Origin of the sequence: Arcobacter sp. CECT 8983 (assembly GCF_004118855.1) — a bacterium.
GTDB lineage: Bacteria > Campylobacterota > Campylobacteria > Campylobacterales > Arcobacteraceae > Halarcobacter.
On record NZ_PDKF01000008.1, the window covers coordinates 173015 to 230685 of the forward strand.

The 57671-nt window shown below is 28.3% G+C and carries 54 protein-coding genes (2 of these 54 running past the window's edge); 40 read left to right on the forward strand and 14 right to left on the reverse strand.

What is annotated here, in order from left to right:
• Positions 1 to 44 carry the start of a M23 family metallopeptidase gene (locus tag CRV01_RS09780; protein WP_129008023.1) on the reverse strand. Its footprint begins 802 nt before the window's first position, so only the first 44 of its 846 coding nucleotides appear in the window; it begins with the start codon at positions 42 to 44; the stop codon falls past the left edge of the window.
• A gap of 95 nt (positions 45 to 139) precedes the next feature.
• On the opposite strand from CRV01_RS09780, the gene CRV01_RS09785 reads away from it, so the two are divergent.
• Positions 140 to 847 carry a YebC/PmpR family DNA-binding transcriptional regulator gene (locus tag CRV01_RS09785; protein ID WP_129008024.1) on the forward strand — a complete coding sequence of 236 codons (708 nt, stop codon included), beginning with the start codon at positions 140 to 142 and terminating at the stop codon, positions 845 to 847.
• Positions 848 to 869: 22 nt separating this feature from the next.
• Here the strand turns inward: CRV01_RS09785 and CRV01_RS09790 are convergent, their stop codons facing one another.
• A complete protein-coding gene (locus CRV01_RS09790) occupies positions 870 to 1625 on the reverse strand; it encodes a M48 family metallopeptidase (RefSeq protein WP_258238384.1) in 756 nt (251 codons plus the stop codon).
• A 93-nt stretch (positions 1626 to 1718) separates the two neighbouring features.
• Here CRV01_RS09790 and CRV01_RS09795 point away from each other — a divergent pair, with 93 nt between their 5' ends.
• Complete coding sequence (locus CRV01_RS09795; protein WP_129008025.1) at positions 1719 to 2609, forward strand: DMT family transporter; 891 nt, start codon at positions 1719 to 1721, stop codon at positions 2607 to 2609.
• Here the strand turns inward: CRV01_RS09795 and CRV01_RS09800 are convergent.
• The gene (locus tag CRV01_RS09800; protein WP_129008026.1) at positions 2599 to 3042 is read right to left on the reverse strand and encodes a YiiD C-terminal domain-containing protein; all 444 of its coding nucleotides are present in this window, start codon (positions 3040 to 3042) and stop codon (positions 2599 to 2601) included. The two genes, CRV01_RS09795 and CRV01_RS09800, sit on opposite strands and share 11 nt — an antisense overlap.
• Positions 3043 to 3380: 338 nt before the next feature.
• Here CRV01_RS09800 and CRV01_RS09805 point away from each other — a divergent pair, with 338 nt between their 5' ends.
• Both CRV01_RS09805 and CRV01_RS09810 read left to right on the forward strand, forming a co-directional pair.
• On the forward strand, positions 3381 to 5957 hold the full coding sequence (locus CRV01_RS09805; protein ID WP_129008027.1) for a bifunctional aconitate hydratase 2/2-methylisocitrate dehydratase: 2577 nt from the start codon (positions 3381 to 3383) through the stop codon (positions 5955 to 5957).
• A gap of 144 nt (positions 5958 to 6101) precedes the next feature.
• Positions 6102 to 6281, forward strand: a complete 180-nt coding sequence (locus CRV01_RS09810) for a PLDc N-terminal domain-containing protein (RefSeq protein WP_129008028.1) — start codon at positions 6102 to 6104, stop codon at positions 6279 to 6281.
• Between the two features lie 33 nt (positions 6282 to 6314).
• Here CRV01_RS09810 and CRV01_RS09815 read toward each other — a convergent pair whose 3' ends face one another.
• Both CRV01_RS09815 and CRV01_RS09820 read right to left on the reverse strand, forming a co-directional pair.
• Complete coding sequence (locus CRV01_RS09815) at positions 6315 to 7010, reverse strand: TVP38/TMEM64 family protein (protein WP_129008029.1); 696 nt, start codon at positions 7008 to 7010, stop codon at positions 6315 to 6317.
• Positions 7000 to 8004: an endonuclease/exonuclease/phosphatase family protein gene (locus CRV01_RS09820; protein ID WP_129008030.1), complete on the reverse strand. Its 1005-nt coding sequence runs from the start codon at positions 8002 to 8004 to the stop codon at positions 7000 to 7002. Before CRV01_RS09820 ends, CRV01_RS09815 begins: the two co-directional genes overlap by 11 nt.
• Positions 8005 to 8233: 229 nt before the next feature.
• Here CRV01_RS09820 and CRV01_RS09825 point away from each other — a divergent pair, with 229 nt between their 5' ends.
• The 18 genes from CRV01_RS09825 (at position 8234) to CRV01_RS09910 (ending at position 31039) form a co-directional block, all read left to right on the forward strand.
• Positions 8234 to 8791: a TetR/AcrR family transcriptional regulator gene (locus CRV01_RS09825; RefSeq protein WP_309109214.1), complete on the forward strand. Its 558-nt coding sequence runs from the start codon at positions 8234 to 8236 to the stop codon at positions 8789 to 8791.
• Between the two features lie 63 nt (positions 8792 to 8854).
• The gene (locus CRV01_RS09830) at positions 8855 to 9754 is read left to right on the forward strand and encodes a Ni/Fe hydrogenase (RefSeq protein ID WP_129008032.1); all 900 of its coding nucleotides are present in this window, start codon (positions 8855 to 8857) and stop codon (positions 9752 to 9754) included.
• Complete coding sequence (locus tag CRV01_RS09835; RefSeq protein WP_129008033.1) at positions 9751 to 11106, forward strand: nickel-dependent hydrogenase large subunit; 1356 nt, start codon at positions 9751 to 9753, stop codon at positions 11104 to 11106. Before CRV01_RS09830 ends, CRV01_RS09835 begins: the two co-directional genes overlap by 4 nt.
• A gap of 248 nt (positions 11107 to 11354) precedes the next feature.
• On the forward strand, positions 11355 to 12593 hold the full coding sequence (locus CRV01_RS09840) for a hydrogenase small subunit (RefSeq protein ID WP_129008034.1): 1239 nt from the start codon (positions 11355 to 11357) through the stop codon (positions 12591 to 12593).
• A gap of 2 nt (positions 12594 to 12595) precedes the next feature.
• The gene (locus tag CRV01_RS09845; RefSeq protein WP_258238385.1) at positions 12596 to 14332 is read left to right on the forward strand and encodes a nickel-dependent hydrogenase large subunit; all 1737 of its coding nucleotides are present in this window, start codon (positions 12596 to 12598) and stop codon (positions 14330 to 14332) included.
• Between the two features lies 1 nt (position 14333).
• Entirely contained in the window at positions 14334 to 15056 is a 723-nt protein-coding gene (locus CRV01_RS09850) for a cytochrome b/b6 domain-containing protein (RefSeq protein ID WP_129008036.1), read from the forward strand.
• Between the two features lie 119 nt (positions 15057 to 15175).
• Positions 15176 to 15751: a HyaD/HybD family hydrogenase maturation endopeptidase gene (locus CRV01_RS09855; protein ID WP_129008037.1), complete on the forward strand. Its 576-nt coding sequence runs from the start codon at positions 15176 to 15178 to the stop codon at positions 15749 to 15751.
• The gene (locus tag CRV01_RS09860; RefSeq protein ID WP_129008038.1) at positions 15742 to 17277 is read left to right on the forward strand and encodes a hypothetical protein; all 1536 of its coding nucleotides are present in this window, start codon (positions 15742 to 15744) and stop codon (positions 17275 to 17277) included. The genes CRV01_RS09855 and CRV01_RS09860 overlap by 10 nt, the downstream gene beginning before the upstream one ends.
• Positions 17278 to 17444: 167 nt before the next feature.
• Positions 17445 to 18605, forward strand: coding sequence for a hydrogenase small subunit (locus tag CRV01_RS09865; RefSeq protein ID WP_129008039.1), 1161 nt, complete (start codon positions 17445 to 17447; stop codon positions 18603 to 18605).
• Between the two features lie 3 nt (positions 18606 to 18608).
• A complete protein-coding gene (locus tag CRV01_RS09870) occupies positions 18609 to 20339 on the forward strand; it encodes a nickel-dependent hydrogenase large subunit (protein WP_129008040.1) in 1731 nt (576 codons plus the stop codon).
• 9 nt (positions 20340 to 20348) lie between these two features.
• Entirely contained in the window at positions 20349 to 21014 is a 666-nt protein-coding gene (gene cybH, locus CRV01_RS09875; protein ID WP_129008041.1) for a Ni/Fe-hydrogenase, b-type cytochrome subunit, read from the forward strand.
• Positions 21014 to 21574: a HyaD/HybD family hydrogenase maturation endopeptidase gene (locus tag CRV01_RS09880; protein WP_164970046.1), complete on the forward strand. Its 561-nt coding sequence runs from the start codon at positions 21014 to 21016 to the stop codon at positions 21572 to 21574. Before cybH ends, CRV01_RS09880 begins: the two co-directional genes overlap by 1 nt.
• Entirely contained in the window at positions 21558 to 23186 is a 1629-nt protein-coding gene (locus CRV01_RS09885; RefSeq protein WP_129008043.1) for a hypothetical protein, read from the forward strand. The genes CRV01_RS09880 and CRV01_RS09885 overlap by 17 nt, the downstream gene beginning before the upstream one ends.
• Positions 23187 to 23213: 27 nt before the next feature.
• Positions 23214 to 25103, forward strand: a complete 1890-nt coding sequence (locus CRV01_RS09890; protein ID WP_129008044.1) for a TIGR00341 family protein — start codon at positions 23214 to 23216, stop codon at positions 25101 to 25103.
• Positions 25104 to 25112: 9 nt separating this feature from the next.
• Entirely contained in the window at positions 25113 to 27338 is a 2226-nt protein-coding gene (gene hypF / locus CRV01_RS09895) for a carbamoyltransferase HypF (protein ID WP_129008045.1), read from the forward strand.
• A 69-nt stretch (positions 27339 to 27407) separates the two neighbouring features.
• Entirely contained in the window at positions 27408 to 29024 is a 1617-nt protein-coding gene (locus CRV01_RS09900; RefSeq protein ID WP_129008046.1) for a hypothetical protein, read from the forward strand.
• Between the two features lie 170 nt (positions 29025 to 29194).
• Entirely contained in the window at positions 29195 to 30541 is a 1347-nt protein-coding gene (locus CRV01_RS09905) for a sodium-dependent transporter (RefSeq protein ID WP_129008047.1), read from the forward strand.
• Between the two features lie 81 nt (positions 30542 to 30622).
• Entirely contained in the window at positions 30623 to 31039 is a 417-nt protein-coding gene (locus CRV01_RS09910) for a hypothetical protein (protein WP_129008048.1), read from the forward strand.
• 18 nt (positions 31040 to 31057) lie between these two features.
• On the opposite strand, the gene CRV01_RS09915 is transcribed toward CRV01_RS09910, so the two are convergent.
• A complete protein-coding gene (locus CRV01_RS09915; protein WP_129008049.1) occupies positions 31058 to 31357 on the reverse strand; it encodes a DUF3817 domain-containing protein in 300 nt (99 codons plus the stop codon).
• A 75-nt stretch (positions 31358 to 31432) separates the two neighbouring features.
• Positions 31433 to 32083: a hypothetical protein gene (locus CRV01_RS09920; protein WP_129008050.1), complete on the reverse strand. Its 651-nt coding sequence runs from the start codon at positions 32081 to 32083 to the stop codon at positions 31433 to 31435.
• Positions 32084 to 32209: 126 nt separating this feature from the next.
• Here CRV01_RS09920 and hypB point away from each other — a divergent pair, with 126 nt between their 5' ends.
• From hypB to CRV01_RS10010, 18 genes are all read left to right on the forward strand, one after another.
• On the forward strand, positions 32210 to 32995 hold the full coding sequence (gene hypB, locus CRV01_RS09925) for a hydrogenase nickel incorporation protein HypB (RefSeq protein WP_129008051.1): 786 nt from the start codon (positions 32210 to 32212) through the stop codon (positions 32993 to 32995).
• Positions 32996 to 33139: 144 nt separating this feature from the next.
• Positions 33140 to 33424, forward strand: coding sequence for a HypC/HybG/HupF family hydrogenase formation chaperone (locus CRV01_RS09930; protein WP_129008052.1), 285 nt, complete (start codon positions 33140 to 33142; stop codon positions 33422 to 33424).
• Position 33425: 1 nt separating this feature from the next.
• Positions 33426 to 34571, forward strand: a complete 1146-nt coding sequence (gene hypD, locus CRV01_RS09935) for a hydrogenase formation protein HypD (RefSeq protein ID WP_129008053.1) — start codon at positions 33426 to 33428, stop codon at positions 34569 to 34571.
• 64 nt (positions 34572 to 34635) lie between these two features.
• Complete coding sequence (gene hypE, locus CRV01_RS09940) at positions 34636 to 35625, forward strand: hydrogenase expression/formation protein HypE (RefSeq protein ID WP_129008054.1); 990 nt, start codon at positions 34636 to 34638, stop codon at positions 35623 to 35625.
• A gap of 8 nt (positions 35626 to 35633) precedes the next feature.
• Complete coding sequence (locus CRV01_RS09945; protein WP_129008055.1) at positions 35634 to 37277, forward strand: enoyl-CoA hydratase-related protein; 1644 nt, start codon at positions 35634 to 35636, stop codon at positions 37275 to 37277.
• Positions 37277 to 37618 (forward strand): hydrogenase maturation nickel metallochaperone HypA, encoded by a 342-nt coding sequence (gene hypA, locus CRV01_RS09950; protein WP_129008056.1) that lies wholly within the window; start codon positions 37277 to 37279, stop codon positions 37616 to 37618. Before CRV01_RS09945 ends, hypA begins: the two co-directional genes overlap by 1 nt.
• A gap of 210 nt (positions 37619 to 37828) precedes the next feature.
• The gene (locus CRV01_RS09955; RefSeq protein ID WP_129008057.1) at positions 37829 to 41476 is read left to right on the forward strand and encodes a hypothetical protein; all 3648 of its coding nucleotides are present in this window, start codon (positions 37829 to 37831) and stop codon (positions 41474 to 41476) included.
• A 272-nt stretch (positions 41477 to 41748) separates the two neighbouring features.
• The gene (locus CRV01_RS09960) at positions 41749 to 42864 is read left to right on the forward strand and encodes an ABC transporter substrate-binding protein (RefSeq protein WP_129008058.1); all 1116 of its coding nucleotides are present in this window, start codon (positions 41749 to 41751) and stop codon (positions 42862 to 42864) included.
• A gap of 119 nt (positions 42865 to 42983) precedes the next feature.
• Complete coding sequence (locus CRV01_RS09965) at positions 42984 to 43880, forward strand: branched-chain amino acid ABC transporter permease (RefSeq protein ID WP_129008059.1); 897 nt, start codon at positions 42984 to 42986, stop codon at positions 43878 to 43880.
• A 2-nt stretch (positions 43881 to 43882) separates the two neighbouring features.
• A complete protein-coding gene (locus CRV01_RS09970; protein ID WP_129008060.1) occupies positions 43883 to 44929 on the forward strand; it encodes a branched-chain amino acid ABC transporter permease in 1047 nt (348 codons plus the stop codon).
• Positions 44926 to 45693 (forward strand): ABC transporter ATP-binding protein, encoded by a 768-nt coding sequence (locus tag CRV01_RS09975; RefSeq protein WP_129008061.1) that lies wholly within the window; start codon positions 44926 to 44928, stop codon positions 45691 to 45693. Before CRV01_RS09970 ends, CRV01_RS09975 begins: the two co-directional genes overlap by 4 nt.
• Positions 45686 to 46381, forward strand: a complete 696-nt coding sequence (locus CRV01_RS09980; protein WP_129008062.1) for an ABC transporter ATP-binding protein — start codon at positions 45686 to 45688, stop codon at positions 46379 to 46381. The genes CRV01_RS09975 and CRV01_RS09980 overlap by 8 nt, the downstream gene beginning before the upstream one ends.
• A 97-nt stretch (positions 46382 to 46478) precedes the next feature.
• Positions 46479 to 46877 carry a TerB family tellurite resistance protein gene (locus CRV01_RS09985; RefSeq protein WP_129008063.1) on the forward strand — a complete coding sequence of 133 codons (399 nt, stop codon included), beginning with the start codon at positions 46479 to 46481 and terminating at the stop codon, positions 46875 to 46877.
• A 62-nt stretch (positions 46878 to 46939) separates the two neighbouring features.
• On the forward strand, positions 46940 to 47143 hold the full coding sequence (locus tag CRV01_RS09990) for a cell division protein ZapB (RefSeq protein WP_129008458.1): 204 nt from the start codon (positions 46940 to 46942) through the stop codon (positions 47141 to 47143).
• A complete protein-coding gene (locus tag CRV01_RS09995; RefSeq protein WP_129008064.1) occupies positions 47133 to 47342 on the forward strand; it encodes a hypothetical protein in 210 nt (69 codons plus the stop codon). The genes CRV01_RS09990 and CRV01_RS09995 overlap by 11 nt, the downstream gene beginning before the upstream one ends.
• 5 nt (positions 47343 to 47347) lie before the next feature.
• On the forward strand, positions 47348 to 47779 hold the full coding sequence (locus CRV01_RS10000; protein ID WP_129008065.1) for a prepilin-type N-terminal cleavage/methylation domain-containing protein: 432 nt from the start codon (positions 47348 to 47350) through the stop codon (positions 47777 to 47779).
• Entirely contained in the window at positions 47779 to 49626 is a 1848-nt protein-coding gene (locus CRV01_RS10005; protein ID WP_129008066.1) for a primosomal protein N', read from the forward strand. Before CRV01_RS10000 ends, CRV01_RS10005 begins: the two co-directional genes overlap by 1 nt.
• A 55-nt stretch (positions 49627 to 49681) precedes the next feature.
• On the forward strand, positions 49682 to 50869 hold the full coding sequence (locus CRV01_RS10010) for a tetrahydrodipicolinate N-succinyltransferase N-terminal domain-containing protein (RefSeq protein WP_129008067.1): 1188 nt from the start codon (positions 49682 to 49684) through the stop codon (positions 50867 to 50869).
• On the opposite strand, the gene CRV01_RS10015 is transcribed toward CRV01_RS10010, so the two are convergent.
• The 7 genes from CRV01_RS10015 to CRV01_RS10045 all read right to left on the reverse strand — a co-directional run.
• Positions 50866 to 53040, reverse strand: a complete 2175-nt coding sequence (locus tag CRV01_RS10015; RefSeq protein WP_129008068.1) for a cation-translocating P-type ATPase — start codon at positions 53038 to 53040, stop codon at positions 50866 to 50868. The two genes, CRV01_RS10010 and CRV01_RS10015, sit on opposite strands and share 4 nt — an antisense overlap.
• A 4-nt stretch (positions 53041 to 53044) precedes the next feature.
• Positions 53045 to 53404, reverse strand: coding sequence for a helix-turn-helix transcriptional regulator (locus CRV01_RS10020; protein WP_129008069.1), 360 nt, complete (start codon positions 53402 to 53404; stop codon positions 53045 to 53047).
• A gap of 1 nt (position 53405) precedes the next feature.
• The gene (locus CRV01_RS10025) at positions 53406 to 53612 is read right to left on the reverse strand and encodes a heavy-metal-associated domain-containing protein (RefSeq protein WP_129008070.1); all 207 of its coding nucleotides are present in this window, start codon (positions 53610 to 53612) and stop codon (positions 53406 to 53408) included.
• 93 nt (positions 53613 to 53705) lie between these two features.
• Positions 53706 to 54200, reverse strand: a complete 495-nt coding sequence (locus CRV01_RS10030; RefSeq protein WP_129008071.1) for a hypothetical protein — start codon at positions 54198 to 54200, stop codon at positions 53706 to 53708.
• Between the two features lie 120 nt (positions 54201 to 54320).
• Positions 54321 to 54986: a leucyl/phenylalanyl-tRNA--protein transferase gene (gene aat, locus CRV01_RS10035; protein ID WP_129008072.1), complete on the reverse strand. Its 666-nt coding sequence runs from the start codon at positions 54984 to 54986 to the stop codon at positions 54321 to 54323.
• Positions 54987 to 55073: 87 nt separating this feature from the next.
• Positions 55074 to 57428: a methyl-accepting chemotaxis protein gene (locus CRV01_RS10040; protein WP_129008073.1), complete on the reverse strand. Its 2355-nt coding sequence runs from the start codon at positions 57426 to 57428 to the stop codon at positions 55074 to 55076.
• A gap of 143 nt (positions 57429 to 57571) precedes the next feature.
• Positions 57572 to 57671, reverse strand: partial view of a GyrI-like domain-containing protein gene (locus CRV01_RS10045; protein WP_129008074.1) — the end only. 761 nt of this gene lie beyond the right edge of the window; the window shows 100 of its 861 coding nt (coding positions 762-861); its start codon lies off the right edge, out of view; it ends in the stop codon at positions 57572 to 57574.

The window sequence follows — 57671 nt, forward strand, 5'->3', positions numbered from 1 at the left end:
AGGAATTGATTTATTATAAATAAAAGTAAAAGTATTTTTTTCATGAAATAATCTTATCAAAAAAATATTATTACTATCTTATAAAGCTATTATAACAAAAAGGGTATAATACGCAAAAATTAAAGTTTATGGAGTTTTTATGGGTAGAGCCTTTGAATATCGAAAAGCAGCAAAAATGAAAAGATGGGGAAATATGTCAAGAGTTTTCCCAAAACTAGCAAAAGCAATCGAAATTGCAGCAAAAGCAGGAGGTGGTGATCCTGAAATGAACCCAGCATTAAGAACAGCTATTCTTAATGCAAAAGCGCAAAACTTACCAAAAGCAAATATTGAAGCAGCCATTAAAAGAGCTACAGGAAAAGATGCAAAAAACTATACAGATGTTAACTTCGAAGGTAAGGGACCTCATGGTGTTCTTATTTTTGTAGAGTGTGCAACTGATAATAATACAAGAACTGTTGCAAATGTAAAAATGCATTTTAATAAAAATGGCGGTCAAGTTGTTCCAACTGGTTCTTTAGAATTTATGTTTGATAGACGTGCAATTTTTGAGTTTGATATGCCAGATATGGATTTAGAAGAGTTAGAGTTAGAACTTATTGATTCTGGTCTTGAAGAGCTTGAAGAAGAGGATGGACTTTGTATTGCACTTGCAGATTATACTGATTTTGGTAATATGAGTACAAAATTTGAAGAGCTTGGTATTGAACTTAAAAAAGCTGAGTTAAAAAGAATTTCAAACAATCCTCAAACATTTACAGAAGAACAACAAGAAGAGATTGGAAAACTATTAGAGAAGCTTGAAGATGACGATGATGTTCAAGCAGTATTTACTAATATGGAGTAAAAAATAACATAGTTTAACTATGTTATTTTTTTATTTTTATATTTTTTATTATATTTTTAATTTTAGTAATTCTAGTTTTTGAACTAGGGTGGGTAGAAAGAAACTCAATAGTATCTTTTTTACCTTCATTCATATTCTCCCAAAATTTTACAGCTTCATTTAAATCATATCCTGCTTTGTGCATAAGATAAATTCCTATTTCATCTGCTTCATTTTCTTGCATTCTGCCATAGGGCATTAAAACTCCATATTGAGAACCTAAACCATATGCAATATTAAAAGATTTTGTGTATTCTGGTGCTTGACTTGCAATTGCAATATTTCCTAAAATTTGAATACCTTGTGAAACCATATTTGTACTTATTCTCTCTGCTCCATGCCTAGCAAGAGCATGGGCAATTTCATGGGAAATAACTGTTGCAAGTTGGTCATCATTTTTAGCAACTTCTAAAATACCGGTATAAACAACAACTTTCCCTCCAGGTAAACAAAAAGCATTTTTAGCTTTATTTTCAATTAGGTTAAATTCCCAATCATAATTTTTATTAGCTACTTTTGCTATTTTTTTACCAATCTCTTTTACTCTATTTGAATCTTTTGTATTTTTTATAACTTTTGATTCTTTTAAGGTTTTTTCATAACTTTGCTCACCTAATGCTAACTCTTTTTCATCAGAGATTAATATCATTTGACTTCTATTAGTATATGGTGTTTTACTGGTACAGCCAACAATTAATAATGCTAAAAAAAGTATTGAAACTATCTGTTTTATTCTCACCTTATCTCCTTTTATGTGTTATTTTATCAAAAAGAAAATTATTTTAAGAAAATTAGAGTAGAATTATTTTTTTATTTAGGGGATATTTATTAAATGAATCATACGTTAGGAAATATTTTAGGTCTTATAACTATTCTATTGTGGGCATCACTGGCATTATTTACTGTTTATTCAGGAAAAATTCCTGCTTTTTTATTATTAACAATCTCTTTTTCAGTAGCTTCTGTTATAGGGTTATTAATGTTAAAAAAACAAAGAAGAAAATTAACTGAGTTATTAAATGTACCCTTAAAGGCCTATTTTATTGGAGTAATTGGCTTATTTGGATATCATTTTTTCTATTTTTTAGCTATTAAAAATGCACCAGCAGTTGAAGCAAACCTCATTAACTATTTATGGCCTTTATTAATTGTTGTTTTCTCTGCTTTTTTACCAAATGAAAGATTAAAATGGTTTCATATAGTAGGGACAATATTAGCACTTAGTGGAGCATTTTTATTAGTATTAAAAGATGGAAGTTTAGAGTTTGATGCAAAATATACTTTAGGTTATACTTTTGCTTTAATTGCAGCGCTTCTTTGGTCTTCTTATTCTGTGATTTCAAAAACATTAACTCATGTACCAACTTTTGCTGTTACTGGATTTTGTCTTTTAACTGCTATATTGTCTTTTATTGCGCATTTAATATTTGAACAAATATATATGCCATCTTTTACTGAGTTTATATCTGCACTTATTTTAGGGCTTGGACCTGTTGGTGGAGCTTTTTATTTATGGGATTTTGCTTTAAAAAATGGAGATATTAAAATTTTAGGTTCACTTGCTTATTTAGCTCCCTTGTTATCAACCTTATTATTAGTTTTAGTTGGCATTTCAAATATGACAACTACAATTGCAATTGCTTGTATTTTGATTATATTAGGTTCAATAATTAGTTCAAAACAGTATTTAAGACTTATTAAAAACTATATATTTAAATCTTAATTACATAAATACCTTCAAAGTCAACACATACTTTTTTATCTTCTATAATTTGAGACTTGATTCTTAAAGAAGCACTTCCTTTAGAATCAAGTTTCTGCTTTAATCTTTCTATCTCTTCTTTATTTGGAAGAGTAGTTTCGCAATATAACTCTTTTGTCACAGGAGCTCTATATGAAGTATTACTTTTAATTACAGCTATCATTGTATTTTTAAACTCTAATTGTTCTTCTACAAGTAAATAACAAGCACTCCATCCTGAAATGGTAACTAGAGTACTTAAGCTTCCTGCAAAACCAGTTTTTTTATCATTGATATTTGGTTCTATTGGCGCTGTTGTAATTAATTTATTCTCTCTTATCTCTTTTGGATTTATTTGCATATATTTTGTAAGTGGAATTTGTTTATAAAGTTTTTCTTTTAATTTTTCTAGCAACTTAATCCTTTATATATAAATAGAATTTATTAAAATTATATATTATTTTAATTATTTAAGGATAATTAAAAAAAATATTTTAAATAATATATGTACAATAATTGTACACCAATGTACCTTAAATTAGCATAGAATATTAAATTAAAGCTTTTTTACTTAAACTTCAATAACAATTGATATGTGAATAGACAATAAAATAGCCATTTAATGCTTTTTTTATTACTTTTTGTAACTTTTTTTTCAAGAATAAAAAATTGTCGAATGCTTAACAGAAATTGTACATTAAAGAGAATAAACATTATGCTATACTAGTGCTACAAATTTATTAGGAGATCTATATGAGTTTATTAGCTACTTATAAAGCGCATACTGAAGAAAGATTAAATGAAGGTGGATTACCACCATTACCATTAACTGCTGAACAAACTGCAGAATTAGTTGAATTATTAAAAGCTAATCCAGTAGAAGAAGCAGAATACTGCTTAGAATTATTTAAAAACAAAATTAACCCAGGTGTTGATGAAGCTGCATACGTAAAAGCTGCTTTTTTAAATGATATTGTACAAGGGAATGTTGCATGTTCTGTTATTTCTAAGACTGAAGCTGTTGAAATCTTAGGAAAAATGATGGGTGGATTCAATGTAACTCCATTAATTGAAGCACTTAAAGTTGAAGAAGTAGCTGATATTGCTGCTACACAATTAAAAAATACTATCTTAGTATATGATGCATTCAATGATGTAAAAGATTTAATGGATGCTGGAAATGCTAAAGCTAAAGAAGTTATTGAATCATGGGCAAATGCTGAGTGGTTCACTAATAAACCAGCATTAAAAGAAGAAATCAAATTAACTGTTTACAAAATTCCAGGTGAAACAAATACAGATGATTTATCTCCTGCAACTGTTGCATTTACAAGACCTGATATTCCATTACACGCAACTGCAATGTTACAATCAAGAATGGAAAAACCATTAGAAACAATGGAAGAGTTAAGACAAAAAGGTAACCCTTTAGCATACGTTGGTGATGTTGTTGGTACGGGTTCTTCAAGAAAATCAGGTATTAACTCTGTTCAATGGCACATGGGAAGAGACATTCCAGGTGTACCAAATAAGAGAACTGGTGGTGTTGTAATTGGTTCTATTATTGCTCCAATTTTCTTTAATACTGCAGAAGATTCAGGATGTTTACCAATTGAAGCTCCAGTTGATGAATTAGAAACTGGTGATGAAATTGTTGTTAAGCCATATGCTGGACAAATTCTTAAAAATGGTGAAGTAGTTTCTGAATTTAAATTAGCTCCGAATACAATGACTGATGAAATGAGAGCAGGTGGTAGAATTCCTTTAATTATTGGTAAAGGATTAACTGCAAAAGCAAGAGAAGTATTAGGATTAGAAGCTTCTGATATGTTCTTAGCACCTGAGCAACCAGCAGATTCTGGAAAAGGTTATTCTCAAGCACAAAAAATGGTTGGAAAAGCTTGTGGTCTTGAAGGTGTTAGACCAGGTATGTATGTTGAACCAATCGCTACAACTGTTGGGTCTCAAGATACAACTGGACCTATGACAAGAGATGAGATTAAAGAGCTAGCAGCACTTAGCTTTGGTGCTGATATGGTTATGCAATCATTCTGTCACACTGCTGCTTATCCAAAACCAGCAGACATTAAATTAAGACATACTTTACCTGATTTCATCAACTCAAGAGGTGGTGTAACACTTAAGCCAGGTGATGGAATTATTCACTCTTGGTTAAATAGACTTTGTTTACCAGATACAGTAGGTACTGGTGGAGATTCACATACAAGATTCCCAATTGGTATCTCATTCCCAGCTGGTTCTGGTCTTATTGCATTTGCAGGAGTTACAGGGATGATGCCTTTAACTATGCCAGAATCTGTTCTTGTAAGATTTAAAGGTGAAATGCAACCAGGTATTACTTTAAGAGACTTAGTAAATGCTATTCCATATCAAGCTATTCAAGATGGATTATTAACTGTTCCTAAGAAAAATAAAAAGAATATTTTTGCTGGTACAATTATTGAAATTCAAGGTTTACCACAACTTAAAGTTGAACAAGCATTCGAATTATCAGATGCAGCAGCAGAAAGATCAGCAGCAGCTTGTTCTGTTCAATTAGACAAAGAACCAATTATTGAATACTTATCTTCAAATATTGCTTTAATCGAAAAAATGATTGAAGAAGGTTATGAAGATGCAAGAACTCTTCAAAGAAGAGCTGATAAAATGAAAGAATGGATTGCTAATCCTGAATTATTACAGCCTGATGAAGATGCAGAGTACAAAGCTGTAATAGAAATTGACTTAAATACAATTACAGAGCCAATTTTAGCTTGTCCAAATGATCCAGATGATGTTGATACTTTAACAAACATCTTAGCTGATGAAAATAGAATCCATAAAATTGACGAAGTATTCGTTGGTTCTTGTATGACTAACATTGGATTATTCAGAGCTTTAGGTGAAGTTCTTAAAGGTGAGGGTGCAGTTCCTACTAAATTATGGGTTGCTCCTCCAACAAAAATGGATGAAGCTCAATTAGTTGAAGAAGGATACTACGCTACATTTGCAGCAGCAGGTGCAAGACTTGAAATCCCTGGATGTTCTTTATGTATGGGTAACCAAGCTTCTGTTTCTGAAGGTGCAGCAGTATTCTCTACTTCTACAAGAAACTTTGATAATAGACTTGGAAAAGGTTCTCAAGTTTACTTAGGATCAGCAGAAGTTGCAGCAGTTACAGCACTTTTAGGAAGATTACCATCTAAAGAAGAGTATATGGAAATCGTACCTAAGAAAATCACTGAACAAAATAAAGATGGAGTTTACAAATACTTAAACTTCAATCAAGTATCTAAAGAACATTTAACTACATTAGTTACTTCTAGATAATATTAAATAAAGGCAAAAAGGGAAACCTTTTTGTCTTTTACTATTTATTTTAATACTATTTCTTCTTAAAATTTTATCTTTCTTAATATTATTTACTGTAATATATTTCTCTACATGACTAAAAAAATACATAAAGGATAAAAATTGAGTTTACAAGTAAATGGAATTTTAGGATTTATTTTATTATTCTTAGACATTATAGCAATAATTAAAATAGTAAATAGTGGTGCTACCACAGTAAGAAAAGCAATATGGATATTAATAATTTTATTCTTACCTTTTATAGGTTTAGTTGCTTGGTATTTTCTTGGGCCAAGAGGGTAGGTATAAAAGAAGATATTTTATATCTTCTTTTCCCTAGTTATTTTTTCTTTTTTTATAATCAAAATATATAAATATAGTATATATTAAAATTCCAATACCACTTATATAAGATAATCCTTCTTTTAGTTCATTTATATTACTTGAAAAAAATGCTATAGCTACAGCTAAGGGTGTTATTCCAATAATAGTTGCTAAGATAAATTTTAAATAGTTCATACTTAAAGCACCTGCAATTAGACTTACTCCATCATTTGATAAAAAAGGAGACACTCTAAATATAATTACACTAAAGAAACCATAATTATTTATCCAAAAATCTAATTTATCAAAACTTTTTTTACTTATATATTTTTTTAATGTATTTTCACTGATTGTATTTCCTATAACATAAGCCAACGTAGAAGCCAAAAATACGCCAATTAGACTTATTATAACAGAAGGAATAAAACCATATACTAAAGCAGCAATTATCATAGGTAGCCAAGAGGGGAATACTACTAAAAATAGTTGAAAAATCATTATTAAAATTAAAATGATTGCACCCCAGATACCATATGATTTTATATGGTTTGTGATTTCTTCTTTATTCCCCGAACTAAAAACTTCCCATAATTCATTTATATTATTTTTAAAACTATCATTTATAAAATATAAAATTAATATCAATATTATAAATACAAAACTTGTAATAATTGGAAAATATTTTATATATTTTTTATTAATACTCATTTGTTGTTATCTCTTTCTTTTGCAAAGTAGATAATTCCAAACTTGTTAAAATGGCAAAATGATCAGAACCATAGTAAGGCAATCTTTCAATTTTATTTACCTTAAAGTGTTTACTATGAAAAAGATGGTCTAAAGGCCATCTAAAAAACCAATATTTCGCATTATAAGTGTTATAAATACCTCTTCCAACTCTTGGGTCTAAAAGTTTACTGATCTTTTTGAAAGTTTTTGTAGATCTAGACCAAGCAACATCATTTAAATCTCCAGTAACTATTACTGGTAGTTCTTTTTCATTTAAACTTTTAGCTAATATTATTAACTCAACATCTCTATTAGTAGATTTTTCATTTTCAGTAGGACTTGGAGGTTTTGGATGTAAAAAATATGCTTTGATTTTCTGTTTTGAAGGTAAAATTATTTCTGAGTGTATAGAAGGTACTTTATCTTCAACTAAATATTTTATTTCAGAAAACTCTATTTTGAATTTAGAATAAAGGTGCATTCCATAAAGATTATCTAAAGGACATTTTACATTATATATATATTTTGATTCTATTGAAGCTAATTCTTCTTCCCACCATTTGTTTGTTTCTAAAGTAATAATAATATCAGGATCATATTTATTTATTAGTTCAATAAACTTTTTTGTATTTTTATTGTGCATTAAAACATTTGCTGTCATTATCTTTATTAAATTATTTCTTTCTGTTGTATTTTCAACTTCTTTAGGATAGAAAATAGTATAAGGAACAATATATATTGTTTGATACAATAAAATAGCGCTTGTAACAATAATTAAAAATATAGAAAGTTCTTTTGACAAGTCTAAGAAGATAATTTCTGTACATAGTAATATAAATGAAGAAAATATAAGAATTAGTCTAGGAAATTCCCAAAATCTAACAGTCCAATGTCTATGTTGAAGCAAGGGTAACAAAGTTGCAATTAATAAAAAGAATAAAATCAAAAGAAATGTTATTTCAACATCAATCAAAGGTAACCTTTCGTAAATAGAATTTTAAAATATTAGCATAAATACTCTATTATTAAAATATTTGATTTTTATTATTAAAATATATTATCTGAAATATTGTAATTTTAAATGTAATGGAAACTGTTTTATGAAAAATCATTCACTATTAATTAGAAATATTGTATTATTAATAAAATAATTCTAAGGATTTATCATATCAACTATAAAAGAGACTAAAAAAAATAATATTATTGAAAATGCATTAAAGCTTTTTTCTCAAAAAGGTTTTTATAATACAACTATTCCTGATATTGCAAAAGCTATGAAGATGAGTGTGGGTAATATGTACAATTACTTTTCTTCAAAAGAAGAATTAGCAAAGTTTGCAATTAAGTATTCAACTAATATCTTAGCTAATGATTTAAGAGAAATTAATCAAATGGAAATTTCATCTAGGGATAAAGTTTTTTTATTTACAAGAAAATATTTAGAAAATGTTCAAGATTCACCAGAAGTAATTGAATATTTTTTAAGGGTTTACTTATCAAATAGAGAAGTATTTAATAAAGATTGTGAAGGTTTTTTATGTGTAAGTGAATTTGTAACTGAAGTAATGATTTTACTTGATGAAGGAGCTGCTAAAAATGAGTTTAGACAACAAGAGTTCTTTCCTGCTTTTGCAATGATTATGGGAGCATTAGGTGGTTTTGCTTTTCTTTCAGGAGAAAAGGTTTTAGAAAAAGATATAGCATTTTACTCTGATGACGTTGCTGAAAATATCTACAGAGCTTTAAAGTACGAAGGTTAACAAAATTAATTAAAAGAAGGTAGTTAACAAACTATCTTCTTTTTAGAAAGTAGTTTTTTGGTAATGAATAATAAAATTAAAAAACCAAAAATAGTTTGGCTACAAGCTATAACATGTAATGGCAATACACACTCATTATTAAGTGCAAATGCAAACAGATTAAAACTATTTTTAGATAGTTTTGACTTAGTTTATCATCCTTCTTTAACTACTGATACTTTATTAAATGACTTATTAATAGAAAAAAATGAAATTGACTTTTTACTTGTTGAAGGTGCTATTACTTCAAATAAAGATTTCTTTCAAATATCAGACCAAGGTATAAATGAAGCTTTAAAAAAGCTTGTTTTAAAATCAAAGTATTTAATAGCAATTGGTTCTTGTGCCTCGTATGGAGGAGTTCATCAAAAATTTGAACAAAATGATGATATTTGTGGTTTAACTGATGCTTTAGATGAAACAGATATATCATATTTAACCCATCCAATTATAAATCTAACTGGTTGTCCTGTTCATCCTGAGTGGATATTTCAAACTTTGTTTTCTCTAAAAGAGTATAAAAAAGTTCCTTTAGATGAAAAAGGAAGACCTAAAGAGATTTACTCTTATTTAGCTCACCATGGTTGTACTAGAAATGAGTATTTTGAGTGGAAAGTTGAAGCAAAATCCTTTGGACTTAAAGAGGGATGTCTTTTTTATGAACAAGGATGTCGAGGTCCTATGACTCACTCAAATTGCAATAAAATACTTTGGAATGATGTAAATACAAAAACAAGAGCTGGTATGCCATGTATTGGTTGTACTGAGTTTGATTTCCCTAGAAATAATATGCTTGAAACAAAAAAGAATATAGGAATTCCTGATGAAGTGCCATTAGGAGTTACTAAAAGGGCATATCTTTCATTAGCTGGTGTTGCAAAGACTTTTAAAATAGATAGATTGAATGAAAAGATTATTAAATGAAAACTGTAGATATAGTAGAAAGAATAGAGGGCGAAGCAAAGCTTATTTGCCAATGGGATAAAGAAAAGATATCAGATGTAAAGATACAGTTTTTAAATTTTAGAGGTTTTGAGTTTATATTAAAAGATAAACCCATTTTAGATGCATTAGTTTATACTCCAAGAATTTGTGGTATTTGTGGACAAGCTCATTTAAAAGCAACAGTTGAAGCAATAGAAGACATCTATAAAAATCATAATGAAGAATTAACTCTAACAAACAAAGCAAAATTGCTTAGAGAGATAGGTTTAAATATTGAAATTATTGATTCACATATAAAGTGGTTTTATATGTTTATTATGCCTGATATTGTTAAGTTTTCAAATAATAGTTTAGAAGAGTATTCTGCATTAAAAGGAAAAAAATGGTTAGAAGCTTCAAGTATTGCAAGTGAAACTATCAAGTCTTTAGCTGTTATTGCAGGACAATGGCCTCATACTTCATATATGGTTCCAGGAGGAGTAGTTTCTGATCCTACATTATTAGATTTAGTAACTATGCAAAACTATATGGACCAAGCAATTAGATTTTATGAAAATAGTTTAATAGGTACTAATTTAGATACTTACCTTAGTTTTAATAAAAGTGAAGACTTGTACAAAGTAAAAGGTGATTTAAAAGATTTTATTACAATTTCTTTTGAAAATGGTTTTGAAAAAATTGGAAAATCATACAATAGACATTTGGTATTAGGAGATTCTCTTTCTTTTGAAAAAGGCAAAATAAGTAGAAAATTAACTAAAAATATTGATTATGAAAACATAGAAGAGTTTACTACAAATAGTTTTGATATTGACAAATCAAAAGTATCAAAAGAAGCATATACTTGGTCAAAAACTGCATTATATGCAAATAGTTTTTATGAAACAGGACCTCTTTCAAGAGCCGTAGTTCAAAATAGAAGTTTTGTAAGTGATATTCATAAACATTATAATGATTCAATGTTTACAAGAGTATTAGCACGAATGGATGAACTAGGCTTTTTACTTTCTAAAACAAAAGAGTTGATTCAACAAATAAATATAAATGAAGAATCTTTCATAAAACCAAAAGTTTCCCTAAAAGACTTTCATTACGGTATTGGTCAATCATCAGTAGAAGCCTGTAGGGGGTCTTTATATCATGATGTGGAAATTGAAAATGGAATTATTTCAAAATATGATGTTATAACACCTACTGTTTGGAACCTTGGACCTGGGATTGATAATAAACTTTCAACTTCACAAAAAGCAATAGTAGGAATAGACTCTTTAGAAAAAGCAAAGTTGATTTTAAGAAGTTTTGATGTTTGTTCTGTTTGTACAACTCACTAATTTTTGTTTCACTTTGAAACATATTAATAAAAAATAAAAAAAACTTTAATCGTTATAACACTTATGTATTATTAGAACTAATAATTCTCAATTAACGATATAAATGAACGTTCATTTTATCAATGCTATGTTTATGCTACTAATTCAACAAAAATAATCATTTTTAATAATTTTATATTAAGTAATTAATAGTTAATTTTACAATGATAATAAATGAATATTCATTTAAAACCTAAAAGGAGAAGGGGATGATTGATTCTCAAGAGATGGTAAAAAAAGTTTTTACCCAAAATTCCGCTAGAATTGATACAAATAAAGGTGATGCTTATTATAATTCACTTTTTGAAAAAGCAAAAAGTAGGTTATCAGCATTAAGAAAACAACCTGCACTTAAAGATATTGATCTGATGGAGGTTGTAGAAAGTGAAGGTGTAAATAGAAGAGATTTTATGAAGTGGGCAAGTGCAACAACTGCAACACTAATGTTACCTCCTATGTTTACTCCTTTAGTTGCTGAAGCAACAGAACTAATGAATAGAGTTCCTGTTGTATGGATTGAGTTACAAGACTGTGCTGGTAACTCAGAAGCTATTTTAAGATCAGCTACTCCAACTGTAGATGATCTACTTTTTGATGTACTATCTTTAGAGTATCATCATACTTTACAAGCTGCTTCAGGTCATCAAGCTGAACATCAGTTAGAAGATGCAATTCATACTTTTAAAGGGAAATATTTACTATTTGTTGAAGGTGCAATTCCAAAAGCAATGAATGGTCAATATGGAACAATTGGTCCTGGTGGTGAAACTTTTGAAGAGAATCTTAATAGACTATCTAAAGATGCTGCTGCTGTAGTTGCAGTTGGTACATGTGCTACCTTCGGTGGTATTCCAGCTGCTGCTCCAAATCCAACAGGTGCCGTTGGTGTAATGGATATTGTAAAAGGTAAGCCAATTGTTAATATTCCTGCCTGTCCAGCAAATCCTGCAAATATGGTTGGTGTAGTATTACACTATGTATTAACAGGTCAAGTTCCTGAGTTAGACTCTTTATTAAGACCTAAATTTGCATTTGGGTATAGAATTCACGATAACTGTGAGAGAAGAGCACACTTTGATGCAGGTGAATATGTAGAAGAGTGGGGCGATGAAGGTGCTAAAAATAACTGGTGTCTATATAAAATGGGTTGTAAAGGACCTATGACATTTAATAACTGTTCTATTATTAGATATAACGAAGGTGCAAACTGGCCAATTGGTGTAGGTCGTGGTTGTATCGGTTGTTCTGAACCAGACTTCTGGGATAAATATGCATATGAAAGACCAATGGCAGATGCAAATATCAAAGCTCCTACAGGTGGAGTAGAAAAAACTGTTGATGAGTTTGGTCTAGGGTTATTAACAGCTACATCAATTGGTATTGGTGTACATGCAGTTGCTAGTGCGGTTGCAGGGAAAAGAACAGTTCATAGTGAAGATGAGGAATAATAATGAGTAAACATGTAGTAATAGATCCAATAACAAGAATTGAAGGACATCTTAGAATTGAAGCTGTAATTGATGATAACAATATTATTCAAGAAGCTTATAGTTCATCAACGATGTTTAGAGGTATTGAAGAAATTTTAAAAGGTAGAGATCCAAGAGATTGTGGTCTTTTAGCTATGAGAATTTGTGGTGTATGTACTGGAACTCACTATCAAAGAAGTATTGAAGCTGTTGAACATGCATTTAATGTAACTATTCCAAAGAATGCAAGGATTGTAAGAAACCTAATGCAAGGTGGATTATATATTCATGACCATATTGTTCACTTCTATCACTTACATGCTCTTGACTGGGTAGATATTACAAAAGCTTTAGAAGCAGACCCAAAGAAAACTGTAGAAGAAGCACAAAAATGGGCTAAACTTTCAGGTCAAAGAGCTTGGAATGCAAGTGAAGATAATTATGCAGCAGTTCAAGAAAGAGTTACGAAGTATGTAAAACAAGGAAGACTTGGAATTTTTGGAAATGCATATTGGGGAAGTAAAGCATATAAGTTAACTCCTGAGCAAAATCTAATTGGTCTTTCTCACTATTTAGATGCTTTAGACTTACAAAGAGAAGTAGCAAAAGCACAGGCTATTTTTGGTGGTAAAAACCCTCATCCACAATCAATTGTTGTTGGTGGAGTAACTTGTGTTCAAGATATTAAAAATCCAGTAAGAGTTGCTGAGTTCAAAGATATTATTCAAAAAGCACTTAAGTTTACAAAAGAAGCATATTTACCAGATGTATATATGGCAGGAACAATGTATGCTGATGAAGCACTTGAAGGTGTTGGTGCTGGTATTGGTAACTTTATGTCATATGGTGATTTTAATTTAGATGATTTACCATTTTATAAGTCATCAAAGCTATTCCCATCAGGTATAGTAATGAATAAAGACTTATCAAAAGTTTATGAATTAGACCAAACAAAAATTACAGAAGATGTAACTCATGCTTGGTATGAAGGTACAACAAATAAACACCCATATGATGGTGTTACTAATCCTAAATATACTGGATTTAGAGAGAAAAAAGATGGTATTGCTTATTTAGATACTGACAATAAATACTCTTGGATTAAATCTCCATTATATGATGATGAAAGAATGGAAGTTGGTCCATTAGCAAGAATGGTTGTTGGTGTTGCAAAAGGTGATAAAAAAATCACTGATCACGTAACTAAGTTCTTAAAAAATGGAAACCTTCCTACAAAAGTTCTTTTCTCTACTGTAGGAAGAACAGCTGCAAGGGCTATTGAAACTGAGTTAATGTGTGAAGAAGTTATCAACTGGTGTGATGAGTTAGCTGTTAATGTTGCAAATGGTGATTTATCTACTTGGACTGAATTTGATTTTGATAAAGTAGCAAAAGACGCTCAAGGATTTGGGATGGCTGAAGCACCAAGAGGTAGTTTAGGTCACTGGGTTAAAATAAAAGATGGAAAAGTAGTAAACTATCAAGCAGTTGTTCCTTCAACTTGGAATGCTGCACCAAAAGATTACAAAGGAAGACTAGGAGCATATGAAGCTTCTTTAGTTGGAACCAAAGTTGTTAATCCTGATGAACCTTTAGAAATTATTAGAACAGTGCATAGTTTTGATCCTTGTATTGCTTGTGCAGTTCATATTGTAGATACGAATGGAAAAGAACTGGCAGTTTATAAAGTAGATCCTGTAGGAGGATGCCGTGCCTAAAATGAAGCGGGTTGAAAGAATGACCCCAATCATGCGAATCATTCACTGGACGAATGCTATTTGTATGATTGTTGCGGTTGCAACCGGGCTATATATTGGATATCCATACTATCAAACATTAATTGCTGATCCAGCAGTAGATAAATATGTTATGGCATGGAATAGATGGGGACATTTCATCGCTGCAATTATTTTTGATGTTACAGCAATCTTAATTGGGTATTTATATCTTTTTTCAAGGTTTGAAAAGCCTTATAGAAAGATTTTACCTACAAAGAAAAACTTTATTGAGTTTTGTGAAGTGTTCTTTAACTTAATGACATTCAATAGAAGAAAGAAGTTTGATACGGAGTATAGTGATTCATATAATATTATGTTCTTTACTCTATTTCATATTCTATTAGTTTTTATGTTATTAACTGGTCTTCAGATGTATGTTCATGGGTTAGCATCTGGACATAGTTCTATTGGAGCTTGGTGGCCTTGGATATTACATCTTACAACTGATTGGACTTTAACTGTATTTGGTGGAAATATGGGAGTTAGAATAGCTCACCACACAGCCATGTATTTAATTCTTATGTGGGTTATGTGTCATATTTATTATCAAATATGGAGAACAATTTTTTGGAGAGAAGGTGACATCAATATTGTATTTGGTGGAACAAAGTTTGTTAATAAAAATATTGTTAACTCTAAAGGTGAAGTAGAAAAAAAAGACTAAGATAGTTTTATTTTTACTTTAAGGGGCTATGGCTACAATGTCATAGCCTTTTTTTATGAAAATTTATTACAGTTAATAGTTTTGATTGGTATAAGTTTTTAAATTTAATAGGGATTTTTATGAAGAATATTGTAATTGGGGTTGGAAATGTGTTATTTAAAGATGAAGGAGTGGGAATTTATGCTTCTAAGTTTTTACAGCAAAATTATAAATTTGATGATAGTTTAGAGATTATTGATGGAGGAACTTTAGGATTTAAATTAATGACATACTTTCAAGAATACGATAATGTTATTATTTTAGATACTGTTTCAGTTGAAGATGAGTCAGGGTCTATTTATAGACTTCCTTCAGAGGTTTTACTTGGAATGGGACAATATAGAAAAACAGCCCATGAAGTAGAAATTGTAGAGATGCTTGAAATATGTTCTGTTTTAGATAAACATGCAACAGTTACTATTTTAGGTATTATTCCTGAAGATATAGAGTCTGTAGAAATAGGCTTAACTTCAACATTAGAGCAGAAGTTTGATGGTCTTATTTCTCAAGCTTTAGAAGAGATTGAGAATATTGGTGTAAAAATAGAAAAAGTTGATAATAAAAATTTAAAAACTATCGCACAAGAGTTAATTGGAAGCTATAATGGCGAACATCTAACACGAATTCCTAATGAGGAAGATACGACATGGAATTAATTTATAAAATAGATTTTAATACTACAAACTTTTATTTTAAACATATTATTGATGATTTAATAAATAAAACAAAAATAGAAGCTACATGTAAAATGTATAGAGGCTTTATTCTTCTAGTTTGTGAAGATAAGCCAGAAAAAATTGAAGAATTTTTTAAAGTTCTTGAAGAAAATTTACCTTTATCAATATTTATATCAAATGCACAAGTTGTAGAAAACTTTGATTTTGATGCCTTTACTGAGTTAGAAGAACAAGATGTAAAACTAAATCTTTCATTACTTACAAATGATGAAATTACTAAAACTATAAATGAAAATAATATTGATTTTTCAAATGATATTGATAAAATAAAGTCTGGTGGAGTATCAAGATTTGAAACGCACAATGGACTAAAAGATCTGTTTTTACCCTCTACAAAGTTAAGGGAAGAGTTTGAATCAAAGGGTTATGAGGTAAAACTTCTAATCACAAATATAAACAATATTTCAAAGCTAGTAGATATTTCGCAAAAAGATTTACAACTTTTATGTTCTATTGAAAGGCCACTTGTAAAGTTGAAATTTAAACTTCTACAAAATGCAAAGGGTGAATTTTCAAATACAAGATTTATCTATGCAAAAATTGCAGATGACAAAGAGACCTTACTCTTTTCACAAGCTTTAAAAGAAAAAGGAATTGATTATTTACTTTATGTAAATGATGATGTTTACCAAGATGGTTTAAAAGTTACATATAATGAAGAACAAAACATAATAATTCATGGTGAAAAAGGGCTTTTCCCTAAATATGATTATGACTTAAAAAGAAGAGTTAACTCAAGTGAAGACTATTTTGATGAGTATGGTTCTGTTTATAAAGCTTGCATTGCACAATTTAATAAAAGGCTAGTCCCTACAATTGGAGCATATTTTTCATATACAAGTTGTGAATCAGCTATTAAAATAAATAGTGTAGAACATGGAGAAAAAACTATTGTGGAAATTCCAAATGTAGTTAATAATATTGAAAAATGTTTTGAAGATATTAGAAGTATTGATGAAAATACTAATAGATTAATTGATAATTACGAAAAGAAATTTCCAAAATATTTTGAAAAAGAGTTCATAGATAAAGATGCTGATGGATTTGAAGCTATTTTAAATATGCTTGCATATTGTTTAGGAATGAAAGATTATAAACAATTTGAAGATACTGCTTTGATGTTTGCAGGGAAAAGTGGACTTCAAATAGATATGAAAGTTATGCAAATAGATGGTAAAAACTATTTAGATTATCGAAGAATCATCCAAAGTACTTTAAGTTACAAGATGGCAGATGTTGAAAACACTTTATTAGCATACTCTTTTTATGAATCATTATGTGATTTTATTTCTGATAATGTTACTGAGATTCAAAGTGATTTTAATGCCAAAGATATAATTCTATGTGGAGATATTTTTGCTAATTCAATTCTACTTTCTAAATTAAAGAAAAAATTAAATACAGTTAACACACTTATTCCAAAAGAATACCCGCTAGATTACTAAAAAATTTACAAAAAATTGGCTCATAGTTACAAAATGAGTCAATTTCTTAAAAAAATGAATATTCATTCAATTATTTTGATTTCGGTCAAGAAACTTTAACCTTTTCTAGTATAGAATTTCATAAATATAAAAAAATGAATATTCATTCATTAAGCGAAGGATGAATTTTGCAAGAGCAAAGATTATACGAAAAACTTACTAAAAGGTTAAGTGATTTAGAAAAGCTTCCTAGACTTAAAGAAGAAAAGTCTATTGAGCGTCACTTAGAGGAAAAAGGTGTTTCAAGAAGAGATTTTATGAAATGGGCTACAGCTATTACTGCTATGTTAGCTCTTCCTGGTTCTTTTACACCACTTGTTGCAAAAGCTGCTAAATTAAGTGATAGGCTTCCTATTATCTGGTTACACATGGCTGAGTGTACAGGATGTAGTGAATCACTTTTAAGAACAGATGCTCCTACAATTGACTCATTGATTTTTGATTATATTTCATTAGAGTATCACGAGACATTAATGGCAGCAGCAGGTTGGCAAGCTGAAGGAAACTTGGAAAATGCAATTGAAACTTATAAAGGTCAATATATTTTAATGGTAGAAGGTGGGATTCCTTCTGGAAATAGTGCACACTATTTAACTATTGGAGGTCATGGACATACTGGTGAGTATTCTGCAAAAAAAGCATCTAAAAATGCAGCAGCAATTTTTGCTATTGGTACATGTTCTTCATATGGTGGAGTTCAAGCTGCTATTCCAAATCCTACAGGAGCAGTATCTCTTTCTAAAGTTACTGATAAACCAGTTATTAATGTTCCAGGTTGTCCACCAAGTGAGAAAAATATTGTTGGAACTTTATTGCATTATATTCTTTATGGAACACTTCCTGCCCTTGATGCATACAATAGACCAAAATGGGCTTATGCAAATAGAGTTCATGATTTATGTGAAAGAAGAGGTCACTTTGATGCTGGAGAATTTGTAGAAGAGTTTGGGGATGAAGGTGCTAAAAAAGGATATTGTTTATATAAAGTAGGGTGTAAAGGACCTTATACTTTTAATAACTGTTCAAAAAATAAATTTAACTCACATATGTCTTGGCCTATTCAAGCAGGTCATGGGTGTATTGGTTGTAGTGAACCTGATTTTTGGGATACTATGGGACCATTTGAAGAACCAGTTGCAAATAGGTTATACAATACTGTATTTGAAGGTTTAGGTGCAGATTCAACAGCAGATAAAATTGGTGTTGGATTATTAACAGTAACTGGTATTGGTATTGCAGCGCATGCAGCTATTTCTAAATTTAAAAATCCAAAAGATGGTGAGGAGTAAAATATGGCAAATAAAAGAGTAGTAGTAGACCCAATTACTAGGATTGAAGGACACTTAAGAATTGAGGTTGAAGTTGATGAAAATAATGTTATTCAAAATGCTTACTCTACATCAACACTTTGGAGAGGTTTAGAAACTATTGTTAAAAATAGAGATCCTAGAGATGCAGGTTTCTTAATGCAAAGAATTTGTGGTGTTTGTACTTTCTCTCATTATAGAGCAGGAATTGAAGCAGTTGAAGATGCACTTGGTATTGTTCCTCCTTTAAATGCAAAGTTAACTAGGTCTTTAATGAATATGGCTTTATTTATGCATGACCATGTTGTACACTTTTACCATTTACATGGACTTGATTGGGTTGATGTTGTTTCAGCACTTGATGCAGACCCTGCAAAAGCTTCTAAAGAGGCATTTAAATATGCAGAACTACCAATTGCAACAGGTGAAAATGACCTTAAAAAAGTTAAAAAAAGAGTGAAAGAATTTGTAGATAAAGGACAACTAGGACCTTTTGCAAATGCTTATTGGGGACATAAAACTTATAGATTAACTCCTGAGCAAAACTTAATCCTTTTATCTCACTATTTAAAAGCTTTAGAGGTACAAAGAGATTTAGCAAAACTTATGGCTATGTTTGGTGGTAAACAACCACATCCACAAAGTTTAACTGTTGGTGGTGTAACTTGTGTAATGGATTTATTAGACCCAAGTAGAATGGGTGAATATTTAACATTGTTTAAAGTTGGTGTAGAGTTTATCGAAAATGCATATCAAGCTGATGTTGTTATGGCTGCTAAAATGTATAAAGATGAGCCATCAGTAACTGAACAAGCTGGAGTTATGAACTTTATGGCTCATAAAGAGATGCAATTAAATAGAACGGAGTTCTTATTTGACACAGGTATTATTGAAAATGGAGATTTATCAAAAGTATTTGATATCAATGAGGATTTAATTACAGAAGAAGCAACTCACTCTTGGTATGCTGATAATGAAGCATTACATCCATACAATGGTAAAACAAATCCTAATTATACTGGATTTAAAGATATGGATACAGTTGGACCAGATGGAAAAATGATTCATTCTAAAGTAATTGATGAAAAAGGTAAATACTCTTGGATAAAATCTCCTAGATATGATGGTAAACCAATGGAAGTTGGACCATTAGCAGCTATTTTAATCTCTTATGCAAAAGGAAATGAAAAGATTGTTCCACTTGTAGATGATTTCTTAACAAGAACAGGTCTTCCAAAAGCTGCACTATTTACAACTTTAGGAAGAACAGCAGCAAGAATGATTCAAGCAAGAGCAATTGCAAAACATGGATTAGAAGCATTTCATACCTTAATTGAGAATTTAAAAGTTGACCAAGATACTTATGCTTCATATAAAATTGACAAAGATAAAGAGTATAGAGGAAGATTTATTGGTGATGTTCCAAGGGGTATGCTTTCTCACTGGATTAGAATTAAAAATGGAGTTGTAGAAAATTACCAAGCAGTTGTTCCTTCAACTTGGAATGCAGGACCAATTGATTCATTAGGACAAATTGGACCTTATGAAGCGAATTTAGTTGGACTAAAAGTTCAAGACTTATCTCAACCTTTAGAAATTATAAGAGTTATTCACTCTTTTGATCCTTGTATTGCTTGTGCAGTTCATGTGATGGATAAAAAAGGTAATGATTTAGGAACATACAAAGTAGATCCAATTTATGGACTATCTTGTTAAGGGGTAATCATGATTAAAAAACATTATGAGTTCTCATTTTGGGTTAGAGTTACTCACTGGGTAAGAGCTATAACTATAGTAGTTCTTACTTTCACTGGGTTTTATATTGCAATTCCTTTTATTGCACCAGCACTTAATCAAGGAGAACCAAATAATTATTTATATGCTTTAATGAGATCTTGGCATATTATTTTTGGTTTCCTTTTAATTGCAGTTACAATTGGAAAGTTTTATCTATTTATTTTTGATAAGCAAAGTCAAATTGAAAGAGTATCTTTTTTAGATTTTATAAATCCAAAGGTTTGGGTAAAACAAATTAAATATTATATGTTAATAGGAAAACATGCAAGATTAAAAGGGGTTTATAATCCTTTACAATTTGTTGCTTATTTAGGTGTATATATTACTTTAATTGTAATTTGTGTTACAGGTTTAATTTTACATATGCATGTTTATCATGAAGGTTTAGGTGGATTTTTATTTGAGTTTTTAAGACCATTAGAAGTTATGATAGGTTCCCTTGCAATGGTTAGGGAAATTCATCATATAGCTATGTGGTTTTTTATTGTATTTTTACCAATACATATTTATCTTGCTATATTTAACTCTATTTATGGAAAAAGTGGAGCAATGGATTCTATTGTTTCTGGATATAAATGGGAAGAAGAACATTAATGAATGTTTTAATATTAGGAATAGGAAATATCCTATTCCAAGATGAAGGAATAGGGGCTCATTTTATTCACTATTTAGATGAAAAGTATGAGTTTGAATCAAAAGATTCTACTGTTAGTATTGTAGATGGTGGAACTTTAGCACAAAGACTTATTCCAGAAATTGTAAAGTATGATGAGGTTATTGTAGTTGACTGTATTGATGCATATGACTCAATACCTGGAGATGTTTATTTTTTTGATTATCACAAGGCTCCTTCACATATCAATTGGCAAGGAAGTGCCCATGAAGTAGAAATGCTTCAAACACTAAATATGATTGATATGAATAAAGATTTACCAAAAACAAATGTATTAGGAGTTATTCCAAAAAGAGTAGCTGATGATACTACCTTTGAATTGAGTAAAGAAATAATTAGTGCTGTCAAGCTAATGGAAGAAGTGGTAATCAAACATCTTAATTCTTTAGATATAAAAACAAAAATAAAAAATGAAATAACAATAGAGCATATAGCTCAAATATCTTTTAAAAGGGACATAATAAATGGTCCTAAAATTTAAGTTTAAATATGAAGCCACAAATAAAACTTATGTAAATATTTTACACTCTTTTATAAAAAATCATGAATGTGAATATAAAATCTTGCAGGATTTGGAGCATGTTTATTTATTAGTTGAAGCAAAAGAGGAAGTTTTAGAAGAAGTATCCAATAACTTATCTAAATACTTACCAATGTCAATTTACTATGAAGGACTTGAGGTTGACGTTGTAAAAACTATGCCAAAGCTTGAAAGTGTAAAAGCTGAAGAGCAAGCATTAAACTCTTTTTGTCCTACTTGTTTAGAAGAAGTTGAAAATGAAAAGGGTGTAAATTATTATAATGCTTTTAAATTTTGCAAGGCCTGTAAAACATTTGAAAATGCAACATTTTTATTAGATGAAAAAGAAGAAAAATCTTCAAAAAAGCTTTTTAAAAAAGTAGCCTCTTTAATAAATGATAATAAAAAAATCAAAATAAAAACAATTAGCGGAACTTTTGTTTTTCAAAAACTTGAATTTTTAGATAAGAGTAAAACAATTTTATGTACAAATTTAAAAAATATCTCATCTTTAGTTGTTGAGCAAAAACAATCAATAGTAGCGCTAGCAAGTATTGAAAAGCCTCTTATTACTTTTAGGATAAATGAAATTTATAAGATGAAAGAAAAAGTTTCTAAAGAGTATATAGATATAAGAGTTGCAAATGATTTAACTCTTTATTTACTTTCAAAAGAGCTTGAAAAATATAAAATAGATTTTTTACAAATTGAAGATGAAAACTCTTCTTATAATTCTTTTTTAGATGTAAAAACTGAGGATAAAGTAAATATAGATATTCCTAAAATAATGTATTGCGAAAATAGAAAGTTTATTCTTTCTTCAAATACTTATTCAAAAAACCTTGATCTTGTTTATAATAGATTTGAAGAAAAAAATAAAGCTCAATTTATGACTATTTTGTCAGAAAATATGCTTTTTGATAAAGCTATCTTAAACTTTTATATCTCAAATAAAAATGATGATAGGTTTACTTTTTATTCTGAAGAATTAAATGGTTTTGTTGATATTTCAACAAACTTTTCTTTACCTAAAGATATGAATGAATTATATAAACAAATAAGTGAATCTAAAAGTGGAGATAGGCTTTTAGAAAATTATAAAGAGAAGTTTCCATTAGAGTATGAAAACTCTCTATCTTTAGATTTAGAATCAATAAAGACAAACTCTTTTTTATCATATTTTAAAGTAGCAAAAGAGATTTTAGGTTTTGAAAATGATATTTTAACAAATGCAAAAAATTGTCATTTAGAAAAAGGACCTAGAGTTGATTTTAAAATGATAGAGAATGAAAAACTTTCTTTAAGAGAGTTTGATTATGTTTCTATGTTTAAATCAGCAATGAGTTTTAAACTTGCAGGAGTTGATGAAGTTACTTTATCATTAGGTTTTATTGATAGTTTAGCTAGTTTTATTGCAAATGAAGTTGATACGGTAAATGATCTTTATAGGGTTGAGGGTGTAAGTTTATGTGGTGATATGTTTACATATGATATATTTACTAAATTAGTTTTGAAAAATATTACAAAGAACTACAAAATCTATTTTAATAGGGAGTTTGTAATAGATAAATAAACTTTAAATACAAACTTTGGATTATTCATGTATAAAAAAATATATTTACTTTTTAGTGAAAATAGTAAAAATGCTCAAGATGAAATAAATAAATATCTCAAAGAAAAATATAAACTCAATATAACTGCTAGAAGCTATGAAAAGAAGATAAAAGAAAAAGATGCTCTTTATCTTCTTGATTTAAATGATAAAGAAATAAAAACTTTTTTTGAAGAACATATTGAAAATGATATTAATGTAGCTATTTTACCTAATGATGATGCACCTAATTGTATGTCAAACTATGGTATATCAAAAAATCTAGAAGAAGCATTAGATGATGCCTTAAACGAAGAATTATTAGCGAAAATAGATTTACTTAAGTGTAATGATGAAATTATTTTAAATAAAATAGAAATAGGCGATATGCATGGCATAAATAATTCAAATTTAAATACAAAATTTGATAAGTTAAAAACTTTTTTTAAAAATCTATTTAATATAAACTTTAAATCATATAAGTTTACAACTTCAGAAGATTATAGTTTTGAGACAGTTGCTTCGGGAATAATAATCTTAGAGCACTCTTTAAATAGTACCAATACTGCATTAAAAGATAAGTTATCTATTCAAGATGGGAAACTAAATGCTTTAATATTATCTCCTGGATCTGTTGTATCTTATTTCTTCTATTTAATTTTGATATTTTTTTATGAAAAAATTACTTTAGTATCTCGTCCTAAGAGTTTAGGCTTTATAAAAAGTAAGTCTTTAAAAATACAATCAAAAGCTTCTATGGATTATATTGCCGATGATATAGTGGTAAAAGATGTTAAAACTATAGAGGTTTTAGTTTTAAAAGATACTTTTAATCTACACTTAGGAAATAAGCTAAAAGAGTATATAAAAGATGAAGAAAATGAGGAAAAGGAAGTTATAGATGTAGATAACTTACCTAAAGAAGAGCTTAGTGAAGTTTTATTAAAAAAGAAATTACCTTTTCTTAAAAGAGCTTCTGAAGATGATTTCAAGGATTTATTTGTAACTCTTAAAAAAAGTTCAGAAATTACATTTATTTTCTCTACACTAATGATTTTAAGTAGTTTATTATCTACTACAGGATTATTTGCTAACTCTTCACCTGTTATTATTGGTGCTATGATTTTAGCTCCTTTAATGGCTCCTTTAATTTCCTTATCAATGGGTGTAATAAGAGCTAATAGTTTATTAATTATTCAAAGTGCAAAAACTTTAAGTTATGGAGTTTTTTTAGCTTTATTTGTCTCTTCGATTTTCACTTGTTTTATGCCTTTAGATGAAATAACTTATGAAATGGAAAGTAGATTACATCCTAATTTATTAGATTTATTTGTGGCAATCTTTTCTGGAATTGCAGGAGCTTATGCTAATTCAAAAGAAGATGTAATCAAGTCTTTAGCTGGCGTAGCAATAGCTGTTGCCTTAGTACCTCCTTTAAGTGTAACAGGTATTGGTATCGGATTAATGGACTTAGATATTATTTATGGAGCATTTTTACTTTTCCTTACTAACTTAGTTGGAATGACACTTAGTGCTTCTTTAACTTTTATTGTTTTAGGTTATGCTCCAATTAAAAAAGCGAAAAAAGGTTTAATTTACACATTTTTGTTATTAGTTCTTATTAGTGTACCATTATCAAATACTTTTGGGAAAATGGTAGAAAAAAATGAATTATCAAATAAAATAAAAGAGATAAAAAAAGTAAATATAAATGACAAAAGCATTGTTTTAAAACTTTTAGATGTAGAAAATAAAAAAGCTTATGTTTATGTAAGATTGGAGCTTATAAGCAATAGTTATACTAGCACTTTAGAGTATAAAGAGATAAAAAAAAGAATAGAAAAAAAATTAGATAGGAATATACTCCTAGAAGTGTCTTCAAAATTAATAGTTAATTAAAGTATTTATATGATAAGTAAAAAAATAAAAGTAAAAGGTATAGTTCAAGGGGTTGGATTTAGACCTTTTATATACAACTTAGCTCTTAAATATAATATAAAAGGTTGGGTTAATAATGATGAAAAAGGAGTAAATATTCTTACTTTTTCATCTAAAGAAAATATTGAAAATTTTATTAAACAGTTAAAACAAAATCCACCACCTTTGTCAAAAATAGACTCTATAGAAATTGAAGAATTAAATTCTACAAATAAATATACAAATTTTGAAATAAAAAAAAGTGAAACAAATAACAATAAATCAACAATTATAAGTCCTGATATGGCAGTTTGTCAAGATTGTATTGATGACATAAACAATGAATCAAATTTTAGAGCAAACTATGCTTTAACGAACTGTACTAATTGTGGACCAAGATACTCTATAATCAAAACAGTTCCTTATGATAGAGAAAATACTTCAATGGCAGAGTTTATACTTTGCGATTTTTGTAAAAAAGAGTATGAAGACCCTACAAACAGAAGATATCATGCTCAACCTGTTGCTTGTGAAAAATGTGGTCCACAAGTTAATCTCTATAATAAAAACAATAAAAAACTCTCTTCTTCTTTAGAAGCTATAAAAGAAGTTGCAACCCTAATAAATCAAGGTGAAATAGTTGCTATTAAAGGTTTAGGAGGGTTTCACTTAGTTTGTGATGCAACAAATGATAATGTAGTAAAAAAATTAAGAGAAAGAAAAAATAGACCTTCTAAACCTTTTGCAGTTATGTTTGAAGATATAGCTCAAACAAAAGAGTTTACAGACTTAACAAAAAAAGAAGAAGAGATAATTAACTCAAAAGAGAAGCCAATTACTTTAGTTAAAACTATTAGTTCAAAATTAAGTTCTCATGTTGCACCAAATATTGATAGGTTAGGATGTTTTCTTGCATATACACCTTTACATCATATACTTTTTAGGTATTTAGATAATCCAATAGTTGCAACAAGTGCAAATTTAAAAGATGAACCAATTATAAGGTTTAAAGATGAAGTTTTAGAAAAGCTAGGATATGTAGTTGATTTTGTTTTAGATTTTAATAGAGATATTATTAATGCCTGCGATGATTCCGTGGTACAAGTTGCAAATAATGATATTTCTATTTTAAGAAATGCAAGAGGTTACGCTCCTACTGCAATAAAACTAGAACAAAAGGTTTCTAAAAAAATATTAGCCTTAGGAGCTAATCAAAAATCAACTATTGCTTTAGCTTTTGAAGACAATCTTATATTATCACCTCATATTGGAGATTTAAATTCAATTGAGTCAATGGAATATTTTAAAAGAACTATTGATACTTTTAAAAGGTTTTATGATTTTGAAGCAGATGTAATTGTTTGTGATAAACATCCTAATTATGAAAGTTCTAAATGGGCGATGAGTTTAAATAAAGAGCTTGTTTTCGTGCAACATCATTATGCACATATTTTATCAACAATGGCAGAGTACAAACTAAAAGAAAAAGTTTTAGGTTTCGCTTTTGATGGTACTGGATATGGAGATGATGGAAATATTTGGGGAGGAGAAGTTTTTATTTGCGATAATAAGACTTATGAACGAACTTATCATCTAAAATATTTTAAACTTATAGGTGGAGAAAAAGCAGTAAAAGAACCTAAAAGAGTTGCTTTATCACTACTTTTTGATATTTTTTCTTTAGAAGAAGTTTTATGCTTAGATAATAGTGTTGTAAAGCAGTTTAATGAAAATGAAATAAAAATGCTTCATACTATTTGGCAAAAAGGTTTAAATAGCCCTTCTACAAGTTCTATTGGAAGATTGTTTGATGCAATTGCGTCTTTAACAAACCTTCTTCATAATCAAAGTTATGAAGGTGAAACTGGACTTGCAATTGAACAAAATTATGATAAAACTATTGTTGATAGTTTTGATTTTGAAATTATTGATAAAGAGATAGATTTATCTCTTATGATAAAACAGATATTAGAAGAAAAAGATATAAAAATTATTTGTTCAAAGTTTTTAAATACTTTAGTAAAAATAATTTTAGAAATTTCAAAAAAACATGAAAATTTACCATTGGTATTTAGTGGTGGAGTTTTTCAAAATAAAAGTTTATTGGAATTGTTATGTAAAGCTTTAGATGAAAAACAAATTAAATACTATTATTCTAAAGAAATTCCTTTAAATGATGGTGGCATTTCAATTGGTCAGGTTTATTACTTACTATAATCTCACATATTATAATAATATATAAAGAAAAATTATTTTAAAATAGATGACTTAAAAAAAAGGAACAAAATGAAAAGTTTGTCTATTGTATTGGGGATAGTTATTTCACTTTTTATTTTTACAGGTTGTGCTGTAAATATGAATAATATAAATAATGTTTCAAAAAAAGAAGCTTATTCTAAGTTAAATGAAATAACAATGATTGGTTATAAAAAAGGAACTCAGATTAAGTATCGTAGAAGTACACTTGCTCAATGTAAAGTTGATTACAAACTAGTTACTGACAAAGTATTAAGGTTTGCTTTTTTACAAGAAAAGTTTATGATGAGAGATATTGATATTAAATTTATAACTAATAATAGTGAACCAATATCAAGAGTTTTAATAGTAAGACCAGCTTTGTATAATTGTGTAGATAAATTAGTTGATGTTGAAGTTACTCTTTATGATATAGAAGAAGTTTCTCAAAAATGGAAAAATCAAGAAAAGAAAGATAGTATAAAAGATTTAACAGAACTAAATGATAGCAATATTATTTATAGAAAAGTTTTTACTCTTAAACAAGCTGATATTATGAAAAAAGATAGTGAGTTTCTTGCAGAAACTATAATAAAAGCTTTATCAAAGGTAATTGACCTTCCTAAAGTAACAAAAGATCTTGAAACTGTGCAAAAAGAACAAGCACTTAAATATACTAATTGTGATAATGCCCCTTCAGAGTTTGGTTTATGGCAAAAAAACAATGGCACTTTATGTATTGGAAATATTGGATTACAAAAAGCTAAACGAAAAACTTCTAAATCAAATTCGTCTATATTAAATGTAAATACGGGGCAACAATATTTTAAGATAAATAATACTACTTGTAAAGATATGGTTTTAACATATGCAAAAGGTAAAAAAGAAGATAAAGAAGTAAGTCTTAAAAGCTCATATAAAAATCAAATATTAAAATATTATGATAATAAATGTAAAGTTGAAAAAATAGATGAGCTTAATTTTATTTCTTGCAAAACAGATAAAACAAAAGATTATTATCTTGAAAATAGTAAAACATATGAAAATAGAATTTATGATAAAAGTTTAGTTCAAATGGATGAAATGTGTTTTGATAAACTTAAAGAAACATATGCTTTAAAAAAAGATACTCAAGTTTGGCAAACTATTTATGGTTCTAATAGTTTAGGTTGGGATACTTTTGGATTTAATAGTTTTACTAAAACTAAATATGATATGAATGGATATGATATAAATGGTTGGAGTAAAGAAGGAATAAACAAGTTAACTAATACAAGATATGATAAAAATGGTTTTACAAAAGATGGTGATAATAAATATGGAGTTGACAAAGATGGCTGGAGTCCTATACTTAAAAAATTTGTATCTGTAAAATCAGTAAAAGGTAATAATAATCCTAGTTTTAAAGTTAAAGATTTTATATCAACTTCTAAAAATGAGATTTACAATAGATCTAACTATGATAATGTTTATCTAAGAAAAGAAACTAATGGTATGAGACTTATAGGGGAAAAAGTAATTAAAAATAATGGAAAAAAAGTAAAAGTTAAAAAATATATATTTGATAGCAATGAAAAGGATTATCCTATTTTTAATTTAAAAAACCCTAAAGGACCTATATATAAATCTATAAAATTAGAAAAAATTGTAGAGGAAAAAATCAACTAAAAGAGTTTAAACCTAATTATATGTATATATATTAGGTTTAATTCAAAGATTATCAAGTTTTTTAACTAACAGCTTATAAATTTCAAAAAGTTTCAATAAATTGCACAAAAGTCACAAGTTTATTTAAATTAGTTTTTGATAGAATCTTTGCTTTGATTAAGGAGAGGCTATTGATTAGTTCAAGATTTAGTAAATTAGGATTTATTTTAGCTGCTGTTGGTTCTGCAGTTGGTTTAGGGAATATCTGGAAATTCCCATATGTAACAGGTGAGTATGGTGGTGGTGCCTTTGTACTTGTATATTTAATTACAGCACTTTTTATTGGTGTATTTGTTCTTATTTCTGAGTTAGTTATTGGTAAACTTGGAAGAAGTGATGCTGTAACTATGTTTGAAACTTTAGCAACAAAACATAAAAAGCTTTGGAAGTATGCAGGTTTTATAGTAATTGTTCCGTTAATTATTCTTTCATACTATTCTGTTGTAATTGGTTGGATTTTCCATTATATTGCAATCTCTGTACAAGGTTTACCTCACACGGTTGAGCAATCTACTGAAATTTTTATGTCTTTATTAACAACTGATATTCAAACTCAACTTTTATATCATACAGTTGTATTTGTATTAGTAACTGCAATTATTTTAAGAGGTATAAAAGATGGTATTGAAAAAATAAATAAGATATTAATGCCTTTATTAGGTATTATTTTAGCAATCTTACTTGTATATTCAATTAATGTAGATAGTTTCTCACAAGCTTTTACTTTTATGTTTAACCCTGATTTTTCAAAGCTATCTTCTGAAGCCATTGTTGTTGCAATTGGACAAGCATTTTATACTCTATCGTTAGGTATGGGTATTATTATTACTTATGCAGCTTCATTGCCAAAAGATAGTAATGTTGTTAAATCATCTATTTTAATCTCAATTATTGATACTTTAGTTGCAATTGTTGCAGGACTTATTATCTTCACTTTATTATTTGATAAAGGTGCAGAGTCAACAAAAGGTGCAGGATTAGTATTTATTTCATTACCATCAGTATTTTATGAGTTTGGTTCAATTGGTTCATTTTTAGCTTTATTATTCTTTGTTGCAATTGCATTTGCTGGTATTACTTCTGCAATTTCAATGCTTGAGCCAATGGTTGAGTACTTTGAAAATAGATTTAATTATTCAAGAATCAAAGCAGCAGTTATTTGTAGTATCTTCTTTTATGTATTAGGAATTGCTGCATTATTCTCAAATATCGAAGGATATTCAGAAGTTCTAAAAATTGGAGAAAAAGGTTTATTTGATTGGTTAGACTTTGTTTGTTCTACAATTTTAGTTCCAATTGGTGGGATTTTAGTAGTTGTTTTCATTGGACACTTTATGGATAAAAAAGATGTTGAAAATGAGCTTGTTCCTTTAATGGGAGAGTTTTTAACAAAAGTTTGGTTCTTTATGGTTAGATATGTTATTCCAATTGCTTTAATAATTGTTATCTTAAATGAAACAGGAATTTTTAAATTCTAATCTAAAAGAATGTACAATAACAAAAATAAAAAGCAGAGGCTTAGGTCTCTGCTTTTTTTATAAGTAAAATTAGGAAGTAAAATGATAAAAACTACAAATGAAATTTCAAAAGAAGACGGATATTCAAGATATAACTTTTTCGAGATTCATCCAGATTTAGAAGCTATTATCCATAAAGATTACCAAAAATATGGAACAGATGATTTTGATAGAGCAGAATATTGTGAAAATATGTATAAACAAAACTTCTATGATAAGTATGATGAAACAGTTTATAAAGAAGTTTATGAAAAATATATAAATAATGAAAAATTTAAAGAAAAAGCAATATTTATATATGCAATTATTGATTTTGATAAGTATAAAAAGTTTGTTGAGTTAAACGAGACAATAGAAAATCCTTCTGAATTAATTATTTCATATAGTATTTTAGATAATGCAGGAGTAAAAGTAAATATCTATAATATCTCAATTACAGATATTGCTTTTGTATTTTAATATAAATAGTTAGAAGTTCTAACTATTTATTTCAAGGGGTTTAACTCTTTTTTCAATTAAAATAGCACCAAAAGGTATTAGTGATAAAACAAATAGTTGAAATACAAATCCTGTATCCCATTCTTGTTTTATTTTTGCTTCAAAAAGAGAAATCATAAAAATAATAAATAATACTCCATGAGTCATACCTACAATTTTTACAGGAATTGGGTCACCACCAATATATTTTATAGGCATTGCTATAAAAATTAAAATTAAATAAGAGATACCTTCAATAGCTGAAATTACTCTAAATCGCCCTAAAGCACTATTAAGCATTTATTTTCCTTTTTTATTTTGTCAAAATTATATAGTTTTTTAATTATACTTTGTTTATAGTGGAAATTAAGTGTATTAATTAAAATATAGACTTTTTAAAATCTTAATTTGTTCATTTTGTAGATAGTTAAATTTAAATTCACACTCTTTTAAATAGTAAAAAAAGTTCTTTTCATTTATTCCTTTATATTTTCTCAAGTTTTTTTCTAAATATTTCCAAAAAATATTTAATGGAGTAGAGTAGGAATCCTTTGAAAAGATTCTATGCCATCTTAAGTAATTTTCAAAGGTTTTATTGTCATCTTCATTATTGTAAATAGGCAGCTTAGGCATAAGTAGGGTATAAATTCTATCATTTGAATAAAAACCAATAATATTTATAGCATTGTATAAAGATTTTTGTTTATCTTTTTTTTGTTTATCAGTAAAGTAATAGAACTCTTCATAAGAACTATTGTCTTTGATAGAAGACTGATAAACATCTTCAAGATGTGTTGCAATAAGTTGTCTAAAAAGGTTGTATCTATTTTTGATTGTTCTATAATTTACATTTAAAAGTTTAGCACATCTATTTGCACTAACTTGGTTACAAAAAAACTCAATTACAGTTATATCTGTTTGAAGTTTTTTTAGGGAAAACTTTCTTTTACAAGAAGAGCATTTCTTGTAATTATCTTGTAAATCATATAAATGTTTGTTGTTGCAATATGGGCATCTTTTTATCATGGTAACAATTCTACTATTTTTGTCCTAAAAGTACATAAGTGATCATACTCATTAGCTAAATTTCAGTTTGCTATAAATAAACTGCTAAAAGAATAATAAATGAACGTTCATTAAAAAGGAATAAAAATGTGTACAGATTGCGGATGTAGCATAACAGACCACCATCATCATGATCATGATCACTCACACGATCATCACCATTCAGATTCAGCTTCTCACCAAGCTGCCCATGATACTTTACATCATAATCCACAGTTAAATGATAGTAAAACAGTAGCAGTTATTAAAAAGATTTTAGACAAAAATGACCATGAAGCAGCTCATAATAGAGCACACTTTGATAAGCAAAATGTTTTAGGTATCAACCTTATGTCAAGTCCAGGAAGTGGAAAGACAACCTTACTAGAACACTTAGCCCCTCTTACAGATTTTAAATTTGCCGTTGTTGAAGGTGATTTAGAGACAAATAAAGATGCCGAAAGATTACATGCAAAGGGAATTAAAGCAGTACAAATACAAACAGGAAGTGCATGTCACTTAGATGCATTCATGGTTCACAAAGGTTTACATGATATGCCTTTAGATGATTTAGATGTATGTTTTGTAGAAAATGTAGGAAATTTAGTTTGTCCAGCATCTTATGATGTGGGAACACACTTAAATATAGTATTAGTAAGTGTACCTGAGGGTGAAGATAAAATTGCTAAATATCCAGTGATGTTTAGAGCTGCTGATTTAATCCTTTTCACAAAAGTAGATTTACTTCCTTATTTTGAGTACGACTTAGAAAAAGAGAAAGAAGTTGCTAGAAAATTAAAACCAAATGTTGATATTTTAGAAGTTTCTACGAAAGATGAAGATAGCTTAAAAGCTGTAGTTGAGTGGATTAATTTTAAAAGAAAAATGAGGTAGAACGATTAAAATCTATTTTACTCATTAAGGCTTCACCATGGGTTCCCCAAAACTATAGTTTTGACCCTATGGTTGCAGAATCATTCGTAAATTAGTTTTAATCTTATTAAAAAAAGTTAAAAATGGAATATTTTAAGGAAAAATATGTGTTTATCAATACCATCAAAAATCACAAAGATAGATAAAGAGAATAATGTAGCAACTGTAGATACTATGGGTGTTGAAAGACAAGCCTCTTTAGAGTTAGTTGACCAGCCAGTTGAAGTTGGAGATTATGTTTTAATACACATCGGTTTTGCAATGAATAAAATCGATGAAGAAGATGCTTTAGCTTCATTGGAAGTTTATAAAGAGATAATTGAAAAAATGGAAGAAGAAGAGCGTAGGCAAGCAATTTTAGAAGATGATGCCTGTCCAAATAGAGGCTAAAATGAGTGAATTAAAGCTAAAAGATTTATACGATGGGTTTAGAGACCCTGATACAATAAAAGCTTATAAAAAAATCATTGAAGAAGATGCTAAAAAGCTAGAAAAACCAATAAATATTATGGAAGTATGTGGTGGACATACTCATACAATAATGAAGTATGGAATACCTCAATTGCTTCCAGAAAATATTAACTTTATTCATGGTCCAGGTTGTCCTGTTTGTATTATGCCAAAGGAAAGAATAGACCATGCATATATTTTAAGTATGCAAGAAGATGTTATTTTAGTAACTTTAGGTGATATGATAAAAGTTCCAGGAAGTAATGGAAGCTTACAAGATGCAAGAAGTAAAGGTGCGGATGTAAGGTTTGTTTATTCACCAATGGAGTGTATAAAAATAGCACAAGAAAATCCTAGTAAAAAGGTGATATTTTTTGCAATAGGTTTTGAAACAACTACGCCTATGACTGCTGCTTTAATTGATACAGTAGTAAAACAAAATATTCAGAATATATTTTTTCATATAAATCATGTAACAGTTCCAGAAGTAATGAAAGAGTTAATTGATAGTAGAGATGAGCATGTAGATTCATACAATCATCAAATCGATGCTTTTTTAGGACCTTCTCATGTGTCTGTTATAAGTGGTAGTAAAATCTATGAAGAGTTTCCAAAAGATTATAACAAACCAGTAGTAGTTGCAGGTTTTGAGCCCGTAGATGTTATGCAGTCTATTTCTATGATTGTTAAGCAGTTTATTGAAAAAAGATGTGAGCTTGAAATTGAGTATAAAAGATTGGTTTCTTATGATGGAAATATCAAAGCTCAAGAGTTAATCAATAAATACTTTGAAAAGATAAGTCTTTTTAAGTGGAGAGGCTTAGGAAATATCAAAGATTCTGGACTTAAATTAAGAGATGAATACTCTAAATATGATGCAGAAGTTATTTATAATGATATTTTACCTATAGGGGAAATAGAAGACCATAAACTTTGTATTTGTGGAGATATTTTAAGGGGTATGGCTAGTCCTCCTGAGTGTACTATTTTTGGTACTGCCTGTAAACCAAGTACTCCAATTGGTTCTTGTATGGTGAGCTCAGAAGGTGCATGTGCGGCATACTACAAATATGGTAATCTCTTATAAAAGGATATTAGACTTCATCTTTATATAAGAAGAATAATTAAGAATAAATAGTTAAAGAGAAAAAATGAAAACAATAACTTTAGCCCATGGAAACGGTGGACAAGAAAACAATGAACTTATTTCAAAAGTTTTTTATAAAGCTTTTAAAAATGATATTTTAGACAAAAGTGAAGATGCAGCGGTTATTGAAAATGGTAACTTAGCTTTTTCAACTGACTCTTTTACAGTTAGTCCACTTTTTTTTAATGGAGCAGATATCGGAAAACTTGCTATTTGTGGAACATGCAATGACCTAGCTATGATGGGTGCAAAACCTAAATACTTAACTTGCTCTGTTATTATTGAAGAGGGTTTGGATAAAAGAACTCTAGATAAGATAGTAAAAAGTATGAAAGAAGAGCTTGAAGTAAATGGTGCTGTTGTTGTAAGTGGTGATACAAAGGTAGTTCCAAAAGGAAGTGTAGATAAAATCTTTATAAACACAACAGGTATTGGCCAGATACAATATAAAGGTATTAGCTCAAACAATATCACAAGTGAAGATACTATTTTAGTTAGTCGTGATATAGGAGCTCATGGCGCAACTATTTTTGCAAGCAGAGAGGGGATTGATATGAATACAAACCTAAAATCTGATTGTGCTTCACTTTATCCACAAGTAAAAGCTTTAATTGATGCAGGTATTAAAATTACTGCTTTAAGAGATGCTACAAGAGGTGGAGTTAGTGCTGTTTTAAATGAGTGGGCAAAACAATCAAATATCTGTATTGAAGTAGAAGAAGCTTCTATTCCTGTTTCTGATGAGGTAAATGGTATTTGTGAATTACTTGGTTTTGAAGCAATGGCTTTAGCAAATGAAGGAACATTTGTACTTGCTATTAAAAATGAAGATGCACAAAAAGCTTTAGCAGTTTTAAAACAGACTAATGAAACTGCTTCAATCATAGGTTCTGTATCAGATGAACATATTGGAAAAGTTGTATTAAATTCTGCTTGGGGAACAAAAAGATTTTTAGAGTTACCTACTGGTGAATTACTTCCTAGAATCTGCTAAGAGAATAAATGAAAATCCTACTTCTTATTAGCTCTTTTAATTCATTGTCTCAAAGAGTATATACAAAATTAAAAGAGTTAAACTATGAAGTAGCTATTTGCCTATCTTCTCAAAAAAATTTACTAGAAGAGATAAAAGAGTTTAATCCTACACTTATCTTTTCTCCTTTTTTAAAAGAGTATCTTTCAAATGATATAACTTCAACCTATCCTACATTTATTTTACATCCTGGTGTTATTGGAGATAGAGGTCATCAATCTTTAGACCATGCAATAAATGATGAAAAAGAGCAATGGGGAGTAGTGATACTAAAAGCAAATGAAGAGTTAGATGCAGGAGATATCTATGCATCTGCTAACTTTTCTATGAGAAAGGCAAGTAAAGGGTCTATTTATAGAAATGAAGTTTGTGATGCTACTTCAAAAGCTTTAAAAGAGCTTCTTGAAAATTTTACTAATAAAAACTTTAAAGCAACTGCTCAAATAAAAAATGAAATTCATCCAAGGCTAACTCAAAACAATAGAAAAATAGATTGGCAAAAAGATAGTGTAGATGTGATAATCAAAAAAATCAATATGAGTGACTCTTATCCTGGAGTGGAAGAAGAGTTTTTTGGTATTACTTGTTATATGTATGGAGTTTGTAAAGAAGATACTCTAAGAGGAAAACCTAAAGAGATAATTGCAAAAAGAGATGGAGCTATTTGTTTAGGTGCTATTGATGGAGCTATTTGGGTAAGTCATTTAAAGCAAAAGGATGGTTTTAAGCTTCCTGCTACTTATGTTTTAAAAGATAAAATCAAGGGTGTAAAAGAGCAAAGAATTCCACTTATTTTAGAAGTAAAAAGAGAAACTTTTCATGAAATCTTTGTAGAAAGAAAAGATGAAGTGGCATATTTACACTTTGATTTTCACAATGGAGCAATGAGTTCTGAGCAAGCAATAAGACTTAAGTATGCTGTTGACTATTTAAAAGAAGAGTGTAAAGTTTTAGTTTTAATGGGAGGGGAAGAGTTCTTTTCAAATGGAATACATCTAAATATACTTGAAGATAGTAAAAAGCAAGGAGAAGATGGCTGGAGCAATATCAATGCTATGAATGATGTTGTTAAGTCAGTTTTATTTGCAGAAGATATTATAACCGTTGCTTCATTTTCTAAAAATGCAGGAGCAGGGGGAGTGTTTTTAGGTCTTGCTTGTGATTATGTTGTAGCAAAAGAAGGTGTAGTTTTCAATCCACACTATAAAACAATGGGCTTAAGTGGAAGTGAATATCACACCTATAGTTTTTATAAAAGAGTTGAGAAAGAAATAGCTTCTAATATTTTAGAAAAATGTATTCCTATAGGTAGTAGAAAAGCAAAAAGTATTGGAATACTTGATGAGGTCTTTGAAAGTGAAAACTATAATAAAAGTCTTGAAGCATTTTGTGAAAACTTATTAAGTAATGAAAATAGTTTTGAAGAGTTTATTGATGAAAAAAAAGACTTTTTATATGAGAATGAAACATCAATAGAAAAACTAAAAGAAGAGGAACTTAAAAGAATGTATCCAGAGTTTTGGGATGAGAAAAGCTCTTTTCATAGTTTAAGAAAAGAGTTTATATATAAAAAAGAACATAAAGATAGTTTAAAAAGATTAAAGGAATTATAATGCATGAGTATTCAATTGTTCAATCACTATTAGAGTCTTGTGAAGAACATGCAAGACAAAATGAATCTGAAAACGTAACAAAAGTTATAGTAAAAATTGGTGTTTTATCTGGGGTTGAACCTGATTTATTACAAACTGCTTTTGATACATTTAAAGAAAAAACCGTCTGCCATAATGCCCAATTTATAATAAATCGCCAAAAAGTCGTGATTGCTTGTTTATCCTGCGATGAAGAATCAACTCTAGAAAAGAATGAATTCGCCTGTCCAAAATGCAACTCAACACAAGTAAAAGTGATAGATGGAGAGGATATGTATTTAATGAGTCTAGAAATAGAATAACTAATAAGTTATTAAAATAGGGGTTTATTGAAAATAAAAATAACAAATCTCTCTAAAATGTAGGTGTTATATTTTTATTTTCAAGCTTTAATTTAGTCCAAAGTAGTATCTTTTATTATTTAAGTATAATATATCATATGAAATTATTTTATAAAAAGTTATATATGGTAAAATTAAATTATAAAATAATTCATTAGAAAGTTATAATAATTGAATACAAATAACAACAATCTGCAAGAACATTTACATAAGTATAATCCTATTAAAACTGCATCAGTTTTTTCATCATTATTATTAAATCCTAAATATCATTATCATCAATATACACTTGAAACTATTATTAAATATTGTTTATCTTTTTGTAAAGGTGATTTAACGCCAACTGCTAAATTTATTAAAAATATTTATAATGAAATCCATAATAGTATTTCTATGATGGAAGATCCTGTTGAAGATATATTTGTATCAAAGCTTTTATTCGATGATAAAAGTTATAAAGTGCAATCTGGTCTATGGGAAGGTGGCATACATAGTACACAAATTATATTGAAAATTTTAGAACATTTGCCTAATGAAGATTTTTTTTTAGAGATGAAAAAACAGATTAAATCTATATTAGAAGTGTCTAATAGTATTATTGAAAAAAATGGGATAGAGTGTAATGAATTATTAAATATAAGTCCTGTTGAAACATTAGATGATATAGATTTAGTAAATATCGAAGAATTAATAAATAATGTGAAGATTACTTTTGAAAATTTTAATTTACCTTTACTTCAAGAAAATAGTTTTAGTACACTTTTCAATGAAACATTGGGCAATTGTACTTTAGAAAGAAATCCTTTCTATATAGTTCAAAATAATGTATATCTTTTATTCCCTACTGCTATAACGGCCAGTATTAGAAGAATTGCAATTGAATTTTTTAATAGTCATAATAAAAAAGATTTATTTATACAACAATATGCTCAAACATTATCAGAAGAACTATATAAAACTAGGATATTTGGGAAATATGATGGAATGCCAATAAAATTTTATACTAAGGAAGGTATATCTTCTTTCAAATTTTCAGAAAATATACTTCAATTTGATAAAAACCACTTTTTTCATTTTATCTTTGTATTAGATACTTTGGAGAATATTGAAGATAATTGGTTTGAAGGTTTTATTGAAGATGAAAATTATCAAGTTTCAGATTTCATAGATAGCAGAATAGAAAATACAAAAAAAAATATATTAAATAAAGGCATACATAATAAAGGTAGTAGTTTTATTGTGCCATGTGGTGTAGGTAGAGGTTTTGTATTAGCATCAAAATTTATAACTGATGATAGTTGGTTTTGTGAATCAATTAGTAATCATGATTTAATCACAATTAGTAATGATTTAGATTGTTCTCCTAATCTAATTTGGAGAATAGTTGAGGCACAGTATAAATTAAAAAAAGATGGTACACAAATATTGAATTTTAATGGCTTTTTAAATCTTTATGGATATGTTAAAGATAATAATTATTCAATTTTTGTAAATGAGTCTTTTGATGAAGAAGTAAGCACACAACCATTTACTATGATAACAATTGGAAGTGATTATAATGCTTATATAAGAGAAAAAGTTGCATTAGATACAGATTATAGAGAAGTTATTGATATTGATGGAAAAACTATAATTGTGCGAAAAGGGTTTGCAAGTTCATTTTTTTCTACAAATATTAAATACAATCTTTATATACCAGAAAAGCTTGATCAAAAAACTTTTATTACTGTATATGTTAATTATGGTTATGAAATTTGGTTGAAGCAAACTATAAATACAAAATATGATTTTATATTACAATTTAAATTATTTGATGCTTTAATTACTTGGTTTTCCAAAATGATGTTTATTTTAAATAAATACAACATTCAAATTGATAAAAATTTAAAAATGTGGAATATTGAATATACTTTAATTCAAAATATATCTTCTTTAGAAAAAAATATAAATAATATGGATATATTTAACTCATTTGAAAATACATACAATTGTCCTATATTAGATACAAAGTTTAATATTAATATGTTGAAAGGTTTTATGTTTGAAGAAAATTATTCCGAACAATCAATGATAAATGCTTTTTTAAACTATTTAAAGCTGGATAAGCAAAGTATTGATATTTTATTAAAAGAAATATTTGTTAATGAAAATGCAAGATTATTCCATTTTTTTAAAGCACATAAATATAGAGAACACTTTGATATTTTAGAAAAAAAGCCAATCTCAATACATCAAATTGATGAACAAATAATCAAACTAAATTTAGGCTGGAGTTGTAGAGACAGAGAAGAAGGGAATATAGTTGAAGGTATAGATAATTGTACTAAATATTTAAATAGTTTAATGGAAGTTGTTTGGAAAAATTTACAATCTAAATTAAAAATAATAGAAAGAGAAGATTTAATTAAAAGATTATTAGTTAATTACATATATAGTGATAAAGAAAAAGATATTTGGGGAGTTACTTTTAAGTCAAACTTAGCATTGCATGAAGATAAAGAGAATTTATATAAAGTAGCAATAAATAAAATTAGTGAATATAATGCTACTTCTTTATCCTCAAGATTAGTTGTTGAAATGGCTATTTGTGAGTGTTCAGTTAATTGCGGTAAAAGTGTATCTAATTTAGATATCCAAGAGTTACTAAGTCTAGCTTCCTTTATGCATTTAATTGGTGGTTTATCAGAAGCAATAAAGTATGAAGCAATCAATCCTAGGATAGTTATTTCTAGTTTTGGAGATATTTTATTTGAACAATCTTTTAATGAAATGATTATGCATAAATTTGGTTATATCACAAATCAGAAAATTTTAGATTATGAATCAACTAAATATAGTGAAAAGTTTAAAGAAAAAGAATATACAAAAGATACAAACCATTTATTTGAAGATGGATTTATGGAAGCTTATATAGATGAATTTGATTATACAGTTGATGATGCTAGAGTATTTTTAGATTTTTTAGAAGACTATGGACTTAAAATAAATAAATTAGTTTATAGTATAACTTATAATGACCTAGTAGAACAATTTGAAGAAGAAAGGAAAGAGGTCTTTATTAAAATATTAGATTCATTAATTATTCATACAAGAAGAGATTGGACTACAATCCCAAAACCTTTTAAAGCAGCTGATTGGCAACCTTGGAAATTTAGAAGAAGATATTCCATTATAATGAAGCCAATTATTGAGATTGATTCATTTGAAGGGATATTGATAATTTCACCAGAATTAGTAAGAACAGCATATTTTAATTTAATTAGGAATATTCATGAAGGACATTTAGAAGCAAATCAATTTCAATCAAAAAAAATGAAAAAATGGATTGGAAATTTAGTAAAGGAAAAAGGCTTAGCTTTTAATACAAAGGTAAAAGATAAGTTTATTGAATTAGGATTTGAAGCTAAAGAAGAAATTAAGTTATCTGAAATATTTAATAAAAAAATGGAAGATTTTGGAGATATTGATGTTTTTGCATGGAACAAAGAAAAAAATATTGTTTATGCAATTGAATGTAAAGACTTAGAAATGGCAAAAAATCAAAGTGAAATAGCTAGACAACTTTATGAATTTAAAGGTCAAATAAGACAAATTAATGGTAAGGATAAAAAAGATAGATTATATAAACACCATTTACGATATGAAGAATTAAAAAAAGATTTGGATGCAATTGTAAAATTTACAAAGGTTGATAAAGATTTTAAATTAAAAGTATTAGTTATATTTTCAAATATTGTACCAATGAGTTTTGACACAAATAGGAATTTTATTGAAAATATAGCTTTTCACTCTATTGATGAATTAGATGAAATTATTTAAAAATAAATGATAAAGTAGTATATTTCTTCAAATAAAATCGTATAAAACTATTCAAAAAGGTATCTTTGATAAATTACTAAAAATTATACTCCCCCCCCCTTAACAAGGAATTAAAGATATGTTTACATCAGTTGATATGTATTTAATGAGTCTAGAAATGAGTTAAGTATTTTAACAATTTTCCTATAATTTATACACTTTATATACACTTTATCAAAAACTTTTTTGTTTTTTTATGCTAAGGTAATAGATAATTTTTTTAAGGAGAGTGTATGAAAAAAGTAATTAGTTTAGCTCTTGCTACAGCTTTAACTGCTGGGGTTGCAATGGCAAAGGAGATTAAAGTTGGTGCAGTAATGCCTATGTCAGGTCCAATAGCTGCATATGGGCAAGTAGCAAATTTAGGTGTTGAATTAGCACATAAATTACAACCTAAATTAAAAAATGGAGATACTATAAAAATAGTATTAATTGATAACAAAGGTGATAAGGTAGAGACTGCAAATGCTACTACTAGACTTATTTCTTCTGATAAAGTTGTTGCAATTTTAGGTGCATTAACTTCTACAAATACTGCTCAAACTATTGCAATTGCTGATAAAAAGAAAGTACCAGTTATTGCACCTGTTGCTACAAGTGACAAATTAACTGCAAGAAGAGACTTTGCAAATAGAGTTTGTTTTACTGATTCTTTCCAGGGGGAAGTTGTTGCAAATTATGCAAAAGAGCAAGGTTATAAAACTGCTGTAGTTATTGTTGACCAAGCACAAGTTTACTCTTTAGGTTTATCAAAAGCATTCCAAAAAGCATTTAAAGATAATGGTGGAGAATTATTAAAGAAAATCAGAGTTACTTCAGGTGACAAAGATTTTAAAGCAGTAGTATCACAAATCAAAAGTTTAAATCCTGATTTTATGTTCTTACCTTTATATCACCCAGAAGCTTCTATGATTGCAAGACAAGCTAAACAATTAGGTTTAGATAAACCAATGTTCTCTGGTGACGGTGTTGCTAACCAAACATTCATTGATTTAGGTGGGGAGTCTATAGAAGGTTATATGTTTACTGACTTCTTTGATTATACAAACCCTCCATCGCAAACTTCAGCAGAGTTTATTAAATTCCATGAAAAAGAGACTGGTAAAAAAGAAGTTAATTCATTTACAGCTTTAGGTGCAGATACTTATAATATCTTAATTGATGCAATGAATAGATGTGAAGATCCAACTGATTCAATTTGTATTAACAATGAAATTAAAAAAACAACTAATTTTGATGGTGTATCAGGTAAGATTACTATCAATTCTGAAGGTAACGCTACAAGATCAGCTGTTATTAAAGAAATTAAAAATGGAAAAGCACAGTTTAAAGCTACTGTAAATCCATAATCAAAACAATTAAAAAGTCTAGTAAATGCTAGGCTTTTTTTTAGAATAAAAAAAGTAATTTAATAGTAATAAGAGATTGCTTTTTTTATTGTATTTTATGAAAATTAATCGGGGAAAGAATGGATATTACAACGTTTATACAGCAGATGGTAAACGGTTTCAGTTTGGGGAGTATGTATGCCCTTATTGCAATCGGATATACAATGGTTTATGGTGTGCTAAGGCTTATCAACTTTGCACATGGTGATATTATGATGGTAGGTGCCTTTTTAGCTTATGCATGTATTGCAGTTTTCGGATTACCTTTTCCTGTTGCAGTGCTTCTTGCAGTTTGTTTATCTGCACTTGTAGGTATTTTAACAGATAAAATTGCATATAAGCCTTTAAGACATGCACCAAGAATTTCTTTGCTAATTACAGCAATTGGTATTTCATTTTTCTTAGAAAATGCTTTTACTGTTTTTGTAGGTGGAGTAAGACGAGCCTTTCCTGTTCCTGAATATATGGAGCATGTATTTAAAATATCTGAGATAACTTTCACTGTTTCTTCTATTATGGTTCCAGTTGTAACTTTAGGTTTATTAGTGGGGATTTTATTGGTACTTTATAAAACAAAGTATGGTATGGCAATTAGAGCATTATCTTTTGATTTTAAAACAGTTAATCTAATGGGAATTGATGCAAATATGATTATCTCTATTGTTTTTGCACTTGGTTCTGCACTTGCAGCAGTTGGAGGGATTTTCTGGGTTGTAAATTATCCTTCAGTTGAGCCTATGATGGGTGTTTTAGTTGGTCTTAAAGCCTTTGCAGCAGCTGTTGTAGGTGGTATTGGGTCAGTAACAGGAGCAGTACTTGGTGGATTTATTATAGGATTTACAGAAGTCGTAGTAATCGCTTTTTGGCCTGAATTAGGTGGATATAAAGATGCCTTTGCCTTTATCTTCTTAATTTTTGTACTTCTATTTAAACCAACTGGTATTATGGGTGAAGATTTAGAAAAGAGTAGGTTTTAATTATGATGAACGATGCAATTTTTACAAAACAAAGATTGATAAATCTAGCAATTATATTAACTGCAATATGGTTTACATGGTTTGCCCAAGTAACCTTTGATGAATATACAGTAAGAATTATAAATAATGTTGCAATTTTTGTTATTTTAGCAGTTTCATATAATCTTATTAATGGTGTAACTGGTCAGTTATCCTTAGAACCAAATGGATTTGTTGCAGTTGGTGCTTATGTTACAGCTATTTTAACTCTTGATGCAGATGCAATGCTTTATCAATTTGATTTAGAAGATCCTGCCCAATGGGTTTTAGCACTGCAAGCGGATTTTGCTTGGGCTTTACTTTTTGCAGGTATTGTTTCTGCATTATTAGCTTTAGCCCTTTCTTTTCCTGTATTTAGAGTAAGAGGTGATTATCTTGCAATTGTTACATTAGGTTTTGGTTTTATTATTAAAATTTTAGCAATAAACAATCCTCATATTACAAATGGTTCTTTAGGGTTAAATGATATTCCTGAATTTTCAAACTTGTATTGGACAGGAGGTATTGCAATTTTTGCAGTTTTAGCAATATTAAATATTATCTACTCAAAATATGGTCGTGCAATGAAAGCTGTGCGAGATGATGAAGATGCAGCTACTGCAATGGGTGTAAATACTTTTAAAACAAAGACTTTAGCATTTTGTACGTCAGCATTCTTTGAAGGTGTTGGTGGTGGTTTATTAGCTGCCCTTTTAACATCAATCAGTCCAGATTTATTTACATTCTTACTAACATTCCAATTACTAATTATCATTATTTTAGGTGGGTTAGGTTCTACAACTGGAGCAATTCTAGGAACAGTTTTTGTTATGGCTGGTTTAGAGTGGATGAGATTCCTAGACGAACCTATGAATATCTTTGGTTTCCAAACAGAAGGAACACCTGGTATGAGAATGGTTGTCTTCTCTTTAATTTTAATTATAGTAATGCTATTTGCAAGAGAAGGAGTAATGGGTAAAAAAGAGTTATTTGACTTAAAATGGTTTAAAAAGAAAAAGGCAGACAAATGATTTTAGAAGTACAAAATGTAACTAAAAAATTTGGTGGAGTAACTGCCATAAAAGACACAAGTTTTCATGTAAATGCAAAGGAAATTTATGGTCTTATTGGTCCAAATGGGGCTGGTAAAACTACTATGTTTAATGTTATTACAGGAAATTATGAACCAACAGAAGGTGCAGTAAAATTTCATGGACAAAGAATTGATGGAATAAAACCATATAAAATTGTGCATAGAGGAATAGCAAGAACATTTCAAAATATTAGACTTTTTAATTCTATGAATGTATTAGACAATATTTTAATAGGTTTTGATTATCAAGCTGAATACAGTTATTTAGAAGCAATATTTAGATTACCAAGATTTTTTAAAGAAGAAAGAAGAGTAAGAAAAAGAGCTTTTGAAATTATGGAAGTTTTAGGTATTTCCCAATTTGCAGATGAAATGGCTACATCATTATCTTATGGAAGTCAAAGAAAAGTAGAAATAGCAAGAGCTTTAGCAGCTTCTCCTCAACTTTTACTTCTTGATGAACCAGCAGCAGGTATGAATCCTCAAGAAACAGATGAGCTTGCTGAACTTTTCTTTAAGATTAGAGATGAATTTGATGTAACAATTTTACTAATTGAACATGATATGAAGTTTGTAAATAAGCTTTGTGATAGAGTTATGGTTTTAGACTATGGAAAAACAATCTTTGAAGGACATATAAAAGATGCAATTAAAGATGAAGAAGTAATTAAAGCTTACCTTGGAGATTTTAAACATGCTTAAAATAAAAGATTTAAAAGTTTATTATGGATTAATAAATGCAGTTAAAGGTATTGAGTTTGAAGTAAGTGAAGGACAGATTGTTTCATTAATTGGAAGTAATGGTGCTGGAAAAACTTCAACTTTACAATCAATAGTAAATGATGTTAAAAAAACAGGTGAAATAAGCTTTAAAGGTGATGATATCTCTAAACTTAAAACTCATAAAATTATTAAAAATAATATTGCATTAGTTCCAGAAGGAAGAAGATGTTTTCAGAATTTAACTATTGAAGAAAACCTTAGAATGGGTGCTTTTAACAACGATGAAAATTATGAAAGACTACAAGAGCATATGTTTGAGTTATTTCCTAGACTTGTGGCAAAAAAAGGTCAATTAGCTGGAACTATGAGTGGAGGGGAACAACAAATGCTTGCTATTGCAAGGGCATTAATGAGTTCTCCAAAACTTCTTATGCTTGATGAACCATCACTTGGTCTTGCTCCAAAGATTGTAGGAGAACTTTTTAAGACTATTGAAAGATTAAGAGATGAAGGAATTACTATTTTATTAGTCGAACAAAATGCTTTTGCTGCATTGGAAATCTCTGATTATGCCTATGTTCTAGAAAATGGTAAAATAGCTTTAGAAGGAACTGGAGCTGAACTTATCGATTCTGATGAAATTAGAGAAAAATATTTAGGTGGGTAAAACCCACTTAAAGTATACTTTATTTAACTATTATTAACTTTTATTTACTACAATTGCTTTATAAATTATAAATACAAATATTTTTATTAGGATTACAATGCTATTAATGAAATTAGAAACAAAAGAGAAATTCTCATTTTTACAACTTGCACACTATTTAGCGAGAATTGACAATGATTATGGTGAAAAAGAACAAGAAGTTATTTTAGAATATTGTGCAGAAATGGGAATTGAAAATGATGAAGATTTTGAGTTAGAAAGTTTTGATTTATATAATATTTTAAAAGACTTTAAAAGTTTAAAGAGTAAAAAAATAGTTATTTTGGAGTTAATGATTTTGATTCATGCTGATGATAAGTTTGATTTTGAAGAAAGAAACCTTATTTTCCAGATAAATGAAATCTTTAAATTATCTCAAAAAGAAATAGAGTTTTATTCTCAATGGGGAAAAGCAACAGCAGCATTATATACCCAAGGCAAGCTCTTTATAGAGTAGTAAAAATGAAACTTTTTTCATTTTAAATAATTTAATTGGTTTATTTGGATAAAATAATCGCTATGGATATCATCAGTACATTAAATAATAAAATAGAAAAACTTATACATGAATATGAACTTCTTAAAAAAGAGAATGAATTATTAAAACGTGACTTAGATGATTTAAAAAATGAGAATGATGAATTAGAAAGAAATAACCAAGATATGCTTTTAAAAATCGATAGTACGTTAACTTTCGTTGAGGCAAAGAGTAGTGGAAAATAAAGTGACATTTCATATAAATAATATGGCTTATACAATCACTGTAGATGATAAACTTAAAGATGAAATTACAAGATACTTATCTACAGATAAAAACTTAGATACAAAAGAGTTGCTAGCAGCTTATATAAGAGTTTCTCAGCAATACGTGCGACTAAAAGATGATGTTGAGGCTGTAACTGAAAAACTACCAAACTTATAAAGCTTATGAAAAAGGCATTTTCACTTATTGAAATTATTATTGTAATTGTAGTTATCTCTATAATTGCGAGTTTTCTAATAAGTAAATATGCTACTACTATAAATAGTACAGTAAAAACTACTGTAAAAGCAGATATAGCATTAATTAATAGTGCTATATCGAAAAAAAATACTAAAAATATATTGCTAAATAAAGCAGAAATTACTTATTTAGATAATGCAATAACAAATCAAAAAGGATTAGAGATTTTTGATAATATTTTACAAGTACCCTTGATTTCAACAAACTTATCTCAAAAAGAGCTTGGCAAATGGATCAAAATGTCTAAAGATAAATATAGAGTTTATATTTCAAAACAAGAGTTTTTAGAGTATAGATTTAAAAATGATATATTTTCTTGTGTAAGTGATTTAAAACTTTGTAAAGAGTTTGAATAATGAATTATTATGAAGTATCTTTACTAAAATCACCACTTGAACCTTTAACCTTTCAATATGAAGAAGAACTAGAACTTGGAACTAAAGTTGAAGTTCCTTTACGAAATAGAAAAAACTATAGTGATGCTGTTGTAGTTAAAAAAGTAGAAAAGCCAAGCTTTAAATGTAGTGATATAAAGGTTATTACAGAGTTCTTTTATGATGCAAAAACCTTAGAAATAGCAAAATTTATTTCCCAATATTATGTGTGTTCTTTAGGGGAAGCTCTTAGTATTTTTATTCCTTTTAACAAAAAGTATGAAAATAAAAATATAAAGCAAGAATTTGACTCACAAATAGAGTTATCACCTAAACAGAAAGAAGCTTATGATTTTTGTGAAGATAAAAAACAAGCTTTACTTTTTGCAAATACAGGAAGTGGTAAAACAGAAGTTTATATAAAAACTATTGAAGAAGTTTTAAATCAAAGTGGGCAAGCAGTACTTCTTATGCCTGAAATTTCTTTAACACCTCAAATGCAAAAAAGACTGGAAAAGGTTTTTTCTACTTCTGTAGCTATTTGGCATTCAAAAATTACTAGAAAGAAAAAAGAAGAAATCCTACAAGGTTTACAAGAAGGAAGTATCAAACTTGTAGCAGGAGCTAGGTCTGCACTTTTTTTACCCTTTGATAATTTACAATTAATAGTTGTAGATGAAGAGCATGATGAATCATATAAAAGTGATTCAAAGCCAAGATATCATGCAAAAGATTTAAGTATTTATATTGCAAAGAAGTATGATATTAAACTTATTTTAGGAAGTGCAACAGCTTCTATCTCTTCTTTTTCAAAGCTACCTTTTTATAGGTTAAAGCAGACTTTTTATGATACAAGAAAGAAAATAGAGTTTGATGATTCATCTTTAGATATCTCTTTAAAGGTATTAAATAAAATAAAACAGACTTTAGATAATCAAAATCAAGTAATTGTATTTTTACCTACTAGAGCAAATTATAAATATCAAATTTGTACTACTTGTGGAAAATCAGTTGAATGCCCTTATTGTTCTGTTTCGATGAGTTTACATAAAAATGATTTAGCCTTAAAGTGTCACTATTGTGGATATGCTCAAAAAATACCAGAAACTTGTCCTTCTTGTAATAATGGAGTAATTCATAATCTAAGAGTAGGAACAGCACAAATTGAAGAACAGCTAAATGAAATGTTCCCTGAAAAAGTAGTAAAAAGATTTGATAGAGATGAAATTAAAACAGATAATAAACTAAAAAAGATTTTAAATGATTTTAACAACAATAAAATTGATATTTTAGTGGGAACTCAAATGCTTTCTAAAGGTCATGACTATCATAATGTGAAACTTGCAGTTGTTCTTGGAATTGATTCAATTTTAAATATGAACTCTTATAAAGCAAGGGAAAAGGCTCTATCTTTACTTATTCAAATAGCAGGAAGAAGTGGAAGAAAAGGTGATGGTGAAGTAATTGTTCAAACCCAAAACCAAGATTTCTTTGCAGAATATTTGCAAGAGTATGATTATGCAGATTTTTTAAAAGAGGAGTTAGAGTTTAGAGAAGATTTATATCCTCCTTTTTTAAAAATGGCAAAAGTTGTATTTGCACATGCAAATGGACTTAAAGTAAAAGATGAATTAGACAAATATGTTAAACTTTTAAAACAAAAAGAGAATATTCAAGTAGTAGGTTTTGGACAATGTGCAATATTTAAAGTTGCCAATAAATATAGATATGAAATAATTTTACGTTCTTCAAATGTAAAAGCCTTATTACAAGCCTTACATAGCATTGATTCTTCTATGGCATCCATTGATATGGATACAGTCTATTAATTAATCTTTAGTCTTCTTATTGTATAATCGAGCCTAAAAATAATAAGGAAAAATAATGGCTTTTACAAAAGATGATTTTAAAGAACTAGTATCAAATATCCAATCTCAAGACTGGTACAAAAATCCAATTGGTTTTGGTATCGCAAAAGTAGATAGAGGACAATTAAACCCTGAAAAAATTTTACAAGCAACATATCCTGTAGTAAACTGGGAAGAAAACTATGGAAGTGCTGCGATTTTTTTAAATGCATTAAAAGAAGCAGGTGAAGAAATTGATACTTCTAAATCAGAATTAGTATTTAATATCAGTGACAAATTTTTAACAACTTGTATTGAGTCTTTTAGACCATATATTTCAGAAGCAAAAGGACAAGAGCATAGAAATGTTCAAGTTATTTCTACTTTAGCTTCGTTACCAATTGATTCAGGTCTTACTGCTGATGATTATAAAGTTGTATTTATTTTTGAAGATACAAACCCAACAAGTGCAGAGTCTGTATATTTAAAACTTTATGCTTTATCAACTGGAAAAGCAGCACTTAGAGGTTTAAATCTTGATGGTGCCTTTGGTCAATTACATAATAGTGCTTGGGTTGGAAATCAACCAATTGAATTAGACTGGTTAAGAGAAAATGAAATTTCATTAAAACTATCTGGAAAATATCCAAGTATTACAAAAGTTGATAAATTCCCTCAATTCTTAGACCATGTAATTCCTGCAGATAACACAAGAATTTTAGATACAAATAAAGTTAGATTTGGTGCTCAATTAGCAGCTGGAACTACTGTAATGCCTGGTGCTGCATATATTAACTTTAATGCTGGAACTGAAGGTGCAGTTATGGTTGAAGGTAGAATTTCTTCAAGTGCAAAAGTAGGTGCTGGTTCTGATGTTGGTGGAGGAGCTTCAATTCTTGGTGTTCTTTCTGGTACTGATGGTGTTCCTGTAACTATTGGTGAGAATACATTATTAGGTGCTAATTCTTGTACTGGTACTGCAATTGGTGATTCTTGTATCTTAGATGCAGGTGTAACAATTTTACCAGGTACTAAAATTACTCTTTCTGAAAAAGCAGTTGAGCAATTAAAAGAGATTAACCCAGATAAAGAAATTTCTACTGTTATGAAAGGTATGGATTTCTTAGGTGTTAATGGAGTACACTTTAGAGTTAACTCTCAAACTGGTCAAACAGTTGCAATGAGATCAACAAGAGAAGTTAAATTAAACTCAGACTTACACTAAAGCTTTTTAAGCTTTAGTCTAAGTGAATTTAGAACAACTGTAACTGAACTAAAACTCATAGCTATTCCTGCATATACTGGTGATAACATAAGTCCAAAGAATGGATATAAAATGCCTGCTGCAAGTGGAATACCTATTGCATTATAAATAAACGCCCAGAAAAGATTTTGTTTTATAATCTTCATTGTTTCAATTGATAGTTTAATACTTTTAGAAATAGAGTTAAGCTCATTGTTTACTAAAATTATATCTCCTGCATCTTTACTTATATCAGCTCCAGAGTTTAAAGTTACTCCAATATTAGCTTGTTTGATTGATGGAGCATCATTTATTCCATCTCCTACAAACATAACTTTACCTTTTTCTTGAACTTTTTTAATTACATCGAATTTTTGTGTTGGAATAACTTCACTATAAACTTCATCAATACCAATTTTAGAAGCAATTTTAGAAGCAGTAATTTTATTATCTCCTGTTAATAAAATAGCTTTGATATTTTGTTTTTTTAGATTTTCAATTAACTCTTCTGCATTCTCTTTTAGTTCATCTTCAAGGGCAAATGAACCAATACTTTCATTTTCTAAAGAAGCTAAGATAACACCATTTGCTAACTCTAATCTTTCATTATAAAACTCTAAGTGAGACTCTTTTATTGAAATATTATTCTCTTCTAAAAGTTGTCTGTTTCCAAGTAAAATTAACTGATTATCTATTTTAGCTTTTATTCCTCTTCCTGCAAGGATTTCTAAATCTTCTACCTCATAGTTTTGTTTTTCTATATCTTTTAAATAGTTTACAACAGCTTTAGAAATAGGGTGTTCACTTAAACTTTCAACAGCTAATATTTTAGAGAAGTATTTTTCATCTATATCTGTTTTAGTTACAGCTATTTCACCTTTTGTTAAAGTTCCTGTTTTATCAAAAACTGCATATTGTATATCTTTAATAACTTCTAAGACTTCAGGGTTTTTGATTAAAATACCTTCTTTCGCTCCTTTACTTACAGAACTTACAATTGCAATTGGAGTAGCAAGTCCTAAAGCACAAGGACAAGAGATAATAAGTACCGAGATACTTGCTAAGATAGCATTTTGCATCTCTCCAACTACTGCCCATATAATAAAAGTAGCCATAGCTATAATAATTACAGAAGGTACAAAGATATTTGCTATTTTATCTGCAAATCTACTAATAGGTATTTGTTTACTTTGAGCTGATTTTAAAAGATTGATTATCTTTGATAAAGTTGTATCACTTGCTAGTTTTGTCACTTTTACTGTGATTACACCATTTGTGTTTAAAGTTCCTGATAATACTTCATCTCCTACTTCTTTAAAGACAGGCATTGATTCACCTGTAATCATTGAAGTATCTATATCTGCACGACCTTTTATAATCTCTCCATCAGCAGGTATCTTTTCTCCTGTTTTAACTAAAATCTTATCATCTATTTTAAGTTCGCTTGCAAGTATTTCTTTAGAATTTTCTTTTTCATCTAGTAGATTTGCTATGCTAGGAGCTAAAGTCATTAGTTTTTTTAAGAAATCACTTGCTTTTTGTTTTGAGCGTTCTTCTAAAAATCTTCCTAATAATACAAATGAAATAATAACAGCTGCTCCATCAAAATATAGGAACCTTAAATGTTCTGGGAATAGGTTAGGGAAGAACACAACAAAAGTAGAATAAAAGTATGCAGCACTTGTTCCTAGGGCAACTAAAACATTCATGTCATAGTTTCTGTTACTTAAAGCTTTATATGCTAATTTATAAAATCTAGCACCACAAAAAAACTGTACAACTGTTGCAAGTGCGAAGATAGCATATTGTTTGGCTGATACATCAACTATACTTGAAAACATGATTATAAACATAAATGCAGTTATAGTCATTGAAATAGAGAAAAGGTTTTTAAGATTTTTAAACTCTTTTTCTTGGGCTTTTTCTAGGTGGGAAAAATCTTCTTCAACTTTATATCCAAGAAGTTCAATTTTTTTTACAAGGGTATCTTTTGTCATAGTTTCAGTATCAATAGTAAACTCTCCTTCACTAGAAGCAAAACTTACTTTTGTACTTTCAACACCCTTTTGTTTATTTAAAAACTTTTCAATTCCATTTGAGCAATTAACACAAGTCATACCTGAGATGTTTAAATTTATTTTCTCTTTTGACATAGGGTTACACCTTTTCTTTTAGGATTAGTTTTAGTAAATCTTTTATGTATTTATCTTTTATGAAATAAAAAGACATTTTCTTATCTTTTTTGAAATCAACTATTCCATATTTTTTAAGAGTTCTTAACTGATGAGAAACATGAGATTGAGGGATTTCAAGTAAATTTGTCATCTCTCCAACACATATCTCATAATCTATTAATGCATATAGCATTTTTGCTCTAGTTGGGTCAGCAAGTGCTTTAAATACATTTGATATATCTATTAATTTATCTTGTGAAGGAAGAACTTTAGTTATATCAGAAATATAACTAATATCTTCACAACAAGATCTAATTAGTTTTTTTTCTTCACAAGCACACATTTTAGTTTTCTATAATTTCAAACCCAAGGTCTTTCATCTCTTCTTTAAATTTTGCTTCACTTGATTCATCAGCTATTTCAACTGTTACTTCTTTTGGACTTTTTGTTAAATCTACATTTATTTCTCCAAACTCTTCTTCTAATGAACCTTTAATTAAATTTGAACAATTTTGACAATTGATATTGTTTGCTTTAAACGTTTTTTGCATAATAATTCCTTTTATATGATAAATATTTCATATGATATTATCATCATATAAGTAGAATGTCAATAGTAAGTTAAATTAAATTTTGAAATATTATTATTTGATTTTATCAATAATTATAAAAAGTTCATTTAGAACTTCACTTTCAATTATTATACAAAGTAAAAAGATTACTTCAAACTTGAATAGAAAGAAAATATTTCCTTTGTCATTTAAGAAGTTAAAATTTTTTTTGAATATATCATAAGTGTGCATAGATAAACTATGCTTAACATTTTGTTTGTACCAATGTATATAGGCTTCTCTTTTTACAATAGCTTTTTTTGAAATAATTTCATATAAGAAATAAACATGAAGAATCGCTATAAAAAATGAGCTAAATAAAAATATATTTGTTGCTAAAAAATAGATTAAAATAATTATAAATGGATACATTATAATAAAGCAACTAAGTTGTTTATGGTGATGGTAAATATAGTTTATCAAAAAATATTTAGAACCTAAATTTTTTGATATATTTTTATTAAAGATGATTATGTTAACTAAAGTTATAATAAAAGCAATAATATGTAAGTGAAGTAAAGAAAACATGCTAACTCCTTATATTGGTAAATAGCAATTTCACTTCTTAAATTTATCAAAGAGTTAGTTAAGCAAAATAAAAATTATTTAATAAAATTTTAATTTTAATCTATTTGTAAAGTTATAGATTTATTTTTTTAACATCTTAAAATATTCTTCTCTTGGAATTTCTTTGGCTCCAAGACTTTCTAAGTGTTCATTATGTACTTGACAATCAATTAGGTTTATGCCATTTTCTTTTGCTTGTTTGCATAGATGATAAAAAGCAACTTTTGAAGCATCACTAACTTTAGCAAACATACTCTCTCCACAAAAAACATCATCTATTAAAACTCCATAAAGACCACCAACTAATTCATCATTTAAGTATGTTTCTATAGAGTATGCATATCCTAGTTTATGAAGGTTTGTATATGCTTGAATAAAATAATCATTTATCCAAGTGTCATCTTCATGTTTTCTTTTAATACTTGCACAATTTTTCATAACCTCTTCAAAGTTTTCATTTGTTTTTACAACAAAACCTTTGTTTTTGATTGTCTTTTTAAGGCTTTTTGATACCTTCATTTCTTCTGGGTATAAGACCATTCTTTGTTGAGGAGAAAACCAGTGAATATGATTATATTCATCCATGAACCAAGGGAATAAACCATTTTTATAAGCATTTAGTAGTCTTTGTGGATGAAAGTCTCCTCCAACTGCAACTAAATCATTATTCATCATATCTAAAGTAGGAAAGTCAAAGTTATCTTCATCAAGTAAGTATATTTTTTCAATTGGTTCTAAAAGTGTCATGGATGAATATTATCTAAAAAAAATTAAAGAATCTTAAGTTTTAAAAATCAAACTAGAATGAAAGATTTCATCTAGTTTGATTTTTTTTTATTTTTGGTGAAATTTATTTTTATTTGTTGCTTCCACAATATCATTTGCAATTGAATTTGTTTCTTGCGAAATATAATTAGTTTTATCTGCAATAGAAGCATTTTCTTGAGTAAATCTATCTAGTTGATTTACTGCATCACTAATTTGGTTCATTCCTGAACTTTGTTCTCTGGCTGCATTTGTAACATCATTAATTAGATTACTAGTTTGTTTAATATTATCTTCTAATTCTTGGAAGCCATTGATCATTTCTGAACTAATATTTTTACCATCATTAGCTTTAATTGTTGCATCTTCTACTAAAATCTTAATCTCTTTAGCTGCTTGAGCAGATCTTGCAGCTAAATTTCTCACTTCTTGTGCAACAACTGCAAAACCTTTTCCAGCTTCACCAGCAGTTGCTGCTTCTACTGCTGCATTTAAAGATAGAATATTTGTTTGGAAAGCTATTTGATCAATAACAGTAATTGCTTCATTAATCATAGTTACTTTCTCATTAATCTCTTCCATAGAAACAGAAGTTTTAGTTGCTAAATCTTTACCTTTATGAGCAGAAGTTTGAGTTTCTGAAGAGATCTTTAACATCTGTTGTGCTTTTTCATTAGTTTGTCTAATATTACCTGTTATCTCTTCAATAGAAGCAGCAGTTTCTTCTAAAGAAGCAGCTTGACTTGTTGCATTTTCACTTAGAGTTTTAACATTAGTTGATAATTCTAAAGATTTCTCTTTTAAAGTCTCACCATCTTCTTTATTATCTTGTAGCATAATAGTTATCATTTTATTTAAATCTAAAATATCTCTTCCTATCTTACCACTATTTGCTTCATCTAAAGATTTTGTAAAGTCTCTATTTGCATATTGTTCTAATGCATCACTTAAGTTGTTGATATTTTTACCAACAAGTTTTTCTAAATTGTCAAGCATATTGTTAAGTAAATTTTTTAACTCTTCAAGAGATTCATTATTTGTTGAAGTTAAAATTCTTTCATCTAATAATCCATCACTAACTTTATTTACAATAACTTTTACATCATTTATTACTTTATTGTCTTGTTCTATAATTGTTTTTGTTTTATCTATATTTTCATTAATAAGTGATGCCATTTTTCCAATTTCATCTTTTGCAGTAATCTTGATTGGATTAATATCTTTTTTCTCTTTATTTACATATTTAAAAAAATCAAGTAAACCATGTTGAAAATAATCTAATGGATTAAATACAACTTTATTTAAAATAATAACAACAGCAATTGTTAAAATTATAATTAAAATTAAAACTGCAATAATTGAGCTAGTAATAGAAGAAGTGATGTTTTCATCTGTTAATTGGTTTAATTTTGCAATCTCTTTTTCAGCATCAATTATATAAGCACCTGTACCTATAATCATATCCCACGGTTCAAATTTTTGTACATAAGAGAACTTTTCAAAGTCACCTTTTTTACCAGGAATTGTCCAAAAATACTTAACTAAACCACCATCTTTCGATGCATTTGCAGTTTTTACAATTTCTTGGTAAAGATATGTTCCTTTTTTATCTTGTAAATCAGTCATATCTTTTCCAACTAAAGATGCTTTTGCTCCATGGGCTAAAACAACATGATTTGAGTCATTTACCCAAAAATAACCAGTTTTTCCATATTTCATCTTTTCTATTGCTTTTAGTGCTTCTTCTTTCATCTTTTCATTGATATCATCAATATAAGCACCAGTACCTATAATCCAGTTATATGGCTTAAATACTTTTACAATAGAAGCTTTAAATACAGTTTTTTTGCTACTTGGGTTATAAAATGAATATTCTATAAATGCTTTATCTTCTTTATTTTTATTTAGTGCCTCTACACCAAGTTCTACAAAGGGAACTTTAGGAGTGTTTTTAAAATATTGTCCACTTAACTCTTTTTTGATTGGGTGCATTACCATTTTATAATCGAAATCATTTATCCAAAAATATCCTGAGGTTCCATATCTTGTATCTTCAACAATTGATTTTATTCTTTTCTTTAGTTCTTGTTCACTTAAAATATTTTTATTCTTTTCATACTCTGCTTCAATAATAGAAAACAAAAATCCTGATTGTTCTGTAATATAATCTTCAACTTCGCTTTTTACTTTATCTTTTGAGGTTCTTTCATAATATGACTCAACTGTTTTAAAAGCTAGTGAAACATAATGCTTTAACTCTTTTTCTTTATTTGCATAGGCAGTTTTTTCAGTTTGATTTACTACCAATGTTGAAGTATTTTTTAAAGATGAAACAACTTCAAATAGCATATAAAGAGCTACTATTAAAATAGCAATAATTACGGTTGATAAAAGCTTAACTTTGATAGAAGCATTTTTTATCATTATTTATCCTTTATTTTCTTCTTTGGTCGCAATTATTATACTCTATAATTAATATATTTAAAATAAAGCTATTTGATAAAAGTACGATGAGTTGGGTTCTGATAGTTATTATTAATTATTACAAATATGACGAATGTGACACTTTAGTATATTACTTTTATTGGAAGAAAAAAGTCTAATTCAAAAAATTCATCTTTTTCTAGAAAATGATTTTTTTTATATATAGAGTAAGATGGTATTGTT

Bases quoted from the DNA above. Each gene is read 5' to 3' on its own strand.
- hypF (WP_129008045.1), top strand. From the start codon at position 25,113: ATGATAAGTAAAAAAATAAAAGTAAAAGGTATAGTTCAAGGGGTTGGA.
- CRV01_RS10010 (WP_129008067.1), top strand. From the start codon at position 49,682: ATGGCTTTTACAAAAGATGATTTTAAAGAACTAGTATCAAATATCCAA.
- CRV01_RS09845 (WP_258238385.1), top strand. From the start codon at position 12,596: ATGAGTAAACATGTAGTAATAGATCCAATAACAAGAATTGAAGGACAT.
- CRV01_RS09965 (WP_129008059.1), top strand. From the start codon at position 42,984: ATGGATATTACAACGTTTATACAGCAGATGGTAAACGGTTTCAGTTTG.
- aat (WP_129008072.1), bottom strand. From the start codon at position 54,986: ATGACACTTTTAGAACCAATTGAAAAAATATACTTACTTGATGAAGAT.
- cybH (WP_129008041.1), top strand. From the start codon at position 20,349: ATGATTAAAAAACATTATGAGTTCTCATTTTGGGTTAGAGTTACTCAC.
- hypA (WP_129008056.1), top strand. From the start codon at position 37,277: ATGCATGAGTATTCAATTGTTCAATCACTATTAGAGTCTTGTGAAGAA.
- CRV01_RS09975 (WP_129008061.1), top strand. From the start codon at position 44,926: ATGATTTTAGAAGTACAAAATGTAACTAAAAAATTTGGTGGAGTAACT.
- CRV01_RS09885 (WP_129008043.1), top strand. From the start codon at position 21,558: ATGGTCCTAAAATTTAAGTTTAAATATGAAGCCACAAATAAAACTTAT.
- CRV01_RS09980 (WP_129008062.1), top strand. From the start codon at position 45,686: ATGCTTAAAATAAAAGATTTAAAAGTTTATTATGGATTAATAAATGCA.
- CRV01_RS09930 (WP_129008052.1), top strand. From the start codon at position 33,140: ATGTGTTTATCAATACCATCAAAAATCACAAAGATAGATAAAGAGAAT.
- CRV01_RS09945 (WP_129008055.1), top strand. From the start codon at position 35,634: ATGAAAATCCTACTTCTTATTAGCTCTTTTAATTCATTGTCTCAAAGA.
- CRV01_RS09900 (WP_129008046.1), top strand. From the start codon at position 27,408: ATGAAAAGTTTGTCTATTGTATTGGGGATAGTTATTTCACTTTTTATT.
- CRV01_RS10005 (WP_129008066.1), top strand. From the start codon at position 47,779: ATGAATTATTATGAAGTATCTTTACTAAAATCACCACTTGAACCTTTA.
- CRV01_RS09990 (WP_129008458.1), top strand. From the start codon at position 46,940: ATGGATATCATCAGTACATTAAATAATAAAATAGAAAAACTTATACAT.
- CRV01_RS09860 (WP_129008038.1), top strand. From the start codon at position 15,742: ATGGAATTAATTTATAAAATAGATTTTAATACTACAAACTTTTATTTT.
- CRV01_RS10020 (WP_129008069.1), bottom strand. From the start codon at position 53,404: ATGTGTGCTTGTGAAGAAAAAAAACTAATTAGATCTTGTTGTGAAGAT.
- CRV01_RS09920 (WP_129008050.1), bottom strand. From the start codon at position 32,083: ATGATAAAAAGATGCCCATATTGCAACAACAAACATTTATATGATTTA.
- CRV01_RS09890 (WP_129008044.1), top strand. From the start codon at position 23,214: ATGTATAAAAAAATATATTTACTTTTTAGTGAAAATAGTAAAAATGCT.
- hypD (WP_129008053.1), top strand. From the start codon at position 33,426: ATGAGTGAATTAAAGCTAAAAGATTTATACGATGGGTTTAGAGACCCT.
- CRV01_RS09795 (WP_129008025.1), top strand. From the start codon at position 1,719: ATGAATCATACGTTAGGAAATATTTTAGGTCTTATAACTATTCTATTG.
- CRV01_RS09910 (WP_129008048.1), top strand. From the start codon at position 30,623: ATGATAAAAACTACAAATGAAATTTCAAAAGAAGACGGATATTCAAGA.
- CRV01_RS09815 (WP_129008029.1), bottom strand. From the start codon at position 7,010: ATGAGTATTAATAAAAAATATATAAAATATTTTCCAATTATTACAAGT.
- CRV01_RS09915 (WP_129008049.1), bottom strand. From the start codon at position 31,357: ATGCTTAATAGTGCTTTAGGGCGATTTAGAGTAATTTCAGCTATTGAA.
- hypE (WP_129008054.1), top strand. From the start codon at position 34,636: ATGAAAACAATAACTTTAGCCCATGGAAACGGTGGACAAGAAAACAAT.
- CRV01_RS10000 (WP_129008065.1), top strand. From the start codon at position 47,348: ATGAAAAAGGCATTTTCACTTATTGAAATTATTATTGTAATTGTAGTT.
- CRV01_RS09960 (WP_129008058.1), top strand. From the start codon at position 41,749: ATGAAAAAAGTAATTAGTTTAGCTCTTGCTACAGCTTTAACTGCTGGG.
- CRV01_RS09785 (WP_129008024.1), top strand. From the start codon at position 140: ATGGGTAGAGCCTTTGAATATCGAAAAGCAGCAAAAATGAAAAGATGG.
- CRV01_RS10025 (WP_129008070.1), bottom strand. From the start codon at position 53,612: ATGCAAAAAACGTTTAAAGCAAACAATATCAATTGTCAAAATTGTTCA.
- CRV01_RS09840 (WP_129008034.1), top strand. From the start codon at position 11,355: ATGATTGATTCTCAAGAGATGGTAAAAAAAGTTTTTACCCAAAATTCC.
- CRV01_RS09870 (WP_129008040.1), top strand. From the start codon at position 18,609: ATGGCAAATAAAAGAGTAGTAGTAGACCCAATTACTAGGATTGAAGGA.
- CRV01_RS10015 (WP_129008068.1), bottom strand. From the start codon at position 53,040: ATGTCAAAAGAGAAAATAAATTTAAACATCTCAGGTATGACTTGTGTT.
- CRV01_RS09805 (WP_129008027.1), top strand. From the start codon at position 3,381: ATGAGTTTATTAGCTACTTATAAAGCGCATACTGAAGAAAGATTAAAT.
- CRV01_RS09880 (WP_164970046.1), top strand. From the start codon at position 21,014: ATGAATGTTTTAATATTAGGAATAGGAAATATCCTATTCCAAGATGAA.
- hypB (WP_129008051.1), top strand. From the start codon at position 32,210: ATGTGTACAGATTGCGGATGTAGCATAACAGACCACCATCATCATGAT.
- CRV01_RS09830 (WP_129008032.1), top strand. From the start codon at position 8,855: ATGAATAATAAAATTAAAAAACCAAAAATAGTTTGGCTACAAGCTATA.
- CRV01_RS09855 (WP_129008037.1), top strand. From the start codon at position 15,176: ATGAAGAATATTGTAATTGGGGTTGGAAATGTGTTATTTAAAGATGAA.
- CRV01_RS10040 (WP_129008073.1), bottom strand. From the start codon at position 57,428: ATGATAAAAAATGCTTCTATCAAAGTTAAGCTTTTATCAACCGTAATT.
- CRV01_RS09850 (WP_129008036.1), top strand. From the start codon at position 14,334: ATGAAGCGGGTTGAAAGAATGACCCCAATCATGCGAATCATTCACTGG.
- CRV01_RS09985 (WP_129008063.1), top strand. From the start codon at position 46,479: ATGCTATTAATGAAATTAGAAACAAAAGAGAAATTCTCATTTTTACAA.
- CRV01_RS09970 (WP_129008060.1), top strand. From the start codon at position 43,883: ATGATGAACGATGCAATTTTTACAAAACAAAGATTGATAAATCTAGCA.
- CRV01_RS09835 (WP_129008033.1), top strand. From the start codon at position 9,751: ATGAAAACTGTAGATATAGTAGAAAGAATAGAGGGCGAAGCAAAGCTT.
- CRV01_RS10030 (WP_129008071.1), bottom strand. From the start codon at position 54,200: ATGTTTTCTTTACTTCACTTACATATTATTGCTTTTATTATAACTTTA.